Source organism: Priestia sp. YIM B13551 (assembly GCF_042787905.1).
Classification (GTDB): domain Bacteria; phylum Bacillota; class Bacilli; order Bacillales; family Bacillaceae_H; genus Priestia.
Window position 1 is genome coordinate 55,610 of the sequence record NZ_JBHZOX010000005.1, and the last position, 57,671, is coordinate 113,280.

Sequence of the window (57,671 nt, forward strand, 5' to 3'; positions counted from 1 at the left end):
GTTTAAACGCTGGAAATTCATTAATAATTTGCGGGAAAACTACAAAGGCTAGTCCTACCCCTCCCTGAACTACTTTATCGATTGGGATACCTTGCTGAGTAGCCATAAAACCTAGTGCGCTAAACACACCGATTCCTGCTAGTAATTCAAACGCTGAATTACCAAATCCAGTAATAAACGCATTATTAGTTAAATCAGATTTCTTTGGAAGGTAACTGGAATAAGTGATCATAATAGCAAAACCAACAGATAAACTAAAGAAAATTTGACCATATGCTGCGATCCAAACCTTTCCATCTCCAATTGCGCTCCAGTTTGGTTTAAAAAAAGCATGCAGACCTTCCATTGCTCCGTCTAACGTAACTGCTCGAATGACAATGATTAAAAATAGAATAATTAGTGTTGGTAGAAAGATTTTGTTTGCGGCTTCAATTCCTTTTTTGATTCCTTTTAATAAGACACCTAATGTCACAATCCATACAAGTACAAGCGGAATTAAAACGTGTAATACGAGGCTTCCTGTTTGTCCTGGTGCTTCAGCTAACTTTAAGTAATCTCCATATAAAAACGCTTCCGTATCGTTTCCCCAGCTTAACTTAAATGAAAAGATAAAATACGACATTGCCCACGCGATAATGACGGAATAGTAAACCGAAATAAAAAAGGAAATAGCTACTTGCCACCAGCCTAGCCATTCAGCCTTGGGGCTTAGTCTTGCTAATGATAAAGGAGAGGAACCTTTATATTTATGTCCAATAGCAAATTCCATGATTAAGATAGGAATTCCTGCCGTCAACAAAGCAAATAAGTAGGGGAGAAAAAATGCCCCTCCTCCATTTTCATATGCAGTGGCTGGAAATCTCCATATATTCCCTAGTCCAATTGCTGAACCTGCTGCTGCTAAAATAAACCCTGCTCTTGATCCCCACTGCGGCCTATTTTCCACTGTAATTCCCCCTCTTTTCCTCTCCCTACTCTCTTTTTATCATAGATCAACGATAATTTTTATAATTTTTAGATTATTCTTTCTATAACTTCCTATCTCAAATTATAGAAGGGAGAAGATAGTATGTCAAAATATTTTTTATAGAAAATCCAGACAAATGTTCCAATGAATAAAAGCAGATATGAAAGTATTTTTGAACTTCCGCACCTGCTTTTTAAATAATACTTTATCACGTTAATATAATATTGTTAATTTTTCTTCGGAAGTTCAATTGCCGGAGAAGATGAATTTCCACCGTTAAAATAATCAGGAACATTTCCAGGGATAACAGTTCCTCCTACAGGAATTGTAGCCGTAACGGTTGTTTTTCTCGTTGCAAACGGGATAATGATTTGCATGTTTACTTTTACTTTGATGGATACTTCAAGAAACGCATTATTTATTCCATATTCCTCGATTTTTCGCACTACGTCTGTTTGAACATCACCAATAGCATGAAATTTAACCGGAATCAGCGGACCTAGATTTCCAAGCAGCGCATTATTAGTTGCTTGCCCAAGAGGAACTTGGTATACAATTCCTTGATTGCGCAGCTTTTCATTTTTTTCAATACGAATATCTGTTGGAAGTTCAAGTGCATCTAAATTCCCTTTCTCTGCCTCTTTTAAATTAGCTTGAACAAATGACGTAGTCTGAGCTCTAACCCGATTTACAAGCGCTGTGTCAATTTTGGCTACTTGACCGTTAGGTGTAGATTCAACTTTAATAACATCTACGTCCAGTTGATCAAGTACCTGTTTATTCACCGCTTTATTAATAACTAAAGTTGCAATCTCTTTTGTTTGTGCTTCAGCATATTTCATTAACGTCGGTTCAATCCCTCTATTAATTAGCCATAATCCTACCCCTGTGGAAAGCATAAAAAAAAGAAAGGTGAGCAACAGAACGTAGCGAAAAGGAAGCGGGCCTTTTCTTGTTAATTTCCGACGAAGTTTAACCAAAAAAAATCCCTCCTTACAAGCTATATGTATGCATGTATAAGGAGGTTCACGCTTCTTTTAAAAAGTTTTATCTTAAATTCCCCACTATATTAAAGCATTTTCAATAAAGCATCTTTGCCAATTGTTCCTTTAAAAATTCCTCTTTTTTCAGCTTCAAGCGTTACAGATTCAAGAGGCGCTTCAAGAAGCTGCTCAATTGTACGTACACCTACAGCTCTTCCAGCTATTATTTGACGATCAGCTAATTTATCATTTAATAGACCTACGTCTAGTGCTCCGCACATAATGTACCCTTTATCTGATGAGATTGTTAACAGAGTTGTTTTTGGCAGCAATACGGTAACTGCATTAAACGTATGACCTTCAATTACGATAGGCGCTAAGGTAATCATAGTAACTCACTCCTTTCTTAATCAATTTATGATTTTGAAAGAAAAAAGTGAGGTTTTACATATACTTTTCTACCTATTTGACGTTTATATTCCTTCTTCCTTATTTATATAAACTTTTATAGGACTCAGTGCTAAAATTCATTAAAAAAATCTAATTGTTTAGGAGCTAAATTTTCATATTCAATATTTAATAAACTCATGAGCTGTTTGGCATTATGTACAGCATCTCCGCCGGAGTTATTATTAAATAACAGGTAAATGTCCTTCGTTTGTTTTTGCAGCTTTTCAAGCCGTTCTTTCCACTCTAGGAGCTCTTTTTCATTGTAACGATACAAAAACCTTACTGCTCGCCAATTGCCTTCTGCGGGCTTATTCCAACCGTGTACGTTTCGTCCGTGAAAACGGATAAGTGTTTTCTGTTTATCTGTAGCATGAATCACAATTGGAATAGATCCTTCTCCTGCCTGCGGTTCATCACAAATACCGTGAATCCACTTCTCTTGTTCCATAAACGTCAGCGTTTTATCATAGAAAAACGGCTTAAACCAAGATTGATTTCGAAACTCAAGCGCTACTGGCAAATCTCCAAACTTCTCGCGGCTATATCTCAAATAGGCTACATTTTCTTTTGTACAGTCAAACCAGGGTGGCATTTGAAATAAAATCATACCAAGCTTATTCGATGTTACGTAAGGCTTCACTGATTCTAAAAATGCATGAAACATTTCTTCTTTGCTATCAAACGGATTTCCTTCTCTCATATGCCCTGTCATACCTTGATAGGCTTTTACCACAAAACGAAAAGATTCCGGTGTATCGTTCACCCATTTTTCTACATTTGATGTTGGTTGAATTGCATAAAAAGATGAATCGACTTCAACAATTGGAAAATGGCCTGCATATACGGCAAGCTTGTCTCTTGATGAAACCCCCGCTTCATATAATGAATCATGATCTCCCCAGCCTGTGACTCCAATATAAATCATGCCACTCCTCCTCTATGTTCTTAGCTTCGCTTTTCTTTATTTTAATACAAACGATACAAAAAAACTCGTTTGCATAAACAGCAAACGAGTTTTGATCTATTATTAACCGATTGAACCTTCCATTTCAAATTTGATTAGACGGTTCATTTCTACTGCATATTCCATCGGAAGCTCTTTTGTAAATGGCTCAATAAAGCCCATTACAATCATTTCTGTTGCTTCTTCTTCAGAAATACCGCGGCTCATTAGATAGAATAATTGTTCTTCAGATACTTTTGATACCTTCGCTTCATGCTCAAGTGAGATGTTGTCATTTAAAATCTCATTGTACGGAATTGTATCAGAAGTTGATTGATTATCCATAATTAGCGTATCACACTCAATGTTCGCACGTGCACCTTCTGCTTTACGGCCGAAGTGTACGATACCGCGGTATGTTACTTTACCGCCTTGTTTTGAAATTGATTTTGATACGATCGTTGAAGATGTGTTCGGTGCTAAGTGAATCATTTTTGCACCAGCATCTTGGTGCTGTCCTTTACCAGCAAGGGCAATAGATAATGTCATACCACGTGCACCTTCACCTTTTAAGATAACAGCTGGATATTTCATTGTTAACTTAGAACCGATGTTTCCATCAATCCATTCCATTGTTGCGTTTGCTTCACAAACCGCGCGTTTTGTTACAAGGTTGTATACGTTGTTCGCCCAGTTTTGAATTGTTGTATAGCGGCAATACGCATCTTTTTTGATGATGATCTCTACAACAGCACTGTGAAGGGAGTTTGTTGTATAAACAGGTGCTGTACAGCCCTCTACATAGTGAACGTGTGAGCCTTCATCAGCAATAATTAACGTACGCTCAAACTGTCCCATATTTTCAGAGTTAATACGGAAATAAGCTTGTAATGGTGTATCTACTTTTACGCCTTTTGGTACGTAAATGAATGATCCACCAGACCAAACCGCCGAGTTAAGTGCAGAGAATTTGTTATCCGTTGGCGGGATAACTTTTCCAAAATGCTCACGGAAAATATCTTCGTTTTCTTTTAGCGCCGTATCCGTATCTTTAAATACGATACCTTGTGCTTCAAGATCTTCTTTCATATTGTGATAAACAACTTCAGATTCGTACTGAGCTGATACACCCGCAAGATACTTTTGCTCTGCTTCAGGAATACCTAGTTTATCAAACGTTTGTTTAATTTCTTCAGGAACTTCATCCCAAGAGCGTTCAGACTTCTCAGATGGTTTTACGTAGTACGTAATTTCATCAAAGTCTAAGCTTGCCATGTCTCCGCCCCACTGTGGCATTGGCATGTTGTAGAAGTGCTCTAGAGATTTCAAACGGAAGTCAAGCATCCATTGTGGTTCCTCTTTCATACGAGAAATTTCTTCTACGATTTCTTTTGTTAAACCGCGTTTAGAGCGGAAAATTGATACGTCTTTATCGGAAAATCCATATTTATAATCGCCGATTTCTGGCATTTTTTTAGCCATCTTTTATTACCCCCTACTTGATAGGATTGGGAATGAATGAAGGTCTTATTTTTGTTCGTTAAGACCTTTTTCCATCGCTTTCCACGCTAGTGTTGCACATTTAATACGCGCAGGAAATTTTGCTACACCTTGAAGTGCTTCAATATCTCCTAAATCTATACTATCATCATACTCTTTACCTTGCATCATGTCAGAGAAGATATGGGCCATTTTAAACGCTTTGTCTACTTCTTGACCTTTAATTGCTTGTGTCATCATTGAAGCTGATGACATTGAAATTGAACATCCTTCACCTTCGAACTTTGCATCCACCACTTTGCCGTCCTCTACTTTTAAAGAAAGTTCAATGCGGTCTCCACACGTCGGGTTATTCATATGAATGTTCACAGTATCTTCATTCAACGTTCCACGATTACGCGGGTTTTTATAATGGTCCATAATTACTTGACGATAGAGAGTATCTAAATTATTAAAAGCCATTTGTAAAATACTCCTTCGTTTTTATTAATGATGATACCAATTTATCTACTTCTTCTTCCGTGTTATACAAATAGAAGCTTGCACGTGCAGTAGAAGATACGTTTAAATATTTCATCAGCGGCTGCGCACAGTGATGACCTGCACGAATCGCAATTCCATCAGCGTCTACTACTGTTGCAACGTCATGCGGATGCACATCTTCAATATTAAACGTCACAACACCCGCTCGCTCTTTCGGTCCGTAGATCGTAATTCCCTCTACTTGCGATAAGCGATCCAGTGCATACTGCGCTAACTTGTGCTCATGTGCTTGAATATTATCTAAACCAACTTCTTCTAAGAAATCAATCGCTGCACCTAAACCAATTGCACCTGCAATGATTGGCGTACCCCCTTCAAATTTCCAAGGAAGTTCTTTCCACGTTGATTCGTATAGGTTTACGAAGTCAATCATTTCGCCGCCAAACTCGATTGGTTCCATTTTTTCAAGAAGCTCTTTCTTTCCATAAAGAGCGCCGATTCCAGTCGGCCCGCCCATTTTATGTCCAGAGAAAGCAAAGAAATCACAGTCTAAATCTTGTACATCCACCTTCATATGAGGCGTACTTTGTGCACCATCCACAACCATTACTGCACCGTTAGCATGTGCAATTTCTGCAATCTCTTTTACTGGGTTAATTGTACCCAATACGTTAGATACTTGCATGATCGATACAATTTTGGTGTTAGATGTAATCGTGCTTTTTACCTCTTCTAGTGAAAGTGCATGATCTTCTGTTAATGAAATATATTTTAACGTTGCACCTGTTTCCTTGGCAACTTGCTGCCAAGGAATGATGTTGCTGTGATGCTCCATATAAGTAATCACAATTTCATCACCAGGTTTGAGATTAGCACGGCCATAGCTTGCAGCTACTGTATTAAGAGCTGTCGTTGTACCGCGCGTAAAGATAATCTCTTCCGTTGATTTTGCATTAATAAACTTACGAACCTTTTCACGAGCGCCTTCGTATCCGTCTGTTGCTCTTGTACCAAGCGTGTGAACACCTCGGTGTACGTTTGAGTTATATTCTTTATAATACTTCTCAATTGCTTCAATTACAGCAAGCGGCTTTTGTGAAGTTGCTGCACTGTCTAAATAAACGAGTGGGCTGCCATTTACCTCTTGGTCTAAAATAGGAAATTGTTTACGAATATCAGAGATATTCATTATCGAACTTTCCTTTCAATTAAATCTGTTAATTGCTTTTTAACCGTTTCGATTGGCAACTCGTTTACAACTGGTGCTAAGAACCCGTGGATAACTAGACGTTCTGCTTCTGTTTGCGGAATACCGCGGCTCATTAAGTAGTAAAGCTGAATTGGATCTACGCGTCCAACAGATGCAGCGTGCCCTGCTGTTACATCGTCTTCATCAATTAGAAGAATTGGGTTTGCGTCTCCACGTGCTTTTTCACTTAACATTAACACACGAGATTCTTGCTCAGCGTTTGATTTAGACGCACCGTGTTCAATTTTACCGATACCGTTAAAGATTGAAGACGCGCTTTCTTTCATAACGCCGTGTTTTAAAATGTAGCCTTCAGAATGTTTTCCAAAATGTACGATACTTGTTGTTAAGTTTTGAGACTGCTCTCCACGTCCAACTGTTACCGTTTTTGTATCTCCATATGAACCGTCGCCCATTAGATACGTTGTATTTTCTGAAACTGTATTTCCTTCACTCATTAAGCCTAAAGCCCACTCAATGCGACCATCTTTGCCCGCTACGCCGCGGCGGTTCACATAAGTAGTTGTACCTTTAGCTAAGTAGTCAACAGCCCCAAATGTTACTTTCGCATTGCTGTTGGCAAATACTTCCGTCACGATATTGACAACACCGTTTGACTCTTCAGCAGTAGCAATGTAGTTTTCTACATATGTTACTGAGCTGTTGTCTTCAGCTACAACAATCACATGGTTGAATAAAGCAGCTTCTTCATCTTCACGGACAAATACAGCTTGAAGCGGCTCTTGTACTTCTACATTTTTAGGAACGTATACAAATACACCGCCGTTTAATAACGCTGCGTTTAATGCAGTTAAACGGTGCTCATCTACTTTAACTCCGTCTTTCATGAAGTACTTCTCAACAAGGTCGCTATGCTCTTTAGCAGCTGTTTGAATATCTGTGAAGATAACACCTTGAGACTTTAGCTCTTCTGTTAATGTTGAATATGCTGCTGTTTGGTCACGCTGAACATATAGATTTTTAACAGCTTCTGTATCAATCAATGCTTTAACCACTTCTGGAAGCTCGTCTACAGATGAGATTGTGCTTGCCTGTGAAGTGTGCTTGTCAAATGCAGTAAAGTTCCATTTCGAAATGTTTGTTTTATCTGGCTTTGGAAGTGCAAGATCTTCTGCTTTCGCAAGAGCTTGTAAGCGAAGATCTAGCAGCCAACTTGGTTCATTAGCTTCTTTTGAAAAGCTGCTGATGTACTCTTGATCAAATGGTAATTTCGTATCAATAGTCATAGAGATCCTCCTAACTCTTAAGCTTCTTGCTCTACAGTTTCGTCTTCAATACCTAATTCTTGTTTGATCCAGTCATAACCTTCTGCCTCTAGACGCTGTGCTAATTCTGGTCCGCCTGATTTTACAACGCGACCTTGCATCATAACGTGAACTTTATCTGGTGTAATGTAGTTTAGTAAACGTTGGTAGTGAGTAATCATTAAGCAACCAAACTCGCTGCCGCGCAGTTCATTAATACCTTTTGATACAACTTTTAACGCATCGATATCTAAACCAGAGTCGATTTCATCTAAAATTGCAATTCCTGGTTGAAGCATCATTAATTGAAGAATTTCATTACGTTTCTTCTCACCGCCAGAGAAACCTTCGTTTAGGTAACGCTGAGCCATGTCTTGATCCATTTCTAAGAAATCCATGTTTTTGTCTAATTGACGGATGAATTTCATTAGTGAAATTTCTTCGCCTTCTTCACGACGAGCATTAATTGCTGAACGTAAGAAGTCTGCATTTGTTACCCCGCTGATTTCACTTGGATATTGCATAGCTAGGAATAGACCTGCACGAGCGCGCTCATCTACTTCCATCTCAAGTACATCTTCGCCGTCTAGCGTGATGCTTCCTTGTGTAACCTCGTATTTAGGATGTCCCATGATTGCTGAAGATAATGTTGATTTACCAGTACCGTTTGGTCCCATGATTGCATGGATTTCGCCGCCCTTAACTTCTAAATTAACACCTTTTAAAATTTCTTTACCTTCAATTGCAACATGAAGATCTTTAATTGTTAAAGTTGACCCTGCCATATTAAAACCTCCAGTTATAGACGTATATAGTAAAAAACGATATACCTATATCTTTTTAATTATTCTCATTTTATTCTCATTACAATCTTATAACAAATGAAAACTTATAGCAACCTTTTGACCCAAAAGGTTTTAAACCATTATGTACGTTTTTCAAGACTAAATCCACTCATAAAAAAGTTGCCTTAAAAGACTCCATAGAGCCTTCTAAGACAAGCTTTTTTATCCACTTTATTTACTTAGTGCGTGTGGCTAGTCAGTTCTGAAATACACTCTTGGACAAGCGTAACGGACTGACTCATCGCTGCGCCTCCGCCAAATGCTGCTGACACTCCGCATGCTTCTAAAATTTCTTGCTCAGTTGCACCTTGATCAATGCAGCCTTTTGTATGATAAATCATACAGTACTCGTCTTGAGCTACTACGCTGATTCCTAACGCGATTAACTGCTTTTCTTTTTTAGAAAGAGAACCTTCTCCAAAACATGCTTCAGTAAACGCATTAAACGTTTTTGTTACTTCCGGCAATTTTTCGCTAAATTTCCCAACACCCATTTTATAATCATGAAGTGCTTGCTCAGTTGAATGACGTGCTTCTTGCTGCATAACGTCAGCTCCCATCATCAGTAAAGTCTTCACGGTTAGTATGCGTGAGAAAAATAAGAGTTATTCGTTTTCCCGCATACAAAAAAAGCACTTGCCCAGAGTGGGCAAGCGCTTTTCTTCTATTATTTATTTACCGGCAGTACTCCGCCTTTGTATTTTTCTTTAATGTAGTCTTGAATTTCTTTAGAGTGAAGAACTTTCACTAAAGCTTTCACTGTATCTTTATTTTCGTCGCCTTTGTGAACCGTAATGATGTTTGCATAAGGGTTATTTTCTTTACTTTCCACTGCGATTGGATCTTTTACTGGATCTAAGCCAGCATCGATAGCATAGTTAGCATTGATAACAACAGCGTCACCTTCATTATTTTTGTACATTTGAGGTAACAATCCGCCTTCAACATCGGCTTTAAATTTTAAATTCTTCGGGTTTTCTACGATATCTTTAATTTGTGCATCTGTTTTCTTTACGCCTGGTTTTAATTTGATTACGCCGGCTTTTTCAAAAATCGATAAAATACGTCCTTGCTCTGCTACTGCATCACGCATAATAACTGTGCCGTTTTTCGGAAGATCTTTTAAGCTTTTGTATTTTTTAGAGTAGATACCGATTGGTTCAATGTGAATGGCACCGGCACTTACAAAATCATACCCTTTTTCACCCTTGTGATCTTTTAGCACTGAATTCATATAAGGAACGTGCTGGAAGTAGTTTGCATCAATTTCATTGTTTGCAAGAGCTGTGTTCGGTAAGATGTAATCTTGGAATTTTTTAATTTCCAAGTCGATTCCTTGTTTTTCTAAAATCGGTTTTGCTTGTTCTAAAATTTCAGCATGAGGCGTATTAGATGCACCCACAACAATTTTCTTTTCATCTTTTGATCCATTGTTAGATCCACATGCAGCTAATCCTACTACTAGCGCAGATGTTAGTGCTAAAGCCGAAAGCCATTTTTTCATAATAAATAATCCTCCCTTTATCTTTTATCAATTTTTGCAGTAATCGCATCTCCAATAAGTTGGATAATAAATACAATAATCAAAATTAAGATCGTAGCAGCTAGCGTTACATCATTATGACTGCGCTGGAATCCTTCTAAATATGCAAGATTCCCGAGACCTCCAGCTCCAATCACACCCGCCATTGCCGTATAGCCGACTAACGCAATCGTCGTTACCGTCAAACCAGAAATTAAAGCTGGCAGCGATTCAGGTAACAGCACTTTAAAGATAATAGTGCTTGTTGTTGCTCCCATTGATTTAGCAGCTTCAATAACACCTTTATCAATTTCACGCAGACCAATTTCTACAAGACGCGCGTAAAATGGTGCTGCTCCAACAATTAAAGCAGGTAACGCTGCATTAGCGCCTAAAATACTTCCTACCAATGCTTTGGTAAATGGAATCAGTAAAACAATTAAAATAATGAATGGAATGGAACGAAAGATATTTACAACTGCTGACACAATGGCATATAAAGGTTTGTTTTGCCAAAGCTGTCCTTTGGACGTTAAAAATAAAAGCAAGCCTAATAAAATACCTAGAACAAACGTGGCTATAACTGAAATAGCCGTCATATATAGTGTTTCATTTGTCGCTTGAATAAAATCATCTAAAATAACGTTTGGAAATAGTTTCTCAAGCATTTGTCATTACCTCCACTTCTACCTGCTGCTCATGAATGTATGCAATGACTTTTTCAACTTCTGTTAATTCTCCGTCTAAATGAACGAACAACGTTCCGTATGAACCTGTTTGTGTATGAGAAATCTTTCCTTGCAAAATATTAATCGTTACATCAAACTGTTTTAAAATCGTTGTAATGAGCGGTTGCTCTGCTTTTCCGCCAACAAACGTCAGCTGAATAATTTGCCCGCTTGGATATAACTCCTGTACTTGTTCAATTGTTTCAAACGTTTCTTCTGGTTCAGAAATCTGTTGAACGAATCGTTTTGTAATCGGCTGCTTAGGTTTTCTGAATACTTCTAGCACTTGTCCTTCTTCTACTACTGCCCCATTTTCCATAACGGCTACCCGATGACAAATTTTACGAATAACGTGCATTTCATGAGTAATCAATACAATGGTTAACCCTAGCTTCTCATTAATATCTACTAACAGATCTAAAATGGAATCTGTCGTTTGAGGATCAAGCGCTGATGTTGCTTCATCACACAGCAATACTTTTGGGTTATTGGCTAACGCTCGAGCAATACCAACACGCTGCTTTTGTCCACCGCTAAGCTGTGATGGATAAGCATTTTCACGCCCTTCAAGCCCGACTAGCTTGATAAGCTCGTCTACTCGTTTCATTCTTTTTTCTTTTGAGATCCCTGCTATTTCTAACGGAAAGGCAATATTTTCTCGCACCGTACGCGACCACAAGATATTAAAGTGCTGAAACACCATACTAATTTCTTGTCTAGCTTTTCTGAGTTTTCCGCCTTTAATTTTTCCAATATCATTACCTGCTACTTCGACCGTTCCTGTCGTTGGTGTTTCTAACCCGTTTAGCAAGCGAATTAAAGAACTTTTCCCCGCTCCGCTATAACCAATAATTCCGTAAATTTCACCTTGGTTAACGGTTAGATTCACATTATCAACAGCTGTTACTTGACCGCTTTTAGCCTGATAAATTTTTGTAACGTCTGTTAATGTAATCATATTTCTTCACCTTCTTTAGTAAAAACTTAATTATGTTAGGTTGCCCTATAGGATGAAAAAGCCGTAAAACAATTTTCCTCATTAAAAAAGCCTCTCTGCGCATGACAGAAAGGCTCGATATTTAATCCTTTCTCTCATCTTTCAAAGCGCATAGCTTTGCAGGAATTGGCACCATTTCAGTTAGTCTGACGGTTGCCGGGTTTCACAGGGCTCAGTCCCTCCACCTCTCTTGATAAGAGTTCGCAACAATTATTTTGTTTTTGGGAAATATTCATTCATTTATGAACATTCATGAGTGTGATTTTAGCATGTGTCAGATAGGCTGTCAACAGATTTTGTTCTTGGGATAATATCCCAAGATTTCAACAGCCCCAACGGTTTGCTCTCTTTCAATTTCTTCATTTTAAACAAACGTTTGATTATCGAAGCTCTTCAAGTACGTGCTCGATAGAATGAAACGCATAGAGTTTTTTTACCATTTCGCCATTTTTCACTTCAATCAAACAAGGTACACTTTCAATTGAAAATACTTCTGCTTTTGAAGGCATATAATTTAAATTGCTCATTCCGATGGTCACACCAGGCAGCATCGCTTCTGCTACGGTTAACATTTTTTTTGCCAGCTGACATGTCCCGCAAAAAGGTGTATGGAAAAAGATAAACGCTCTTTGTCCTTCTTTTAACTGATCGTCAAGCTGTTTTTCGCTCCATTCTTGCATGTTGCTCATTCCTTTTATGTTAAAAATTCTGCATTAACATCGATATTGGCACTCAGTAATACTGTTGCTATGTGATGTCTAGGGGCGGCAGCAACCTCTCGGTACATTTTATCAATATATAGATGCTCTGCTTCCGGAAGCTCTCGTTTAAATTGTTTTCTTAGCTTATTCCCTGAATCATCAGAGTCAACGAGTATGTATACCTCTTTGTTAAACGTAAAGTCAATAATTTCATCCAGCTTTGATAAACTAATCGTACCGTTTGTACAGATAATTTCAATTGGTTCTCGAATGATATCTTGGATACGTTTTTTATCTGATTTTCCTTCGACAATAATTACTTTTTCAATTTCAATTAGCCCCATTTTCATCACCCATAATCGTCAGTTGTATAGTAACATCATTTCTTTATGCTATACAATATTCGTTAATGTATCACAGTTCACCTGTTTTTTAAAAGAAATTTGCAAGAAAGAACTGTTTTAAAAGGCAGCTTAGGCCATATTGTTTCCATAAAACAAGAAAAACAGCGGCAGTTGCCACTGTTTAGCACCATCCTGCTTCTTCGTCGCAGTCTGTATATTTTTGCGTTTCAACTTGCTTTTGTACATCCGTATATTGGTAGAACTTATTATTTTCTTGCGAATACCCTTCTTCAAAGCGGTATTCATTGCCGCTTGTTCCGTAACTAACTTCACCAATTGGCTGCTTATCAACATATAATTTCATACCGCCGTCATGAAATTTAGCTGTAACGCGATCTGTAACGTCCATTTTTTGTTTTTCAAACATAAAAAGACACTCCTTTAGCTTGTTTACTAATAGAGTGTCCAGTCAAAAACTTTTCATAAAGACAATTTATGGAGGAATATTATCCTTCGTTTGTCATTTCTTCGTATTGCTCTGCTGTCATTAGCTTGTCTACTTGAGAAGCATCAGATGGTTTGATTGTAATCATCCATGCTTCTTCGTATGGAGATTCATTAACAAGCTCAGGGCTATCGCTTAAGTTGTCGTTGACTGCTACAACTTCACCGCTAATTGGTGCATAAAGCTCAGAAACTGTTTTTACTGATTCAACGCTGCCAAACGGCTCGTCAGCTTCTACTGTTGCTCCTACTTCTGGCAGTTCAACGAATACGATGTCGCCAAGCTCAGCTTGAGCGAAATGCGTAATACCTACGCGGACAACGTCTCCTTCTGTTTTTACCCATTCATGCTCTTCAGAATAACGCAAATCTTTTGGTGTACTCATCTTAATCCCTCCAAAATATGTATCGTAATTTGTTTATATAAAAAGCGCCTTCAACGTGGAGAACACTTTCTACAACCTAAAATAACTTCCTATTAACAGTGTAACGTAAAAGGTAAAAATTTTCTATTTGAAAACTTACTTCCACACGTCCTCAAACTGCTCTTCTTTGAAGCCAAGCGTTACTTTTTGTCCATCTGTTAGCAGCGGACGTTTAATTAACATGCCATCTGACGCAAGAATAGACAGAAGTTCGTCTTCACTCGCACTGCTTACTTTATCTTTAAGCCCTAATTCGCGATACTTTTTACCGCTTGTATTAAAGAATTTTTTTAATTCTAAGCCGCTGTTCTGATAATAAGATTGCAGCTGCTCTTTTGTTGGCGGGTTTTCTACAATATGAATTTCTTCATACGCTACTCCGTTATCATCCAGCCACTTCTTTGCTTTTCGGCACGTACCACACTTTGGATATGAATAAAAAAATAATGACATTTCGTCAACCACCCTTTATTTTAAGCTTTTTTCGTATTTTAACACATCCTTTATCATTTACCTAGATAGAGGCTTCTTAAACAAAAAGAAGCTCGCGAAGCGAGCTCCTTTTACCTTAAACTGTAAACTTCTCTACTTCTAAAAGCGTTTTTGCAATCTCGCGCTTTACGCTAATCACATTGATTGGTGTATAGCGCGTTAACTTGCGAAGAGATGAAAGCATGACTCTAAGCGTATCACCTTGTTCAACGCCAATTAACGTTTCTTTTGCATCTGCTTCAATTCGATTAAATGCTTCTTGGCAAAATACTTGCGTATATTTTACTTTCAAGCTGTTTTGATCTGCACCTGTTTTGGAAATGGCTTTTTCAGTACGTAAAACAGTGGATTCCATTGCATATACGTTACTAATCATATCGGAAATATTAACGAGAATTTCTTGTTCTTTCTCTAATTCTTTACCATACTTCTGTGCAGCTAGACCTAAAAGCAAGAGCGCAATTTTCTTCCCATTTTGCACAAGCATTTTTTCTTGATCTAACGGCTCATTTCCTACTTCCTGCGGCATAAGCATCATCAATTCTTCTTGAAGCGTTTGTGCTTTTTGAAGCAGCGGAAGCTCTCCTTTTAGCGCTTTGCGTAAATATGTGCCTGGTACTAAGAGTCGATTAATTTCATTTGTTCCTTCAAAAATACGGTTAATGCGAGAATCACGATACAGGCGCTCAATTTCATACTCGCTCATAAAACCATAGCCTCCGTGAAGCTGCACCCCTTCATCTACGATGTAGTCAAGAGATTCCGTGGCAAACACTTTGTTTAATGAGCATTCAATGGCATATTCAGCAATGGAAGCGGCAATTTGTTTTCCGTCTTTTTGCTGTTCTTCTGAAAGCTGGCCCATATGGTCTTCAAAAAGTCCTACCGTACGATAGACGGAGCTTTCAGTTGCGTACAATTTAGAAGCCATTGTTGCTAACTTTTCTTGGGTTAATGAAAATTTAGCAATGGGCGTTTTAAACTGCTGACGCTGGTTAACATATTGAGACGTAATTTCTAACGCACGTTTACCTGCTCCAACTGCTCCAACTCCAAGCTTATAGCGCCCAATATTTAAAATGTTAAACGCAATCACATGGCCTTTTCCAATTTCACCTAACACGTTTTCTTTTGGAACAAGCGCATCTTCAAGAATCAACGTTCTTGTTGATGAACTCTTGATTCCCATCTTCTTTTCTTCCGGTCCAACCGAAACGCCTGGGAATTGGCGTTCAACGATAAAAGCAGAAAATTTATCGCCGTCGATTTTCGCATACACCACGAACACATCAGCAAATCCGGCATTCGTAATCCACTGCTTTTCTCCATTTAACACATAGTGTGTGCCTTCGGCGTTAAGGCGAGCTGTTGTGCGAGCACCGAGGGCATCGGAACCAGAACCAGGTTCTGTTAACGCATATGCGGCTATTTTTTCCCCAACTGCTAAAGCAGGTAAATATGCTTGTTTTTGCTCTTCTGTTCCAAATAAGACGATTGGCAATGACCCAATTCCTACGTGAGCACCATGAGTGATGGAAAACCCGCCTGCTCGAGACATTTTTTCAGCAATTAAAGCGGAGGTAATTTTATCCAAACCGAGTCCACCGTATTCTTCCGGTACATCTGCACCAAGTAACCCTAATTCACCAGCTTGTTTTAATAACTTGACAGAACGGTCAAACTCATGCTTTTCTAAATATTCCACTTGTGGAAGGACTTCATTTTCTACAAATTCATCTGTCGTTTTGGCAATCATCTTTTGTTCAGATGTATAATCCTCCGGCGTGTAGACGCGGCTTGCATCGCCTTCTTCAATTAAAAAGCTTCCACCTTTAATCATTTGTTTTGTTTTATTTGACATGTTCATATCCCCCTTTGAAATGATTATGCTAACAATTCAAATACACCAGCAGCTCCCATTCCTCCGCCAATACACATCGTGACAATTCCAAACTGCTCATTTCGACGCTTCATTTCGTGCATTAAGCTAAGAGTCAGCTTAGCTCCGGTACAGCCTAATGGATGACCTAAGGCAATAGCGCCTCCGTTTACATTTACTTTATCTTCATTAATATTTAATTCACGAATAACGCCAAGTGCTTGAGAAGCAAATGCTTCATTTAATTCAAACAATCCGATATCAGAAAGCTCCAGCCCTGCTAGTTTAAGAGCTTTAGGGATGGCAGCTACCGGGCCAATCCCCATTACTTCAGGCGGAACTCCTCCAACTGCAAATGAGCGAAACTTAAGCAAAGGCTTTAACCCTTCTGCTTCAGCTTGTTCTTTATCCATTAGAAAAACGGATGCAGCTCCGTCACTTGTCTGCGAAGAGTTTCCAGCTGTTACGGATCCTTTAACCGAAAAAGCTGGACGAAGTTTCCCTAATACATCCGCAGTTGTGCCAGGACGAACTCCTTCATCTTGAGAGAACATCAGCTTTTGTTCACGGAGCTTATTGTTTTCATCCACTTTTCGAAGCGTCACTTCCACCGGAACAATTTCGTCGTTAAACTTCCCTTCTTGAAGTGCTTTTGCTGCTTTTTGATGGCTGCGTACAGCAAACGCGTCCTGGTCTTCACGTGAAATGCCGTATTTCATGGCCACTTGTTCTGCTGTATGTCCCATGCCCATATAATACTCCGGCGCATTTTCAACCAGCTGAACATTCGGACGCGCTACGTTTCCAAACATCGGAACAAAACTCATTGATTCTGCTCCTCCAGCTAACACTGCTTTGGCTTGCCCTAGCATAATTCGTTCTGCACCATAGGCAATACTTTGCAAACCTGATGAACAATAACGATTAATCGTTATTGCTGGCACCGTATAAGGCAAACCCGCAAGAGCGCCAATATTTCGAGCCATATTCAAACCTTGTTCTGCTTCAGGCATCGCACAACCAATAATTAAATCATCAATTGGTCCTTCGTATCCTCCTGCTCGGCGAAGAGTTTCTTTAACCGCAATGGCCCCCAAATCATCAGGTCTAACACTTGCCAGTGAACCTTTTTTTGCTTTTCCAACCGGTGTCCTAGCACCTGCTACAATAACTGCTTCTCTCATTTTTTCTCCCCCTTAATTACGCAGTGGTTTTCCTTTAACTAACATGTGCTGCATACGTTCTTGAGACTTCGCTTCTCCAACAAGGCTTAAAAATGCTTCTCTCTCTAAGTCCAGTAAATACTCTTCATCAACTTCCGAACCAAACGCTACACGTCCTCCGGCTAACACAAATGCTAACTTACTAGCAATTTTATAATCATGTTCTGATATATATCCTGAATACTTCATGGATTGGGCTCCTAGCAGCAACGTTGCATATCCTGTTTCTCCAACCACAGGAATCTTAGTTCTTACAGGTGGTTTATAGCCCGTGTCATGTAAAGCAAGGACTGAGTTCTTCGCATCATTCAGCAAGTGATCTCCGTTTACGCTGATGCCATCATGGCGGTTTAAAAAGTTTAGCTGTCTAGCTTCTGCAGCAGAAGTAGATACTTTTGCAGTAGCAATTGTTTCAAATGTTTTGTTGGCAATTTGCTGGAGATCGAGCGTTACACCGTTAGGTAAACCATTTAGCTGTTTGATATAAAGCTCCTTATTACCTCCTCCACCAGGAATGAGTCCGACTCCTACTTCTACAAGGCCCATGTAAGTTTCAGCAGAAGCTTGGATTTTAGCTGACGGTAAGCAAATTTCTGCTCCGCCTCCGAGAGTCATCGCAAATGGAGCTGCAACAACCGGTTTTTCATTATATTTCACCTTCATCATTGCCTGTTGAAATTGTTTAATAACAAATTCAATTTCAAAATAATTGTCATCTTGTGCTTCCATTAAAATCATAGCTAAGTTAGCGCCAACGCAGAAATTTTTCCCTTGATTTCCTATGACCAGCCCTTTATAGTTCTTATTCACTTCTTCAAGAGACTGATTTAATAAGCTAATAATGTCTAGCCCGATTGCATTGTTAGGAGAGGTGAACTGCAGGCACGCCACATCATCTCCTAAATCAATTAAACTCGCTCCGCTGTTTTCTAAAATGACATTATTTTGAGAACGTAAAGATGACAGGTGAATCACCTTTTTATTTTCTTTTACTGCTTTATACTCATCATCTTCGTAGTAAAGCGTTTGACCTTCCATTTCTTTATAGAAGCTTGTAAATCCATTTTCCTGCATTTGTTTTACCCATTGCGGAACTGCTAAGCCAGACTGCTCCATCTTCTCAATTGACTTTTCTAAACCAATTGCATCCCACGTCTCAAAAGGACCCATTTTCCAACCAAATCCCCACTTCATAGCTTGATCAATGGCCACGATATCGTCGGCGATTTCATTTTTTAACTGTGCTGCATATACAAGAACGGGACTGATCACATTCCAAAGAAGCTGGCCGGCACGATCACCCGAATATATAAGCGCTTTCATTTTATTTTGCAGCCCTTTTGCCTGCTTGCTTAATTCGGTAGAAGCTGTTTTTAACTTCTTTCTCTCGACGTATTGAAGTGTACTAGGATCAAGTTCCAAAATTTCCTTTCCTTTCTTCAAAAAGAAGCCTTGCCCCGACTTGCTTCCCAGCCAGCCATTTTCCTGCATTTGTTTCATAAATAAAGGGACATCGAACACTTCTTTTTCTTTGCCTTCTACTTTGTCAAATACATTGTTGGCCACATGAATAAATGTGTCTAGTCCCACTACGTCTAACGTTCGAAACGTTGCGCTTTTTGGTCTTCCAATTAAGGGGCCCGTCACAGAGTCAACTTCTCCCACGCTGTAATTACCTTTTAACATTTCTTGAACGGTCACAAGTAAACCGTACGTACCGATACGGTTGGCGATAAAGTTAGGCGTATCTTTTGCAATAACTACTCCTTTACCTAATACATCTTCACCAAACGTTTTCACATATTCAACAATTTCTGATTTTGTGTCATGAGTTGGAATGATTTCTAATAACTTTAAATAACGCGGTGGATTAAAAAAGTGCGTTCCTAAAAAATGCGCTTTAAAATCTTCTGAGCGTCCTTTAGCCATTTCGTGGATCGATATTCCTGAAGTATTTGAACTTACAATACTTCCTTTTTTTCGTACACTGTCAATTCTTTCAAACAACTGCTGTTTAATATCAAGACGTTCCACTACTACTTCAATAATCCAATCACAGTCGCTTAACTGCTGTAAATGATCTTCAAGATTTCCTGGAGTAATTAACGATAGTGATGACTTCGACGTTAAAGGCGCCGGTTTTTGCTTCGTTAATTTAGCTAGAGCAGTTGTACTCAACCGATTTCTCACTTGCCTATCTTCAAGCGTTAGCTGCTTTTTTTCCTCGTCTGCTGTTAATGAAGTTGGAACCACGTCTAGCAAAAGCGTTGGAATTCCTACATTTGCTAAATGAGCTGCAATTCCAGAGCCCATAACTCCTGAACCTAAAACGGCGGCTTTTTTTATGTTCATAATTATCCCCACATCCCCTTTAATATATTGAATGAATGGTCATTCATTTTATGCGTAAAAAAAGAGAGTCACTGTTAATCTCTGTTTTTACTATAAAACATTTTTTAAATTTTCGCAATATATTCACAATATTATCTCTAACTATTTTTAATGTGTTTGGTTATCTTAATACACAGGAGGTGATTTTGTGAGCAAATTAAAGAAGGATCCATCGTCAGCAGGCGTAAGCGCAGCAAGCGTTAAAGGAAATGCTGGACCGGTCAATGAACCGCACGGACGCGGCAAAAAGACATCTCAAAACCAACAGTACACAAAGCATAACACTCAAGGACATTAACCTCAAAATCGAACATGAGTAATCGAATCATGTTCGATTTTTGATTATTTCTTACTTTGTCATCACGACCATTTCATTATTATTTTTTTACAATTCCTTTTAAGACAAATGCGACATTTGCAGGTCTTTCTGCAAGGCGCCTCATAAAGTACCCATACCAGTCCGTTCCATAAGGAACGTACACTCTCATTTTATATTGTTCTGCTACGAGCTGAACTTGCCTTTCTGATCGAATGCCGTATAGCATCTGAAATTCAAACTGATTCATTGAAATTCCATGCTTTTTAACAAACTCTTTTGCATACTGAATGATTCGTTCATCGTGAGTAGCAACTGCTGTGTAGTGACCGTTTAATAAGTGGAGTCCAATTATGTTTTTGAAGTTTTCATCTACGTCTTCTTTATCAGGAAACGCCACGTCTGCTGCTTCTTTGTACGCCCCTTTCACTAACCTTAATTTAGGAGCATAAGCATCTAATTCACGGACGTCACTTTCTGTTCGATATAAGTATGCTTGAAGCACCGTCCCTACGTGTTCATACTCATTTTTTAATTGTTTAAATAGCTTAATCGTCTTGCTGCATCGCTTATAGTCCTCCATATCAATCGTCACAAATACGCTATATTTTTCCGCTTCTTCAAGAATACGCCGCATATGATGAAGTGCCAAATCCTCTGAAATATCCAGTCCCATAGACGTTAATTTTAAAGAAATTTCTGAATCTAATCTTTCTTTGTGTATAAGGTGAATGGCCTTTATGCATTGAGCTGCAGCATGATCAACTTCAGCTTCACTTTCCACAAACTCGCCAAGATAATCAATCGTTACTTTTAATCCCTGTTCATTTAGCTTTTTTATCACACTAACAGCTTCATCGATGGTTTCCCCTGCAACAAAACGTGCTGCTCCAAAACGTAAGCCATAGCGCTTAGCCAGCTTTGTTAACTTTTTGCTTTTTGATAACAATAAAAAAAAGTTTCTTATCGTTTGTTCCAAAGCAACCCCCCGCCTTCACTTGTCATACGCCTCACAAAATTTATTTAATTATCATTAATTTTACCATTTTTTAAACTAGATAGATAGGCACCCTTTATTAACATATGCATACAAAATCAAAAAGCGACCGAGAGCTTTTTGATAAAAAAACATCCATCAGCTTTGTGATGAATGTTTTTATTCTGGTTTTCGCTGTGACGCTCGATGCGCTTCATTCAGCTCTTTTATTTCCTTCACAATCTCGACCATTTCCGCTTTTGCTTCTGGATATAATTGATTCCAATGCTTTGTTAAAGGCGGCATGGATTTTGAGATATGGTTGTAAAGTGCCCACATTTTCACTTTTTCCTGCAGCTGTTCGTCACTTTGACCAACCATTAGTTCCGTATACTTTTCAATCAAACCGTCGAATTGCTCTTGAAAGGTTTTACTCATGCACAATCACTCCTTTCTTTGGTTTACAAATAACCGGACACGTTCGACAATAAGTCTTTTTATCTCCTGTTTGGTAAGACAAACAGCACGTTTGCCGACCTCTTATCTCCTGCTTTTGCTTCTCTACATATGGAGGAAGTGAACTGTACCTAGCAAACGGATTATGAGGGTATGAACCAAAGTGATGACCCTCAGCTTCTTCCAACACGTATCGTAAATTCTTTTGTACTTGCACATTTTCTATTTCTTCATTTGCCAAAAGCAAATCATAAAGCCAGTGGATATAAACAGCTACGTTTTCCCACAGAGTCAGCTTCGAGATTTTTGTCACTTTACGCAGCGATGACCATATCGGCTCAATGTGATGAGCAAACAATTCATCAAGAAGTTCATCAAGAAGAATTTTCCGATTGTCCTCTGTTACTTCTTTCGTCTCAATTTCTGAGATAAACACTTTTGGGAGCCACATCGTTTCAGCGTCTTCTGTATGCAACGAAACATTTTTAGTCGATGCGTTTATCTTTTTTTGAAACACAATAAATGAATACAAAGCCGCCACCACAACAAAGCTATACCGCTTCGCTAACATGGAAGCAGCTGCTCTCAAGTTATCAGCCTCCATCGTCTGTTGAATCCACAGCAGCTGCATCCTCAGCGTGATTTCGTCCATGCAGCTGGAGGGAGACAACCTATACAGCGAGTTATCTTTAAACGTACAGCGGAATTTTTCTGCTAACTCGCTTTGCTCTTTCTTATTGAGCATGCTGCGTTTCAACGCGCAGCTTATTCACAATACATCGTCCGCGCCCATGAGGAATACAAAGAGGCGTTCCAAATAACGGATCCACCGTCACTTCACAGTTCATATTAAAGACTCGCTGTACTAAATCGCAGTTAATAACTTCTTCTGGTCTTCCCTGTGCATAGATTTTTTTATCTTGAAGCGCCACAATATGATGAGCATAGCGGCAGGCTAAGTTTAAATCATGCAGCACCATTACGATGGTACGATTTTCTTTTTCATTCAGTTCAAACAACAAGTCCAAGATCTCAATTTGATGCGTCATATCTAAATACGTTGTCGGTTCATCAAGTAAAATAATATCCGTATCTTGTGCTAATGTCATAGCAATCCATGCGCGCTGACGCTGTCCTCCAGAAAGCGAATCAACTTGACGATCAGCCAAGTCTGCTAACCCTGTTGCTTCGAGTGCATTTTGTACTTTTTCTTCATCTTCTTGAGACCACTGACGGAACCAATTTTGATACGGATAGCGCCCTTGTTTAACAAGCTGAAGCACTGTCAACCCTTCAGGTGCAACAGGACCTTGCGGAAGGATTGCTAGCTGCTTTGCAATTTCCTTTGTCGGAAGAGAGGAAATTTTAGAGCCTTCTAGTAAAATAGAGCCGGCATGTGGCTTTAATAATCTTGCTAGTGAACGCAGCAGCGTAGATTTTCCGCATCCATTACTGCCGATAAAAACCGTAATCTCACCCTTTGGGATGGTAACGTCAAGCTCATCTATAATCATCGCTTCTCCATATGATAATGTTAGCGATTTTGTTTCTAACGAATGCATGCGAATCGCTCCTTCTACAAAGAATGCTATACGTTTCTTTGTTTGTATAGTAAATAAATGAAGTACGGTGCGCCAATTGCAGCTGTAAATACACCTGCTGGCACTTCGATTGGCAAGAAAAATGTTCGGCCAATTAAATCTGCTGCTGTGATTAAAATCGCTCCGATTAGTGCCGATAGCGGTATTAAAGCTCCGAATGAAGAACCTACCAGCTTTCGGGCAATATGTGGAGCAAGCAATCCTACAAAGCTAATTCCGCCGGCAAATGCAACGGCGCTTCCTGTTAAAGCTGTACTCATCAGCAATAGTGCCAAACGATTTTTTTGAACGCGACTTCCAACGTTAGTCGCAATTTCTTCACCTAATTCTTGAACATTTAAATTTCGAATCATTAAAATCGTGATTATAACCAGCCCTATTGTAACAGGAACTAGTATGGAAACACTGGCCCAATTTGAGCCATACACCGTTCCTGTGATCCAAATATTTGCCTGACTGGCGCGATAGATAGGACCCATAATCATAAACAGCGTGGTCATAGCTTTCGTTAACGCTGTTAATCCAATTCCTATTAATACTAGTGTAATAGGAGAGACGCCATTTTTCCAGGCAAACACATAAAGTAAAAGCGCCACTGCCACTGCACCTAAAAATGCGCTAACAGGCATCCAATTAATACTTACGGTTAACGAGTTGCTTTTATCACTAAATAGTGTCAAAAATAACACTACACCGACTGACGCTCCTCCTGTTAATCCAATTAAGTCTGGTGAAGCAAGCGGATTTCTCACAAGCCCCTGCAAGATAGCGCCTGCAATAGCTAGGCAAATACCGGCACAAATGGCAACAATAATGCGTGGAAGTCTGAAAGATGTAACAACTAATCGTTCAAACTCCAATCCATGACCCGCTAAAATTTTAATCACACGAAGTGGATTAATAAATAAGTCACCCGTACCTGCACTCAATAAAAAGAGAGCAACAAGTGCAGCTGAAAATCCAATAATGATCAGAGCTGCTTTTATGTTAACCAAAAATGAAATTCTCTTTAAGCGAAGAGATAAGTATGTTTTCATGACGCCTTTGCCCCTTTCCTTGCCATATAGATAAAGAAAGGTGTACCAATAATAGCAGTCATGACTCCAACAGGGATTTCTTGAGGCATAATGACATACCTGGCCGCAACATCGGCTAATAAAATTAAGATCCCGCCGGCAACCGCACTATAGGGAAATACCCAACGATAATCTTGTCCTACAATTGCTCTTACAACATGAGGAACAATAATTCCGACAAAGCTGATCGGACCGGCTACTGCAACGGCTCCACCAGCTAAAATGGCAATAATGATGCCGCTTATAATTTTGACAAGAACCGTTCTTTGACCTAATCCTTTAGCTACATCTTCACCAATCGTTAAAATATTAATTTTTGAAGCGATAAAAAACGTGACAATGATTGCTGGTACTATATAAGGCAGTATGCCATACAGCATTTCCACCTTGCGTCCTTGCACAGATCCAGCCAGCCAAAAGAGAACTTGATCAAGCGAAGATTCATCCACAGCCAGCAGTCCTTGTGTTAAAGAAGAGAAAAAGGCTGCAATAGCCGCTCCTGCGAGCGTCAATTTAATAGGCGTTAATCCTTCTTTTCCGATGGACCCAAGAAAATAGACAACCACTACGGTTAATGCCGCTCCTACGAATGCAATCCATGTAAAAGCTTGAAGTGAATTGACCGAAAAAATCATCACTGCAACAACAATAAAAAAGCTGGCCCCAGCGTTCACACCAATAATATCCGGTGAAGCAAGTGGGTTTTTCGTTAACGCCTGCATCATTGCTCCTGCAATTCCTAAACAAATACCTACCACAGCACCGATTATAGCGCGCGGCAATCGAATATTTTGAATAACTATGTGCTCATTCGAACCGTTAAACGCTTGAAAAGCTTCAAATGCTGTCTTGATACTTGTATCTGTGTATCCGAGTACGATACTTAATCCAATACAGATTAAAAGCAGCATGATTCCAATGATGAGCCCTATTACTTTCATTTGAACACTGCGTAGCATCATTTTCATTGCTCTCCTCTAAGATGATTCCTATATATATCTAACCTTTAGTTTAGGAAACATTGAAAAAAGTGTCAATGATTTTGAGAATCATTTTCAATTTTTAATTGACACCGCTTAAAAGTTAGAATATTATCTTAATTGTTAATGAAAATCATTATCACTTAAGAGGGGGAAGAGATGTGAATACATATTCTAAAGGCAAGTTGTCATATTTGTTATCCATTCTTACCATTATGACACTGCTTGTGCTGGCAGCCTGCGGTAATTCAAACAGCGCTGACGGCGATAAAAAAGAAAAAACGGAAGGTTCTGGCGAAACTTATACAGTAAAACACGCAATGGATAAAACAGAGATTAAAGGAACACCTAAACGAGTGGTCGTTTTAACAAACGAAGGTACTGAAGCTCTTCTTGCAATGGGTGTAAAGCCTGTGGGTGCTGTTCAATCATGGTTAGGAAATCCGTGGTATGACCATATTAAAGGTCAGATGAAAGGCGTTAAAAGTGTAGGTACAGAAAGCGAGCCAAGCTTAGAAGCAATCGCAGCTTTAAAACCTGACTTGATTATCGGAAATAAAATGCGCCAAGAAAAAGTATACGATCAGCTGAGTCAAATTGCTCCGACTGTCTTCTCTGAAGAACTGCGCGGAGACTGGAAATCAAACTTTAAGCTATATGCAAAAGCTGTAAATAAAGAAGAAAAAGGTAAAGAAGTATTAGCGGACTATGACAATCGCGTAGCTGATTTAAAGAAACGTCTTGGTAATCAGTTAAAACAAAAAATCTCAGTTGTACGCTTTACAGCTGGAGACGTTCGTATCTATCATAAAGATTCGTTCTCAGGCGTTATTTTAGATCAGCTTGGCTTTGCTCGCCCTGAATCTCAAGACAAAAATGATTTTGCTGAAATGAATGCAACAAAAGAACGCATTCCGGCAATGGACGGCGATCAGCTATTCTACTTCTCTTATGAAACGGGAGACGGCGAAGCAACAAAGCTTGAAAAAGAATGGATAAACGATCCGCTTTTCAAAAAGTTAAAAGTAGCTCAAGAAGACCATGTTCATAAAGTAGATGATGCTACTTGGAATACAGCAGGCGGTGTGTTAGCAGCTAATATCGTACTTGATGATATTGAAAAAATCTTCTTAGATAAAAAACAATAATAATATGAAAGAAAGAGCTTCGACCAATCGAAGCTCTTTTTGCATGTATAATGTATTTCCTTTCATCGCACACTAACCGTGGTCTCACTTTATTAAATAGGAGTGGTGAAAATGAATTCAAAAAAACAGCCTAAAAAGCAGCCTGATACAAATGAAATGGCTGACCGTCAGTTCGAAACAGAAGATTATAACCGACAAGATGCACTCTCACAAGGTCTAGCAGAAACACATGAGCAAGTAAGCGACGCCTATCAAGAAGGATCATTTGAAGATACAGATCGTTAATAAAAAAAGAGCTGACTCTAAGTCAGCTCTTTTTTTATTTTGAATGCTGCCATGCCGTTTTAGGCAATGACATGGACATCCACTGCTGGCGCTTTGATTTATCAATCGTTACTTTCTTTGCTTTAATTCCTTGTTGAATCAGCTGTTTCATTAGTTTATCAATTGACTTCATCGCTATTCACCTCAAAAGCGGAAATTTGTTTTGCTTCTATTTTTTTACTTTTTTGCGCTTAAACTTCATAAAAAACTCATAGACAATTGGAACGATAATGAGCGTAAGCAGCGTAGAACTTGTTAGTCCTCCGATTACCGTAACCCCTAGCCCTTTTGAAATAAGGCCTCCACCTTCAAATCCAAAAGCTAATGGAAGCAGTGCACCAATCGTTGCAATAGCTGTCATTAAGATCGGGCGAAGACGTGTCATTCCAGCTTCTAGTAACGCTTCACGCGTCGACAGACCCTCTTGCTCTTTATGAATCACGCGGTCAATCAGCACAATTGCATTTGTTACCACAATTCCAATCAGCATAAGAGCTCCAATCATCGAAGAAATGCTGATCGTTTCTCCAGAGATTAAAAGCGCCACTAGTGCACCGATGAGTGTAAATGGAAGTGAGAATAAGATAGCAAATGGTGCTAGCCCTCCACCAAATGTCAGTACTAGTACGAAGTACACGATACCGATGGCTGCGAGCATAGCAATTCCTAATTGACTAAATGAGTCATTAATTTGCTCTGATGCTCCGCCAAAGTTAATATCCATATCACTTGGCAAATCAATTTTCTTCACTTCTTTTTGGACGTTAGAAGAAACGCCGCCTACATCGTCACTCTTAATATCGGCACTTACCTCTGCATAAATTTTATTATCACGGCGAGTTACCGTATTCGATGTTTTACCCTTTTTAATATCGACAACTTCATTTAATGTAACTTCCTGTCCAGTTTGAGAGGTCACTTTTGTGCTTGAAAGTTCGGCAAAAGTAGAGAAATCCTCTTTTTCTTTTGGAAGGTATACGTTAATTTCGTTTCCGTCTTTTTGGATAGTCGTTAATACTTCACGCTGTCCAAGGTTCGAAATTTGCATGCCGATTTGACTAGCAGACAAGCCCAGTTCAGCGGCTTTCTTTTGATTCGGTACTAGCGTATATTCATCAAACGTATCTGAAAGCGTAGAATCGACATTTTTCAGTTCTTTATGCTTTTCTAAAACATGCTGAACTTTATCAGCATAAGGTTTGATTTCATCTAAGCTATCTCCGTAAATAAGGACGTTTAATGAATTATTGCTGCCGCTAGACGCCGTATTCATTGAGCCCCATTCACCTTGATTCGCTTGTTTATTAAGAGCTTTTAATACTTTATCCTGTTCTTTATCAAAGTTTTGTGTATCCTCGTCATATTGCACAAATGTTAAAACGTTATTTTTGCTTCCCGGATTAAAAGAGTTACCTTCACCGAACGAATACTGAACCGTTTTGACACCATCTCGCTTCATCAAGTACGCTTCTGCGCGATTTGCTGCTTTTTCTACGTCGCTTTGAGACTGTCCGGCTTTCGGTGTATACGTAAGCGTCAGCGTTTTTTCTTGATCGGATGATAAGAAGCTCACGCCAATAGAAGGAACTAAGAATAAACTTCCTACTAACAGTAGTACGGCTAACCCAAAGGAAATAAGCTTATGGTTTAGCGTCCAGTTCAAAATTCGCTTATATCCGTGCGCTAGTTTGCTTGGTTTTTCTTCTTTTACTTTTACATTTGTTTTAAATAACGAATGAGCAAGCATTGGCACGAGTGTTACCGCTACTAGCAGTGATGCTAACAGTGCAAAAACAACGGTTAACGCAAACGGTAAGAATAGCTCTCCTACCGGTCCTTCTACTAGACCTAACGGTAAGAATACGGCCACGGTTACGATTGTAGAAGAGAAAATTGGAACAAACATCTCTTTCGTCGCCGCGACAATTAAATCTTTTCCTTTAAGCTTTTCTTCCTGATAAGCCATGCGGCGGTAAATATTTTCAATAACGACAATGGAATCATCTACAACCCTTCCGATGGCTACAGTCATCGCTCCAAGCGTCATAATATTTAAAGAGATATCCATTGATTTGAGCGCTAAAATGGCGATTAATAACGAAAGCGGAATCGAAATAACGGCAATAATCGTTGAACGAATATCACGTAAAAATAAAAGAATAATAATAACCGCAAAGACCGCACCGATAATAGCTTTATTTAGCATCGTATGAACAGAATCTTCAATCGGTTTACCTTGATCAAAAATATTGTCAACGTGAAGGTCTTTATTTTTCTTTTCTAGGCTATTCATTTTTTCTTTAATATCATTTACAACATTTACTGTGTTCGCATCCTTCGCTTTGACAACTTGTACAGCAATTGAAGGTTTTCCGTTCGTGCGAGAAATAGATTCTGCTTTCCCCGTCACTTTAATATCCGCAATTTCTTTTAATTTCACAGTTGGAATAGAAGCTGCGGACGGCGCCTGCTGCACGGCTCCTTGTGTCTGCTGCTGGCTCATTCCTTGTTGCTGATCTTGAGCAGCTCCTTGACTAGGAACAGCTGGAATCTCTAAGTTTTCCAAATCTTTTTCTGCTGTCATCTTTCCGTCTACCACAACAGATTTTTGAGATCCATCCATCGTATACGTACCAGCCGGCACTTTTGCATCAGATGCTTGGATAAGCTTTTTCACCGTATCTTCATCGAGTCCCAGCTGCTTGAGCTTGTCTTGTTTGAATACAAGTTCTGCTTCTTCAACTTGTTCTCCTGACACACTGACCGAAGAAATCCCTTGCACTTTTTCAACTTGTGGAACAACGGTATTTTTTACATACTTCGTTAATTCTTCTAATGATTTTTTATCATCTGAAACGCTTAATGAAATAATCGGAAAATCACTAATGCTTTGTCTTGAAACATTTGGTTCCTCTACATCATCTGGCAGATCTACGTTTGAAAGAGCTCGTCTAACTTCGTCTTCTGCCTTCTCCATATCTTTACTAAAGCTATATTCAACTTGAATAGTAGCCATATTTTCATAAGAAGATGAGCTAACTGTCTCAACGCCGCTCAGTCCCTGAAGCTTTTGTTCAATCGGCTTACTCACCTTATCTGCCACTTGTTCCGGAGTGGCTCCCGGATAAGTTGCAGTGACTGTTACAACAGGCGTTGAAATATCAGGAATGGTCTCTAGTTTCATATTAAACCCTGAATACAGCCCTGCAATAATGACAAAGAGTGTTAACAGCCATACTGCAAATTTATTTTTCAATGAAAATTTAATAAACTTCCCCAATGCATATCCTCCTTCAAATATATGTATACTAATAAAATTGACTGATCGGTCACAACAACTTAAAATATAAATGACTAACCGGTCAGTGTCAACCCTAAGCAGGCTCTCTCCTAACATGTTCATAATAAAGACATATTTACGATAAATCGTTTTTTAAAGGAACTGACTCCCGGTTTTAACTTTGATATATACCTTTATCTTTTTTAGTGTATGATACTATTATCTAACGAAATGAATGGCTAAATTGTTCAATAAAGGAGGTAGAATACATGAAAGAAAAAGAAAAGAGAATAATTGAAGCTTCGATTAAGCTTTTTGCCAAAAAAGGATTTAATGCTACCTCTGTGCAAGAAATTGTAGATGAATGCAACATTTCAAAAGGTGCATTTTACCTGCACTTCAAATCTAAGGATGCACTTCTATTATCAATTCTAAACTTTTACTATGAAAAGCTCTTTAGCTCTGTTTATGCTCTCGACGAGGAAGTAAACGATGCCCGCAGCCGCTATATGAATCAGCTCATCTATTTCTATGAATTTATTACGGAGCACAGAGATTTTATTATCATGCAAATTCGTGAAAAATCTATTCCATTTAACAAAGAAGTGGAGACCTTTGTTCATAAAATGCAACGAGAAACGTTTTACTTTCATCGCAAAAGCCTCGTTAGCGTATATGGAGAAGACGTAACTCCTTATATCTCGGATTTAACGAAAATGATTGAAGGTATTCATCATTCCTTTTTAGAAATTATTATCTTCAATCAATTCGAGCTTACCTTTAAAGAAGTAGCACAGTACATAATGGACCGAGTTGATGTGTTAGTAGAAGATTTATTAGCTAGAAAACCTCGTCCCCTTATTCCCGCTTCTTTTGGTGAAGATATATACGGAAAGGAACGAACGACTTTTCTAAGTAAAAATGAGCAGGTAAAACAAGCTCTTGAGGAAATTAAACATCTGCTAGACACCAGCGATCATATTTCTGATGAGTACGCAGACAGCTTTCACATTTTACAAACGGAGCTAAAAAAAGATAAGCCTACCGCTGCTATTGTAAAAGGCATGGTTGGAAATTTAACGGAACTTAAATCGTTGGAAGAACCGCTTAATCTTTTAACAGCCTTACTCCAACAAAAATAACAGAAGGCTTCAACAAGCCTTCTGTTATTTTTCTGCTTTTGAACTAGATACTCCCCCAGATAACACGAACTTCATTGCTTCTTCCGGCTTAATATCTAACCATTCAATTTCTTCTTTTGGAATCAAAAAAGTAAAACCAGCTACTTGAAAAGTTTGTGGAACATAGACGGCGAAATGGTCTTTTAACGAGTGAATCACCTCTTCTACTTCTTCAGAGGTCACAAACCCTATGACTTTCATTGACGTGCCGGGCATCGTCACTAAAACTACTTTTGAAAAGGACTTTTTCTCTCCAAGAAAAGATTGAAACGTATCTTTAATGACGGTATATAGCGTTTTAACAAGCGGTATTCTTTCTAACAACCGGTCAATTAAGTTAATAATTTTCCCCGTAAAAAAACGAGTAGATAACCACCCTAATAACGTAATTAAAACAAGAGTCGCTAAGATTCCAATACCAGGTATGTAATCCTGCTTCATATAGGGCTTCAATACGTTCCCTAAAATGCTATCTAAAAAATTAAACACTCTTACCAAAATATAAATAACAAGGATAATAGGGACAATCGTTAAGAGTCCATTAATAAAACTTTTTATGATTGCTTTCATGCAAACACCTCATTTTTTCTGACATACTGCTGTTCATTATACAATGGATTTGCCTTATCTGCGTCTCTTTATTTTTATTCACATATGTATAAGCTAGCAACTTTTTATCAAAATAATGGATGGGTACATGAACATGCATACTTATATACTTATTTTTTCGGAGGGATACAATTGGGACGTCTAGAATCAAAAATTGCTGTTATTAAAGGGTCAAGATCTGACATAGGAAAAGCAACCGCTGAACGCTTTGCAAAAGAAGGCGCGGTTGTTATTTGTGCCGATATTAATGTAGACGGTGTGAAAAAAGTAGCACAAGAAATTAAAGATGCTGAAGGTGAAGCATACGCCTACTATATCGATGTAACTGAAGAAGAAAAAGTAAAAGAGTTCGCAGCGGAAATTGAAAAGAAATTTGGAAAAGCTTATGAATGGGTTGATCCGATGGGCCGTCTAGGCAAGCCGGAAGAAGTAGCAGGTGCGGTATTATTTTTAGCATCCGATGATATCTCATATGTAACAGGTGATTGCATTACGTTAGACGGCGGTCATATGGCTTATACATGGCCTGGAAAAATGCTTTACGATAAAATGTGAGAATAAAGCTAGCTCTATACCATTAGGTATGGAGCTTTTCCGTTTGAATTTTTTCTTTAAAATAGACGTGACATTATGTCAAGACAGGTGTAAACTTAAAGCAAAATTCTTTGCTTCTAGGAGGAAGACATGAAAACAAAACAATTATCAGAACGTCAGCTTCTTGGCATCGCAGGACTAGGATGGCTCTTCGATGCGATGGATGTTGGCATTTTGTCTTTTATCATTGCAGCTCTTCACGCTGAATGGGGGCTTTCCCCTACTGAAATGAGTTGGATAGGCAGCGTCAATTCTATCGGAATGGCCGTTGGAGCTTTGGTGTTTGGATTGCTGGCTGATCGAATTGGGCGAAAAGCCGTTTTTATTGTTACCCTTGTTCTTTTTTCAGTAGCAAGCGGCCTTTCAGCTCTTACTACTACACTTGCTGCTTTTTTAGTATTTCGATTTTTAATTGGAATGGGTTTAGGAGGAGAGCTTCCTGTTGCTTCTACACTTGTTTCTGAGACCGTGGCGCCGGAAAAACGCGGTAAAGTGGTCGTCTTGTTAGAAAGTTTTTGGGCGTTTGGCTGGCTATTGGCAGCGCTTATTTCTTACTTTGTAATCCCAGCTTACGGGTGGCAGCTAGCGCTTATCCTAACCGCTATTCCAGCGTTTTATGCCATTTATTTGCGCATTAAACTGCCGGATTCTCCTCAGTTTGTAAAAGCAACAAAGGAAAAGAAAACGTCGATTGCGGACAATGTAAAAAGCGTGTGGTCTAAGCCTTATCGCCAATCTACGATTATGCTGTGGGTTCTGTGGTTTTGCGTTGTATTTTCATATTATGGCATGTTTTTATGGTTACCTAGCGTCATGGTCATTAAAGGGTTTAGCTTAATTAAAAGCTTTGAATATGTATTGATTATGACATTAGCTCAACTGCCTGGCTACTATACGGCTGCTTGGTTTATTGAACGCATGGGCCGAAAATTCGTATTGGTTACTTATTTGTTAGGTACTGCTGCCAGCGCATATATCTTTGGAAATGCGGAGTCACTTTGGCTGCTGCTAACAGCAGGTATGCTGCTGTCTTTCTTCAATTTGGGCGCTTGGGGAGCTTTATACGCGTATACACCTGAGCAATATCCGACATCTATCCGAGGCACAGGAGCTGGAATGGCCGCTTCTTTTGGACGAATTGGAGGAATTTTAGGGCCGCTGTTAGTTGGATATATGTCAACGCAAGGTACGTCTTTAACCGTTACGTTCTCAATCTTTTGTGCAGCTATTTTGATTGGTGTCATTTCGGTTGTTTTTCTAGGAAAAGAAACTAAACAAAAGCAGCTCGCATAAAAAAGACGCTCTTTTAGAGCGTCTTTTTTTGCTTATTATTTATTTCCTACTAAACCTTCTTTATTTACCTCCACTTTGATATCATCATGAGCAGCTATTTCTAATCTCGTTTTACCGGTTATATTTTTAAAAGTATACAATAGAAATATAAAGAAGCCAGACTTTGTAAGCCTGGCTTTTACTACTGTTATTTAAAATGTTTTGGCTGCTTGTACTGCTTGTTCTAGGCCGCTTTTAATAATTTGTTGAGCACGATCTGGAAATTGATTATGCCCTTCAATAATAACAGAGTTCACCTTTGTGATGCCAAAGAATTGAAGTATGCTGCTGACATATTTAACGGCCATTTCGACAGCGGCTGACGGACCTTCTGAATATACTCCACCTCGTGCATTTAATAACATCACCTTTTTATCGCCTAGTAATCCCACAGGACCTTCTGGCGTATACTTAAACGTTTTGCCTGCTTGATTTAAATAATCAAAGTACGTATGAAGCACGGCCGGCACAGTAAAATTCCAAAGCGGAAAAGCAATGACAATTTTATCAGCTTTCACAAATTGTTCTAAGTAATGATTCGCAATTTCTGCTGCTTTATTTTCCGCTGCTGTCACTTCTAATCCTCTTGCTAATTTAAACTGACCGTTTATCATGTCTGCATCTAAATAAGGAAGTTCTTCTTTGAACAGATTCAATTCTATTATTTCTTCACCTGGATGCGATTGTTTGTAGCTTTCTAAAAACGCATCATATAGTTTCACGCTTACGGCTTCACTTGTCGATCTGTCATTTGCTTTTATAAAAAGAGTATAACTCATACTAAAACCTCCACTGATTGTTGATACTCTTATCTTATTCGCTTTTTTCTTGCATTTCGAACGACTTTGTAATGAAATACCTTCATACTTTAGTCGGAGAAAAATCATATAATCACACAAAAGCCGCCTAACGGCGGCTTTCTCAGTTTGTAGATGAAATGGGAAGATGAATAACAACTTCCGTGCCTTGTTCTTCTTCACTTTTAATAAAAATCTCGCCCTTGTGCTGACGGACAATAGTTTGTGCAATCGATAGTCCAAGCCCCGTTCCTCCCGTAGCTCTGCTTCTAGCTTTATCAACTCGATAGAAGCGTTCAAAAATATGTGCAAGATCTTCTTTTGGAATGCCAATTCCATAGTCTTTTACTTTGATAATGACATCTTCCTGCTCTTTTTCAACGGTCACTTCAATTTTATCCGTACTGTATTTAATTGCATTATCAAGCAAAATAATCAACACTTGCTTCATTTTCAGTTCATCCACTTCAATCATAATGGGCGTTTGATCATAATGAAGAACTAATTCTCTTTTGTATACCTGCTGCAGCTGCTTAACGATTTGTTCAAAAATAAGAACAAGATCTGTTTGCTTCATATCAAGCGTTTGTTCTTTTTCCACACTTGCCAGATCAAGCAGCGTTTCAATCATTTTTTGCATTTTGGTTGCTTCCGCATAGATGGTGTCGATCGCATCCAGCGTAATTTCTTCATTTTTAATCCCTCTTCTTCTTAATAAATTAGAATAACTGCGAATAACGGTTAGAGGGGTTTTTAATTCATGAGAAGCATCGGAAACAAACTGGTTTTGCTTTTCAATATTTTCTCGCAAGCGGTCAATCATATGATTAAAGGTAACGGTCATACCCTGCAGTTCATCTCTCGTTTCCGTTTGAATTAGGACTTTTTTAGGAACACCGCTCTCTTCAATCTCTTTCATCGTTGTGACCATATTTTTAATAGGATGCATAATGACGCGTGATAACCATCTTCCTCCTAAAAGAGACAGTAAAATGGACACAAGCGAACAAAAAATCAAAATTGATAGCAAAATATCTTTACGGGTTTCAAAACCAGTCAGGAGCTCACCAATTTCCAGCGTTTCAACGACTTGATTATTGACTTTGACAGGCATGCGAATAACCAATACTTGCTTTTCTCTGATTTTGCGAAGCTTCACCTTTTTTTTCTTTGAAAATTCGGGCTTAATTTTCACCAGATGAGGATCATTTGATACTTGGTTAATGACCGTAGAATTTTCTGAGACTGTTCGGATAAATGAATGGTTGGTCAAATAAAATTTTAGTAACTCTGGCGAGAGCTCCACGGAATGATCTTGTTGACCTTTTTGAATAATCTCGCGTGCTTTTTCGAATAAAATGTCCTGTTCCATATTCACCGTAGATTTAGTAAAGGAGAAAAAAACAACGATGTTCATGATTAATAAAATAACCACTAGCCATGCTGTTGTCAGCAAATTAATCTTCGTCGTGATCTTCATGTTTCTCCTCTTTCATCATATATCCTACGCCCCGCACCGTATGAATGAGAGAAGTAGAAAAACCTTCATCTACTTTTTTTCTTAAGTGGCGAATATACACATCAATTACGTTTGTTTCTCCTTCATATTCATAGCCCCAAACGTTTGTGAGAATTCCTTCTCTCGTGACAATTTTATTTTTGTTCGTAAGCAAATACACGACTAAATCATACTCTTTCGGTGTCAACGTAATGGATTCATTGTTTCTTAGGACTTCCCTTGTTTCAAGATTAATGGTCAAATCACTGATCGTTANCTCCTTCATATTCATAGCCCCAAACGTTTGTGAGAATTCCTTCTCTCGTGACAATTTTATTTTTGTTCGTAAGCAAATACACGACTAAATCATACTCTTTCGGTGTCAACGTAATGGATTCATTGTTTCTTAGGACTTCCCTTGTTTCAAGATTAATGGTCAAATCACTGATCGTTAAGAGCTCCGCTTCAGCTTCTTTCGTTCCTGATGCTTCTACGAGCGAACGATAGCGAATACAAGAGCGAACCCGTGCTAACAGTTCTTCAATTTCAAACGGTTTTGTAACATAATCATTAGCTCCTTGGTCTAAGCCCATTACCTTATCCAGCGTCGTATTTCTGGCAGTTAATAAAATAACTGGCGTAAATACTTCCGCTTTCCGAAGTCTTCTTAACACCTCAATACCGCTCAGACTTGGAAGCATCACGTCTAGCAAAATGAGGTCATATTGAGCCGATGTTGCCGTCTCTAACCCCGCTTTCCCGTCGTACTCAACATCTACTTCATAATCTTCAAATTCCAATTCAATCTTTAACACTTTCGCAATTTGCGCTTCATCTTCCACAATTAAAATTTTCTCTTTCATGTTATACACCTCTCACCACATGTCTTAAGTGAAAGAATAGCTTCTTTAGATAAAAAAACAACACCTTTTTCAAAAGATGTTTGTTTTTTTATCTAAACCCTACTTTTTCAACATACTTGTCTTTTAGCTTATCCTTATTGTTTGTAAACATGAATGTTTTACGCATGAAGACCAATCGTTTGCTTTTCACCTAAAATCCAATTGACTACTGCTAAAAGTTCTTCAGGCGTTTGTGCTTCGATTTCTTTATGGTAAGCAGCAATCGCGTTATATAATGTGCTCATTTTATCAGCATCCTGCAGCACTGCCTGCAGCTGACTTTCTAACGATTGATCCGCCTTTAGTTCTTGAACTAAGTTTCGTTCTGTTAAATAGCGTAAATTCACTTCTTCTTGACCTGGTAAAGCAGAATGAACAAAAATCGGTAAATTCTTGCGAAGAGCTTCACTGACCGTTATACCACCTGGCTTTGTTACAATAGCATCCACTCTTTCATACAGTTCATTCATTTCTGTGCGTGATGAAATGTACGGAATTGGTGTAACGTGCTGTAATTCCCATCCCTTGATTTCTTCATATAACTTTTGATTTTTGCCGCATAAGACAAAGTAATGAAAATGGCGCGCATCTTTTAAATCATTGTAGAAATCCATAATATTGCCTAAGCCGCTGCTGCCTCCAGCAATTAAAATATTTCGGTTACCAGGATGCTTAAATGTTCTTGTTTTTGTTATTTCTTCATGTACCGGTATTCCTGTGACCATCATATTTTGAAGTGGAATTTCACTTTGAGCACGAAGTCCTTTTTTTACTTCTTCACTAGGGAGAAAGTGAAAATCAATCTCTTCTTTTCCCCATAAATTATTAATAAAGAAATCCGTGTAGACATTTATAATAGGTACATCGCACTTGCCTTTTGCTTTTAATTGACTGAGCAAATAAGAAGGAAACCCATGTGTGCATATAATTAAATCCGGATTTTCTTCTTTAACTAAGTGCTCCATTTTTTTTGCGAATACGTGATGATACCATTTGAATGAATGAACAGGCGGTTCATAAAAGAGATGTTTGTATGCCATATTGTACGTTTCTGGAGCATAACGAATCCATTTCAAATATGTGCCTGTGACCACTTTTTCTAATAGTTCGTTTGTATAGCTTAATAAATCTATTTTTTTATAACAAATATTTGTTGTTCTTCTTTCCAATATATCCATTAACGCCTCTGCCACTTGATGATGGCCAGAAGGCATTTTTAGAAGAGGTAAAAATAAAACCTTTTTCAACTGTTTCATCTCCTATTCTAAAAGCAGTTTCTTCCTCTCCTTTTTATATCATTAAATGCCCTTAAATTTTGGATTTTAATTGATTTTTAATGTGAAATTCATTGTTTTTTTAGAGTGTCAATCTAAACTAAGAGTGAAAAGTACTGCATAAGGAGAAAACAAATGAACCTTAATTACGAAGTATTTCAATGGGTTAACTCGTTTGCTGGTAAATCCAGCGCAATGGATTCTGTAATGATTATCATCACGAATAGCGTTCCTTATTTTATAATGGCTTGTTTGCTTTTGCTTTGGTTTAGCGGAAAAACAGAAAGAACAATTTATCACCGTTATACGGCTTTATACATGTTGTTTACAATTGTACTTTCTCTATGTATCAATGAAGTCATTCACCTGGTGTATTACCACCCGCGTCCGTTTGTGACTCATCACGTTCATAAGCTGATTCCGCACCCGGCTAATTCATCTTTTGTGAGTGATCATTCGATTTTAGTCTTTTCTGCTGCTTGGATCATGTGGTTACGAAAAAACAAATGGAGAAGCATCATTTTTATATGGGCTGTCATTTCGGGCCTTTCACGTATTTACGTAGGCGTTCACTATCCAGCAGATGTACTTGGAGGCATGGTGATTGCGGGAGCTATCGGATGCTTTATTATATACGTTTCAGCTAAAACAGCTCCTCTTATTCAGCGATTATTCTGGATTCACGATTTGATTATCAAGCGTATTCCGTTTCTATCTCCCTATACGCATGAACAAATTAGCAAAAAAAATCATTCAGCTTAAAGAGGCTGAGACAAAAATAGTTTAGCTGAAGTGAAAAACGAACCACTAATCAAACAGTTTGATTAGTGGTTCGTTTTTTTTGTTATGGTGAACGTAGATTTTATCTGTTTCGTTCCTTCCAGCAGTTGATTGGAGGGCAAGGCTCACGGGACGCCCGCGGAAAGCGAAGCCTTGCACGGAAATCAACTGCGGTCGAGCAAGCAGTCCAGATTATATATCCAGATTATTCGCCTTTGGATGGGATTCATTTCGTTACGTCTCAGCCTCTTTTTTTATTATTTTTAAAAACCAACGTTCACTTTCTTGACTTTCACTTTTATTTATTTTATATTAGTTGATGTATCAAACATTGATGTATCAAATATTAATCCATCTATAAATATCATAGAAAAAGGGAGCGACTTTCTTGTCACATTCATGTTCTGAAAAAGCAAATGTTCTGTATGCTCTGCAAGAAGTTAATAAACAAATTAATCAAAAGTTTGAGCATTGTACCGGTGTTAGCCAATCACGTCTTGATATTTTACATCAGCTTTATGAAACAGGTGAAATGAGTCAAAAGGCGCTTCAACAGCAAGTAAACATTGACAATGCTGCAATTACAAGGCATTTAAAGCAGCTCGAAGAAAGAGATGTTGTATCACGCCGTAAAAACCCTGATGACAACCGCGTAACATTTGTAAAGCTTACGAAAAGCGGACATGAAAAAATCGGTGCATTTCGAAACGAAAAAGCTCGCTTTATTGATGAAGCATTTAAAGATTTCAGCGAAGAAGAACAGCTGCTGCTTTCCAAAATGCTCGAGCGTTTAAAAGTAAACATTTCGGCCATTGAACGGTCATAACATTTTTAACATAAAGGAGAGTTCATCATGACACAAACAAAAACACTAAACAATGATTTCCAAGATATTATTACAGGGCGCAGATCTATTCGTTATTACGACCCATCTGTCAAAATCAGCCGTGAAGAAATGAAAGAAATTTTAACAGAAGCGACGCTAGCTCCATCTTCTGTTAATGCACAGCCTTGGCGCTTTCTAGTAATTGATAGCCCTGAAGGAAAAGCAACATTAGCTCCGCTTGCTAAATTTAATCAATCACAAGTAGAAACATCAGCAGCTGTTATTGCGATATTCGGCGATTTAAAAAGTGAAGAAAATTTAGATGAAATTTACGATAAAGCTGTTGAACTAGGCTATATGCCACAAGAAATTAGAGACATGCAAATTCCTAAAATCAAAGCGCACTACGCAGCTGCTTCTGAAGAATTAAATAAAGAAACAGTATTAATTGACGGCGGTTTAGTATCCATGCAGTTAATGCTTGCTGCACGTGCTCACGGTTATGATACAAACGCTATTGGCGGTTATGAAAAAGATCAAATTGCCGAAGCATTCGGTTTAGACAAAGAGCGCTATGCACCGGTTATGTTACTTTCAATCGGCAAAGCAGCAAATAGCGGTTACCCGTCTGTACGTTTACCAATCGAAAAAGTAGCTCAATTTAGATAATAAAAAAAGGTGCTGTATATTCAGCACCTTTTTTTATCCTCCACTAACGGGCGGAATAAATGCGACGGTATCTCCCGTTCCAATGGTTTCTTCATCTGTTACAAACTCTTCGTTGACTGCGGTCATCGTTTGCTTCAGAGAGGACAGCTTATACGTTTTTTGCACATATTCCTTTAATTCCTTCACTGTTATATCTTGTTTATCAACTGTTACTTGTTCCACTCCAGCCTCTTCACGTATAGCAGCGAAAAATAAGACGTTAATCATTTTTACATCTCCTTCATTGGCTTTCCTTCAGGATATTCTTTCGTTTCTAACTGATCTCCAATCCATTTTGTTCCGTCTTCCCAAAATTCCTTTTTCCAAATTGGCACAATTTGCTTAATACGTTCAATAGCATACTCGTTTGCTTCATAAGCTGTTTTGCGATGCGGAGAAGAAACGGCAATAACTACTGCGACTTCTGTTATATCAAGCTTCCCGATTCGATGAGTAATAGCTGTCAAAGCATCGGGCCACTTTTCCTGAATTTCGTCACCAATTTGGCTAAGCATTTTCACTGCCATTGGCACATAGGCTTGATATTCAAGAGAGAGCGTCTTCTTGCCTTTTGTAAATTCTCTTACCGTTCCAATAAATGTCGTAATAGCTCCCGCGTCTCTTCTAGAAACTTTTTTAATTATTTCATCTACGGCAATTGGCTGATTTACTACTTCAAATAAGTGCTGGTTCATCTTCTTTCCCCCACTTCTTTCAATAAAAAATTAAGATAATGCTCGTCTTCTTGTAAGTGAAATATTGGATATGCTCGCTGCACTTCTTTTTTAAGCGGAACGTGGCTAATCACGCATATAATATTGGTTAGAGAGGAAAGCAGAACAAGATCTTCTTCACTTCGAATCAAGACTGCTTTTGGATAGGGTTCTTTTTTATATCCTTCAACAAAAATGACATCTGGCGAGAAAAATTGATAAAAATCAATCAGCTTTTTTAGGCTCCAGTCTTTACTATCTGCCGTAAGCTGAAGGATTCCACCTCCCTCTACACCTGCCACATTGGCACCTGCTTGCTGGTGGCGATGACTGTCTTTTAGCTCACTGCTGCTGTCTGGAGGTCCGCCGTGTCCATGGTGCTTAATAGAACCTACACATAGATTGAATTGTTTCGCTCTTTTAATTAGCTTTTCCACTAAAGTAGTTTTTCCGCTGTTTTGAAATCCAACTACTTGTAAAACGGTACAACAAGCTACCAAGGCCATTCACTTCCCCGCACGTCATCTAGCAATAAGACGTCAACCAGCATTCCTTCTTTGTATCCTCTCGTCCCTCCAGGAAATATAACTAACGTATCCGCATGAGCTAAAGAAGAAACAGCACTAGATTTTGTAAAGCTTAATGGAGAAGCAATCAGCTGTCCTTCCCTGTATGAAAGCCTCCCAGATACAAATCGCATAAAAGGATTTGGCTTTAAGAAGTCCTTTCCTAACAAAGCTTTTTCTTTCCGAAGATGAGGGGTTCTTTTACCCGCATATGTACTGATTACCGGACGAGCCAGAAGTTCAAAACCGACATAGCACGCTGTGGGATTTCCCGAGAGGCCAAATAAAAGCTTTTCTTCCATACGAGCAACCGTTGTTACACTGCCTGGTCTCATCGCTATTTTATTAAAAAGAACTTCGGCTTGTAATTGTTTATACACATCTGGTAGATAATCATAGTCTCCTACTGAAACGCCGCCCGTTGTAATCAGCATGTCCACTTCTGATAGTGCAGCTTTTACCGCATTGTAGCACTGACTTAAATCATCAGGCATAATACCAAAATAGTTCACTTCGCCTCCAGCTTTTTCAATTTGCGCACGCAGCATATGAGCATTGCTATTACGAATTTTGCCCCGTTCAACAGGATCACTCACTTCCACTAGTTCACTTCCAGTTGCAAGTAATCCAACTACAGGTTTTTTGAAGACAGCTACGTTACTATAGCCAAATGTGGCTAAAAGAGCAGCTACTCCCGGAGTGATATACGTTCCTTTCGAAGCTAACACAGTTCCTTTTGTTGTTTCTTCTCCTTGAAAAGAAATGTTATCTCCGCTGTTAAACGAACGCTTGATTTGAACGATCGGCTGATTGTCTTTTGTATATTCTTTTGTTACTTCAAGCATGGCAACCGCATCGCAGCCTTTGGGAATAGGAGCTCCTGTCATAATACGCACAGCCTGCATCGCGCTGACTGTATGTTCAAAAACAGAACCTGCTCCTATTTCTCCTCGAACAGCCAGTTCTACTGGATGAAGTGATGATGCTTCTTTCGTATCTTGCGACCGAACGGCAAAACCATCATATGGAGAACGATCAAAAGCAGGAATATCATGATCTGCTATTAAATCTTCAGCTAAAAATCTGCCGTGAGCTTCTTCAAGCGCAATGATTTCTTGCTTTCTGTTTTTTGCATACTGCATCACTCGTCCAACGCATTCTCCGACAGGAATAGGAGTTCGCTTTTCTCTCATTCTTTTCACTCCTTTACTCATCCTAGTAAACGATAATATAAGCTTCTCGCAAATTGAATATCATTCGTTCCATGAATAAATACACGGCCATCTTGAAAAATTACAAAGCGCTGCTCTGGAAGCTGACATGACAGAAGATATGGATTGCGGTCCACTTTCCCCTGTTTTTTTAACCGTTTTTCCAATTCATCGAAGTTGTACAAATGGCGCTGCGAGGGTCTGATTTGAACCGTCTCTCTGCCGCACAGAACTTCTGTTTTAAGCTGATTTTCATACGCTAAGTACGGATATGTTTGGGTCGATCCGCAAGAAGAACATTTATCACTTTTCATTTTGCCCGTCTTAAATTCAGCATGCTGATTATTCCAGACGTCAAAGGTTAGAAATGTGTGGCGCAAAGCTTCAACATCTTCGACTAAAATTTTTAATGCTTCGGTTATTTGATAGGCTGCCACAATTTGAACAGCGGGACTAATGATTCCTGCTGTCTCACAGGTTGCTCCTCCGACAGGCACTTTTTTCAATATGCAGTGCAGACAAGGGGTTACATTTGGGATAACGGTATAAGTGGCGCCATAACTCCCTACACATGAGCCGTATATCCATGGAACTTCATACTTATGTGACAAATCATTTAAAATAAAACGGATGTCGAAGTTGTCTGTCGCATCGATGATTACATCAGCTGTTTGGACGATACTTTCTAAATTAGCAGGCTGAGCATCCATCACCAGCGCTTCAATCTTCACTTCCGTATTTATTTGACGCAGACGATTTTTTGCTGCTACAGCTTTAGGTAGTTTGTTTTGCGCATCTTGTTCTGTATAAAGCTGCTGACGCTGTAGATTACTCCATTCTACATAATCACGATCTACAAGAGTCAATTTTCCAATTCCAGCACGCACGAGGGCTTCTGCGCTAGCGCTGCCTAGAGCCCCTGCACCTACAACTAAAACATGCTTACTTCTAATTTGCTGCTGCCCTTTGTTTCCAACGGGCTGGAAAAGCTGCTGACGTGAATAACGTTCTGTCACTCTTTTCTCTTCCTTTCTCATTCAATCTCTGACTTCACTATCTATTCCTTCGTCAAAGATATTTCTTTAAAAACATGCTATTATACACATAAAGCTACGCTGCTTTACGGAGGCTTTTTTGCATAAATATACAAATATGTTTTGATGGAGGTATTTAATAAATGTCCATTGCCGGCATTGTATTAGCAGGAGGAAAATCTTCTCGCTACGGTCAACCAAAAATGTTTGAAACCTATAACAAGAAATCATTTTACGAATATAGTATAGATGCACTAAAAGAAAATCACGTCACACCTATACTTGTGTCTACCAACCAAGATTTACTCCCTTATTTTCAAAGAAAGGATGTTGCATTTGCAGTTGAAAAATGCCCGTATCAAGGTCCTTTGTATGCAATTCATCACGCTTTAACTGCGATCGATTGTTGCGCTGAATGGTTCTTTATTCTTTCTTGCGATATTCCTTTTATTAATGCTGAGTTTGTTCATCACATGATCACACTGACTCAAACGGACTCACCTGACATTGTTCTTCCTGTTCAGCCTGATCACATTCACCCGCTTCTAGCACTCTATCACCGTAGAACGCTTCCTCTTATTGAACAACTCGTTACACAAGGTGAAAGAAGGCTTACGCAATTGTTGAATCAGACAAACGTCCTTCGCGTGCCTTTTTCAGCAGAAGATCCCACTTTTATAAATGTGAATCATCGCAGTGATTGGCATGTATAAAGCTTTTTTGAATTATCCACCAATATGAGACATTTCCACTTTTTCAGCGTCTTGGACCTGTCTTCCATTAGCTCGTTCGTCTGAGTAACGATCTTTCCGATGATTCCAGATATCAGAAATGGTGTCACAAACAGTATGATCAGAGGCTTCTGACCGTATCAGTGTGCGGAGGTCATATCCTTTTGACGCGAACAAACAGGTATAGAGCTTTCCTTCAGCCGATACTCTTGCGCGTGAACAAGTGGAACAGAATGAATCTGTGACAGATGAAATGATACCAATTTCCTCTTCTGTCCCGACGTATCGATACCTGGTGGCTACTTCTCCCGTATAATGAGGTGGAATTTCTTCAAGAGGCATTTCTTTTCCAACTATATCAAGAATTTGTTTCTTTGTTATAACCTCATCCATTTTCCATCCGTTTGAATTTCCCACATCCATATATTCAATAAAACGCAGCGTATGTTTTTTGTCTTTAAAATATTGAGCCATCCGAAGAATATCCTGCTCATTCTTGCCTTTTTGGACAACCATGTTTATTTTGACTGAAATCCCCGCAAGAGCTGCTGCTTCTATTCCTTCTAATACTCGTTTTACGCTTCCTCGGTTTCCATTCAACTCTTGAAATCTCACTTCATCAAGCGAGTCTAAGCTAACGGTTACTCTTGATAATCCCGCTTTTGATAAGGCTTCTGCATGCTTCTTTAACAGTGAGCCGTTTGTTGTTATGGCAATATCATCTATACCCTCAATTTGCTTCAGACGATTGATTAGATCTGGCAAGCCTTTTCTTAGCAGCGGCTCTCCTCCCGTTATACGCACTTTTTTTACTCCTAGCAATGCGAATAATCTAGTGAGTCTCTCTAATTCATCAAACGAAAGAATGTTTTCGGCAGGTAAAAATGGATAGTCTGCCCCAAAAATTTCTTCAGGCATACAATATCGACAGCGAAAGTTACAGCGATCTGTTACTGACAAACGCAAGTCTCGTAAAGGACGCTTTAAAGTATCAACTATAGCGTATGACATCTGCTTCATCTCTCCTCTCTCTAGCTGTCAGCTTCTCCACAGCAGATTAACTCTCTCTTAAAATTCTTTCCGGGCATGTATAAATATTCAACGAATCATTTCGAATAAACCCTACCGTTGTAATTCCCAATTCTTCTGCTAGATTTAAAGCAAGTTCAGTCGGGGCAGATTTTGAAAGAACCACTTCACACCCGATCTTCGCTACTTTCAACAAAATTTCTGAAGAAATACGGCCGCTGAAAACGACTACTTTATCTCTAATTGAAATATGGTGTTTTAAGCAATACCCGTATAGTTTATCTAGAGCATTATGCCTACCAATGTCCATTCTGCTAAGCATAAAGCCATTTTTATCACAAATAGCAGCGTTATGAACGCCACCCGTTTCTTGAAACGTAGCAGCAGATTGCTGCAGCTTATTCATCAATTGAAAACAATCCTTAATTGAAAGTTCTATCGATATACCGTTCATTTTTTTAGCAGTCAGCGCATCATTTATAAAGACAAACCCTTGTCTGCTCGCCCCGCAGCAAGACGTGATATATCGTTTATTTTGAAGGTTTTGAAAATACGGGTTTAATTTATCTATTGTAACATGAACATACCCTTCTTTTTCTTGAACCCATATGTTTTTAATGTCTGTGTATGCTCGAATAACCCCTTCAGATGCTAAATAGCCAATTACCATATCTTCAATGTATTGTGGGCTACATACCATCGTGACAAACTCTTCTTCATTAATTTTCACAGTCACAGGAAACTCCGTTACAATTTTATCTTCCACGCTTTCCATTTGACCATTTTTAAATCTAAGAACTGTACGCTTCTTAACGGTCGAGTTCATGTGATGTCTCCTTTTTTAAATAATGTTTTTATCAAAAACGAATACGGAAACCGCTATATTTTCTTTTATTTTCATATCTGAAAATAAATTAACCAACTTTGCTCCTACCAATTCTTCTAGCCCTTCCGGCGGATTCGATGCATATACATCTTGGATCATTTTTGTTCGAGCTAGATGAACCATGTCACATCCTTCAGAAGTGCTTGCAATAAATGTTTCTGTCGGAGTTAAATTTCCATACAGTGTTGAGACAGCCATATTTTCAACAAAAACCGTATGTATTCTTTCCGGTCCTTTTCCAAATAAATCTTTTCGAAGCTTCCGAATAATATCATTAAATTCATGAATAGTTTTTGACATAATCAACGCTCTCCCACCGATTAAAATTAAATTGTGCATTTTATTCCTACAGTTTTTTTATCATAAATCAACACTTCAAAAAATAAAAGCCTAAAATCTTTGCAGCAAAACTTTTGAAGAGAGTTGGGTATTTAAAAAAGTTGTGCATTTAAAAACGTAGCGATATAATTATAAATAACCGAGATGGAATAATAATAATAATGAATTGTTATTACTCTATCACTTTTTCTTAACGATATAAATGGGCCGGATTGGCATATTAGTAAGACCTGCTAGTAAACTATTCCACCATGATTGCACTTCCCTTATTTAATTAGGCGTGTGTATTCATGGTGGTTTTTTGTTTTTATATAAAGGAGGAAAACAAATGAGTCGTGAAACCATCACTGTTCATATAAATGGCAACGAATACAAGGCAGCTTCAGGCTCTACCATACTCGAAATTATTAACCAGCAAAGCATTGAGCACCCTCAGATTTGTTATGTTCCTGAAGTAGACCCTATTCAAACTTGTGACACATGTATCGTTGAAATGAATGGCGAGTTAGTTCGTTCTTGTTCTACAAAAGCTGAAAACGGCATGAAGATTGAATTACAATCAGCACCCGCAAAAGCGGCACAGACGGAAGCAATGGATCGTTTATTAGAGAATCATTTGCTATACTGCACCGTTTGCGATAATAACAACGGAAACTGTAAATTACATAACACGGCTGAAATGATGGAGATTGAACATCAAAAATACCCCTATACGCCAAAGGCCTCAGAGAATGAAGTCGATATGTCTCATCCGTTCTACCGTTATGACCCTAATCAATGCATTGCTTGTGGACAATGCGTAGAGGTTTGTCAAAATCTTCAAGTTAATGAAACACTCTCTATCGACTGGGAAGCGAAACGTCCCCGCGTTCTCTGGGATGACGGTGTAGCAATCAATGAATCTTCTTGTGTGAGCTGCGGTCAATGTGTAACCGTATGCCCTTGTAATGCCTTAATGGAAAAATCCATGCTTGGAGAAGCTGGATTTATGACTGGACTTCCAAAAGACGTTTTAAACCCAATGATTGATTTAGTTAAAGAAGTAGAACCTGGATACAGCGGAATTTTTGCTGTTTCAGAAGTGGAAGCCGCTATGCGCGAAACACGCACGAAAAAAACAAAAACTGTCTGTACATTTTGCGGAGTTGGATGTTCATTTGAAGTATGGACAAAAGGCCGTGAAATCCTTAAAGTTCAGCCTAGCTCTGATGCTCCCGCAAATGCTATTTCAACCTGTGTGAAAGGAAAATTCGGCTGGGATTTTGTAAACTCTGAAAAACGTATTACTAAGCCTTTAATCCGAAAAAATGGCGCATTTGTAGAGTCGTCATGGGAAGAAGCCCTCGACTTAGTAGCAAGCAGGTTAAGCTCTATTAATCAGCAGTATGGACATGGATCAGTTGGTTTTATTTCTTCTTCTAAGATTACAAACGAAGAAAACTATGTTATTCAAAAGCTGGCTCGCCAAATGTTTGAAACAAATGACGTAGACAACTGCTCTCGCTACTGTCAGTCTCCTGCAACTGATGGATTATTTCGAACAGTGGGAATGGGAGGCGATGCCGGCACGATAAAAGACATCGCAAAAGCTGGACTGGTTATCATCGTTGGAGCTAACCCTGCTGAAGGTCACCCTGTATTAGCAACTCGTATCAAACGCGCGCATAAGCTTCATGACCAAAAACTAATTGTCGCAGATTTGCGCAAAAACGAAATGGCTGAACGCTCTGACATTTTTATCAGTCCAAAACAAGGTACGGACCAAGTATGGCTAATGGCTGTAACAAAATACATGATTGACCAAGGATGGCACAATGAAAAATTCATCCAAGAAAACGTCAACTATTTTGAAGACTTTCACTCTTTGCTTGAAAAGTACACGCTTGAATATGCTGAACAAATTACGGGTATTCCAGCAGCAACGCTCATTCAAATAGCTGAAATGATTCGAGACGCCGATGGAACCTGTGTGCTGTGGGGCATGGGCGTAACGCAAAATACGGGAGGCTCTGATACATCAGCGGCTATCTCAAACCTGTTGCTTGCTACTGGAAACTATCGACGCCCTGGAGCAGGCGCTTATCCGCTCCGAGGCCACAATAACGTCCAAGGAGCATGTGATATGGGAACTCTTCCGGCTTGGCTTCCAGGCTATCAGCACGTCACAGACTCAGTCGCCCGGGCGAAATTTGAAAAAGCATACGGTGTAAAAATTAAAGATAAGCCAGGGCTTGATAATATTCAAATGCTGCATTCAATTGATGAAGGAAAAATGAAGGCCATGTACCTTGTCGGAGAAGATATGGCTCTTGTTGATTCAAATGCTAACCACGTGCACGAAATATTATCAAATTTAGATTTTTTTGTCGTCCAAGACATTTTCCTTTCGAGAACGGCTCAATATGCTGATGTTGTACTTCCTGCTGTTCCTTCTCTTGAAAAAGAAGGAACCTTTACCAACACAGAACGACGTGTTCAAAGATTGTATCAAGCATTACCAACGCTCGGTGATTCAAAGCCGGATTGGTGGATTGTTCAAGAGATTGCCAACCGCTTAGGTGCGAACTGGACGTATACACATCCTGGTGATATCTTTGCAGAAATGGCTAGTCTATCACCCCTATTCAGCCAAGCCAGCTACGAAAACCTTGAAGGCTGGAATAGCTTCTTATGGGGGAGCTTAGAGGGGAAAAGCACGCCGTTACTTTACGTCGATGGGTTTAATTTCCCAGATAAAAAAGCGCGCTTTGCTTTATCACATTGGGTACTTCCTGCCGAATTCCCAGAAGAATATGATCTACACATTAATAATGGAAGAATGTTAGAACATTTTCATGAAGGGAATATGACCAATAAATCGAGCGGCATCCAATCAAAAGTACCGGAAGTATTTGTAGAAATTTCACCTCAGCTTGCCAAGGAGCGTGAAATTGAAGAAGGTTCGCTTGTCAGATTAATCTCACCGTTTGGAGCAGTAAAAGTACAGGCATTAATTACAGAGCGAGTAAAAGCAAATGAGCTGTACCTTCCAATGCACTCTGTTCATAAAGATTCGGCTATTAACTTCTTGACGGGACCTGCAGTCGACCAACGAACAAATACGCCGGCTTACAAACAAACAAAAGTACGGATGGAAGTATTAAGTAAAGGTGGCGAAACACCTTTACCGTCTACAAATCCGCGTAACAAAAAACGTCATCCTCAAAATGGGGTCGAGGTTCAGCGTAAATGGAACCGTCCTGGCTACGCCCATTTAACAAGTAAATAGGAGGAGAAAAGATGGCACAACCTATTACAGAAATTAAGAAACCTCTTCTAAGCGAGGAAGAAGAAAAACAACAAAAATTAGAAGATTTAACTTCTCTGCTGGCAGATAATGAAGAAGCGTTGAACCGTATTCTCGGTATTGTTGGCGAACTTAACGACATGGGTGTTCTTGAAGCTGCTGATTCAATGATTCAAGCGAAAGAAAAAATCTCAAAAATTGCGCTTCATCAAATTTCCAGAGAACCGGTAACTAATTTAATTAATACTCTTATGGGTGCAAGCAGCGGTTTGATGAAGGCAGATCCAGAGGTAACTGCTAAACTTGTAAATAGCGCAACAGCTGGTATGAACGAAGCGAATGAGTATGTAAAAACAGGAAAAAAAGTAAGTGCATTAGCTCTTATAAAAGCGCTAAACGATCCAGATGTCAATCGTGCAATTGGATTTGGGCTTCACTTTTTAAAAGGAATGGGCAAAGCGTTGGAAGAATAAATGAAGCAGCGACTTGAAAGTTTTCCCCCTTTCAAGTCGCTGTTTTCTTTTTAGGAAGTCAAATTTTAAATGAACGTGATATAGTTATACTAAATTGCTTTACTACAACTAACTGAGGTGACACGATGCAACAATACTTTAAACCCTTATTCGCACTATTATTTTTAATTATGTTTACTGCTGCTTGTTCGAACGAAACAAATACCGATCAATCCGCAGCTCAGCACAAAAACATCAGCTTAACGATATCCGCTGCGGCCAGCTTAAAAGATGCGCTCACTGATATTCAAAAGCAATATGAAAAAAAGCATCCAAATATAGACTTGAAATTTAATTTTGGAGCTTCAGGCTCGCTGCAACAGCAAATTACAAACGGCGCACCTGTTGATTTATTTTTTTCAGCAGCAGAAGACAAGTTTGATGCACTAGTAAAAGCAGGAGCTATCTCCAAGGAGAATGGTACTGACTTGGTTGGCAATGACCTTGTGCTTATCGTGCCAAAGAATAATACGTCTGCTATCACAAATTTTGAAGATCTATCAAAGCCGACTGTTCAAAAAATTGCACTTGGAATACCAGAATCCGTTCCTGCCGGACAGTATGCGAAGGAGACTTTTGAACACATGAACCTTTGGAAAAACATTGAGCCAAAAACCGTCTATGCGAAAGACGTACGCCAGGTGCTTTCCTACGTTGAGACAGGAAACGTTGAAGCTGGGGTGGTTTATAAAACCGATGCCTTGATTTCAAAAAAGGTGAAGATTGTCGCTACTGCAGATAATAGCACTCACAAACCAATTGTATATCCTGTAGGCGTTATTAAGGATTCGAAACATCCACAAGAAGCAAAAGCTTTTTATCAATTTTTACAAAGTAAGACAGCTCTTGACACTTTAAAGAAATACGGTTTCACTGCACATTGAGGCCGCTATGATTCAAGAATTTTTATCTCCTCTTCAGCTATCGCTTAAAATTGCATTAGTAGCAGGATTTGTCGTTATTATTTTAGGCACTGTTATAGGAAAACTGTTATCCAGGAAACACTTTAAGGGAAAAGTGATGATTGAAACGGCGTTAATGCTCCCGTTGGTGCTCCCTCCGTCCGTTGTTGGATTTTTATTGATTGTCATATTCGGGAAACACAGCCTGCTCGGCCGGGCAATTGAATGGGCCTTTCAACAACCTGTTATTTTCACATGGTGGGCAGCTGTTATTGCCTCCGTTGTCGTTGCGTTTCCGCTTATGTATCAATCTGCCAAAACAGGCTTTCAAAGCGTAGATTACGAAATTGAAGACGCAGCTCGAGTAGATGGTGCAAGCGAATGGAAAGTCTTTTTCTTTATTTCCATTCCTTTAGCTTCTAAAGCCATCGTAACAGGAGGAGTGCTAAGTCTGGCAAGAGCACTCGGAGAGTTTGGAGCCACTTTGATGTTTGCTGGCAATATTCCAGGTGAAACACAAACTGTTCCTACCGCTATCTACGTAGCGATTGACTCTGGAAACATGAATCTTGCTTGGCTATGGGTTATTTCAATCGTCTTTCTTTCCTTTCTTATGCTGCTTTTTGTTCAGCTTAAACAAAAGTAAAAGGATGTCTCTTTGTGTAAGAGGCATCCTTTTTACATACATCATAAATTAAAAAGGAGCTAATCAAATGAAGAACATACATTTGATTAACTCCTGTTATAAGTAAGGTAAGCCACCATACAATATGTATTGGTGGAGACGGTGGGAGTCGAACCCACGTCCAGAAATATCGCCACTTAAGCGTCTACGAGTGTAGTTGGCATATTGATAATTCGCGAGCTGTTCTGCCTACCAACAGGCGTCCCAGTCGCTAGTCTGATTATTCTCTTCCTTCGTCCTCAGACGGCGAACTCCGGCGTAGCCCACTTAAAGTGAGTCCCTTACCCTACCACATGGGCGATGGAGGGAGGAACCGCTAAGCTACTATTATGCAGCTAAAGCGAAGTTATTGTTAGATTTGCCAGTTATTATTGGCGTTGATGTTTTAACGAGGCCATCTCCTCGACTCGCAACCTAAGCTCGAACTACCCCTGTCGAATCCGTAACGTCCCCATATAAAAGGGAGTCGGAATGTGTAAGAAAAAATCTTACATCAGATAGCGACTTCAGTGTGCAAAATGAAATCTAACTGATAACAATACTTATTATATCACAAAATGAGCATTTTGCAATTGTAAGATTTTGTAATGTCACATCTTTTGACGATCACGAAATGCTCGTTCGATATCGCGCTTCGCTTCTTTTCGCTTTAAGTCTTCACGCTTGTCATATTTCTTTTTACCCTTACCAAGCCCTAGTAAAACCTTTGCGTATCCATTTTTTAAATACACTTTTAAAGGAACTAATGAATAACCCGTTTCTTTTGAATAGCCAATTAGCTTGCTGATTTCACGCTTATGGAGCAATAGCTTTCGTGTACGCAACGGCTCATGATTGTATCGATTTCCTTGTTCGTAAGGACTAACGTGCATATTGTGTAGAAATACTTCTCCGTTTTGCACACGAGCAAAAGAGTCCTTTAAATTTACACGCCCATTACGAATTGATTTGATTTCCGTTCCTTGTAGAACAATACCCGTCTCATATGTTTCTTCAATAAAAAAGTCGTGGCGGGCTTTTTTGTTTTGTGCAATTAATTTCCCTTCACCTTTTGGCATAAAACGTTCCTTCCCTTCAGCCGTACTTACGTATATGTATGATATTATGTATCATTTTACTGTATGGAAATCTAAACAACAACTAAAACGTTTAATGGAGCTGTTTTGAAGCAGAAGGAATACCCTTCTGCTTCACTGCTGTCGATTTCGATTATTTACGCTTTTTCTTTTTGCGCTTAACATTTGGGGCACCCTCGAAGAATCTCTTTTTCTTTTTCTTCTTTGGCTTTTGAGTAGACCACTCTTCATTTTTGCTTCGGCTGCCCTCGCGACCTTTTCCTTTATCATCTTTGCGTGACTTTTGTTTTGCTTTAATCACTTTAGGACGGTCTTTAGATAAGCGTTTGCGGCTTTCTTTCATTCCTACAATAATAAAGTCAACTGAACGCTCGTCTTTATTCACATCGGCGACTTTCACTTCAATTTCGTCTCCAATTCGGAAGACATTGCCCGTTTTTTCTCCAATCATCGCATAGTGACGTTCGTCGTAACGATAATAGTCATCTGTTAAGTCACTGACGTGAACTAAACCTTCAATCGTATTTTCTAGCTCCACGAACATTCCAAAGTTAGTAACAGAGCTAATAATACCATTAAATACTTCCCCAACTTTATCAGCCATAAACTCAGCTTTTTTCATATCGTCCGTTTCCCGCTCAGCGTCAACTGAACGACGTTCCATATTAGAAGAATGCTCAGCAACATCAGGCAGAAGCTCGCGCCATTTTTCTTGCGTTTGCTGATCTGTTTTTCCTTCAATTAAATACGTGCGAATGAGACGATGAACGATTAAATCCGGATAACGACGGATTGGAGACGTAAAATGCGTATAGAACTCAGCTGATAAACCAAAGTGGCCTAAACTTTCTGCTTCATATTTCGCTTGTTTCATCGAACGAAGCATAACAGTTGAAATAACCATCTCTTCAGGCGTACCTTTTACTTCTTCTAAAATATCCTGCAGCGCACGCGGATGAATATCGTTTCCTGTTCCTTTCACCGTGTAACCAAAGTTTGTAATGAACTCTAAGAAACGAGTAAGCTTCTCTGCATCTGGATCTTCATGAATACGATAAATGAACGGTACGTTCATCCAGTGAAAATGTTCTGCTACTGTTTCATTCGCCGCTAGCATAAATTCTTCGATTAGCTTTTCAGCAACCGAACGTTCACGCAAAATAACATCGTGAGGATGGCCATCATCGTCTACTAATACTTTTGCTTCTTTGAAATCAAAATCAATGGCACCGCGATCCATTCTCTTTTTACGAAGAATAGCTGCCAGCTTTTCCATACGCTCAAACATCGGAACAATTGGCTCGTAGCGTTCTAACACTTCTTCGTCTTTATCCACTAAGATTTTGTTAACGTCTGAATACGTCATTCGTTCTGTCGTTTTGATGACACTTTCAAAAATCTCATGTTTCACTACTTCACCCTGTGGATCGATTTCCATCTCACAAGAAAGCGTAAAACGGTTAACTTTTGGATTTAATGAGCAAATTCCATTAGATAAACGGTGAGGAATCATTGGAATAACTCGGTCTACTAAATAGACGCTTGTTCCGCGCTCTGCTGCTTCTACATCAATCGGAGAACCTTCTTTAACGTAGTGACTTACATCTGCAATATGGACGCCTAATTTGTAGTTTCCATTTTCAAGCTCTGTAACCGTTACGGCGTCATCCAAATCTTTTGCATCTGCTCCGTCAATGGTTACAATAACTTGATCACGAAGATCGCGGCGGTTGCCGATATCTTTTTCGTCAATCGTTTCAGGTGTATCAATTGCTTGTGTTAAAGCATCAGCAGGAAATTCTTGAGGAAGACCGTGCTTATGGATAACAGAAATGATATCGATCCCCGGATCGTTTTTATGTCCAAGAATTTGAACAACTTTTCCTTCTGCGTTCATGCGGCCTTCCGGATAGGTTGTCAGTTCTACTACTACTTTATGGCCTTCAACTGCACCGTTTCTTGCTGCTTTGGGAATAAAGATATCACCTGCAATTTTTTTGTCATCCGCAATCACAAAGCCAAAATTTTTGCTTTGCGTATACGTACCTACAATTTGCTGGGTACCTCGTTCTAAGATTTTTACAATGGTTCCTTCACGACGAGCACCTGATGATTCTGATGACACTCTTGCAAGCACAATATCTCCGTGCATAGCATTGTTTGTTTCAGTAGGGGGAATAAATACATCACCCGCATCTTTTTCTTCAGGAACTACGAACGCAAACCCTTTTGCATGTCCGCTTACTTTCCCTTTGACAAAATTCATTTGTTCCGGCAGCCCGTAGCGATCGTTTCTTGCTCGGATAATTAAACCCTTCTCTTCCATAATAACAAGTGCCTTCACAAACTCTTTGAATGACTCTGCATCCTCAGTATTAAATTCTTTTGCAAGCTCTTGGACAGTCAAAGGTTTGTAATTATCCCTTTTCATAAAATCCAATATTTCATTTATATAGGGCTGATTTTCTTCTTTCACATCATGTCCCTCCTTTTTCTTTATTCGTATTATCTCTATCACCAATCAAGTGATTCCAAAAATGCATATACATCCTCGTGAAGCTGATCACGCTCTTTATCAAAGGTAATGGTATGACCAGATTCTTCGTACCATTTTATATCTTTTGTAGGAGACTCGACGCTATTATAAATAATATTGGCGCTGTCTGTATTAATCATATGATCATGACGACCTTGTACAACAAATGTCGGTGCATAAATCATATCAACTGAATTTCGCACTTCAGCGATTAATTCCTGTAAAGACTTTAATGTGTTCATTGGTGTTTGCTTGAACTCTTCCATTTCTTGTTCAATCTGTTCAGACGATTTACCTTCACGCTTTTTATATTCGCGTGCATACGCTAAAACACCTTCATACATGACTTCTTCACTCTTTATATACATAGGGGCGCACATAGGCACAATACCCTTTATAGGTACAGTGTAACCTAATTTCAGTGAAAATACGCCACCTAGTGAAAGACCTACAGCGGCAATACTTTCATGACCTTTGCTTTTCAAAAACTCATAGCCGTCCATGACATCTTTCCACCAATCTTTTGGACCAGTATGAACAAGTTCTTCAGGCGCTACGCCATGTCCTTTGTAATGAGGTGCGTGGCATGTGTATCCTTTTTTCTCTAAAAAACGACCTAACATACGAACGTCAGCAGAATTTCCGGTAAAACCATGAAGTAATAAAACAGCTTTTTCGCCGCCTTCAAATGTAAATGGCTTTGGTTGTGCAATTTTCATATATCATTTAACTCCTTTTAGTTATAATATCTGCAGTCCTAATAGAAAAAAACATGTATTTATGTGACGGTCATCACATAACAAGAAATGTGGCCATCAACTTTTACGCTTTTATACTATATTTAGTACTTTTTTCTAAAGCTATATTATATCATTACTTAAAAATGAAATTAAAGTATTCAACACACCCATTAAAAAACCACCTAATACATAAGTTGGTATACACCAAGTACATATGCATTAGGTGGCAGTCTATCCAGTAACATATTAAAGTTTGAAATAAGATACAGCAAGTGTTAATACAAAGAATAAGATAGATAACACTACTGTCAAACGGTGTAAAACTAAGTCAATTCCACGTGCTTTTTGTTTCCCAAATAACGTTTCAGCTCCACCGGAAATAGCTCCAGATAATCCAGTAGTTTTACTTGATTGTAAAACGACCACAACAATCAAAGCAATTGAAACAATCACTAGCAAAGTAATCAGCAATGTATGCACTAAGACACACCTCCTACACCAAGTAATAGTCAATCAGCGGGGTTTCTTCATCCCTTCTGATTGGCATTACCGGGGATAAAGTACGCGCACTACGCTAAGGTTAATTTATCATAAAAAACCCTCTCGTACAAGTAATGGCAGTTAAATACAACGGATTTTAACGTAAAAAAACGGATGACAATCGTCATCCGTTTTTTATACTTTCAACTTATTTTTTCAAGTTGTAGAAAGATTTAGCGCCATCGTATACAGCTAGAACACCTAGTTCGTCTTCGATGCGTAGTAATTGGTTGTATTTCGCAATACGATCTGTACGGCTCATAGAACCAGTTTTGATTTGACCAGCGTTTGTTGCAACAGCGATATCAGCGATTGTTGCATCTTCAGTTTCACCAG

At 39.0% G+C, this 57,671-nt stretch carries 62 protein-coding genes, 1 other RNA gene, 1 pseudogene and 1 riboswitch (2 of these 65 running past the window's edge); of the genes and pseudogenes, 15 read left to right on the forward strand and 49 right to left on the reverse strand.

Going from position 1 to position 57,671, the window contains the following annotated elements; all coding sequences use genetic code 11:
* The 21 genes from ACFX4N_RS21965 to ACFX4N_RS22065 form a co-directional block, all read right to left on the reverse strand.
* Positions 1-946, reverse strand: partial view of a sodium-dependent transporter gene (locus tag ACFX4N_RS21965; RefSeq protein WP_057275322.1) — the 5' portion only. Its footprint begins 569 nt before the window's first position; 946 of the gene's 1,515 nt are visible here — the first part of the coding sequence; the start codon lies at positions 944-946; its stop codon lies off the left edge, out of view.
* A gap of 248 nt (positions 947-1,194) precedes the next feature.
* A complete protein-coding gene (gene yunB, locus ACFX4N_RS21970; RefSeq protein WP_013059640.1) occupies positions 1,195-1,947 on the reverse strand; it encodes a sporulation protein YunB in 753 nt (250 codons plus the stop codon).
* A gap of 89 nt (positions 1,948-2,036) precedes the next feature.
* Positions 2,037-2,339: a YunC family protein gene (locus ACFX4N_RS21975; protein WP_013059641.1), complete on the reverse strand. Its 303-nt coding sequence runs from the start codon at positions 2,337-2,339 to the stop codon at positions 2,037-2,039.
* Positions 2,340-2,470: 131 nt separating this feature from the next.
* Positions 2,471-3,325 carry a DUF72 domain-containing protein gene (locus ACFX4N_RS21980; RefSeq protein WP_013059642.1) on the reverse strand — a complete coding sequence of 285 codons (855 nt, stop codon included), beginning with the start codon at positions 3,323-3,325 and terminating at the stop codon, positions 2,471-2,473.
* 102 nt (positions 3,326-3,427) lie between these two features.
* Positions 3,428-4,825 (reverse strand): Fe-S cluster assembly protein SufB, encoded by a 1,398-nt coding sequence (gene sufB, locus ACFX4N_RS21985; RefSeq protein WP_013059643.1) that lies wholly within the window; start codon positions 4,823-4,825, stop codon positions 3,428-3,430.
* 45 nt (positions 4,826-4,870) lie between these two features.
* On the reverse strand, positions 4,871-5,305 hold the full coding sequence (gene sufU / locus ACFX4N_RS21990; protein ID WP_013085338.1) for a Fe-S cluster assembly sulfur transfer protein SufU: 435 nt from the start codon (positions 5,303-5,305) through the stop codon (positions 4,871-4,873).
* Positions 5,295-6,515 carry a cysteine desulfurase gene (locus tag ACFX4N_RS21995; protein ID WP_098757611.1) on the reverse strand — a complete coding sequence of 407 codons (1,221 nt, stop codon included), beginning with the start codon at positions 6,513-6,515 and terminating at the stop codon, positions 5,295-5,297. The genes sufU and ACFX4N_RS21995 overlap by 11 nt, the downstream gene beginning before the upstream one ends.
* Positions 6,515-7,822 carry a Fe-S cluster assembly protein SufD gene (gene sufD, locus ACFX4N_RS22000; protein ID WP_014457887.1) on the reverse strand — a complete coding sequence of 436 codons (1,308 nt, stop codon included), beginning with the start codon at positions 7,820-7,822 and terminating at the stop codon, positions 6,515-6,517. The genes ACFX4N_RS21995 and sufD overlap by 1 nt, the downstream gene beginning before the upstream one ends.
* Before the next feature lie 17 nt (positions 7,823-7,839).
* Positions 7,840-8,625 carry a Fe-S cluster assembly ATPase SufC gene (gene sufC, locus ACFX4N_RS22005; protein WP_013059647.1) on the reverse strand — a complete coding sequence of 262 codons (786 nt, stop codon included), beginning with the start codon at positions 8,623-8,625 and terminating at the stop codon, positions 7,840-7,842.
* Positions 8,626-8,864: 239 nt separating this feature from the next.
* Positions 8,865-9,230, reverse strand: coding sequence for a carboxymuconolactone decarboxylase family protein (locus ACFX4N_RS22010; protein ID WP_013059648.1), 366 nt, complete (start codon positions 9,228-9,230; stop codon positions 8,865-8,867).
* Positions 9,231-9,352: 122 nt separating this feature from the next.
* Positions 9,353-10,189, reverse strand: a complete 837-nt coding sequence (locus ACFX4N_RS22015) for a MetQ/NlpA family ABC transporter substrate-binding protein (RefSeq protein ID WP_014457885.1) — start codon at positions 10,187-10,189, stop codon at positions 9,353-9,355.
* 17 nt (positions 10,190-10,206) lie between these two features.
* The gene (locus ACFX4N_RS22020) at positions 10,207-10,875 is read right to left on the reverse strand and encodes a methionine ABC transporter permease (RefSeq protein WP_013085342.1); all 669 of its coding nucleotides are present in this window, start codon (positions 10,873-10,875) and stop codon (positions 10,207-10,209) included.
* Positions 10,868-11,893 carry a methionine ABC transporter ATP-binding protein gene (locus ACFX4N_RS22025; RefSeq protein ID WP_013059651.1) on the reverse strand — a complete coding sequence of 342 codons (1,026 nt, stop codon included), beginning with the start codon at positions 11,891-11,893 and terminating at the stop codon, positions 10,868-10,870. Before ACFX4N_RS22025 ends, ACFX4N_RS22020 begins: the two co-directional genes overlap by 8 nt.
* Positions 11,894-12,024: 131 nt before the next feature.
* Positions 12,025-12,132: riboswitch (SAM riboswitch) on the reverse strand.
* Between the two features lie 180 nt (positions 12,133-12,312).
* Entirely contained in the window at positions 12,313-12,612 is a 300-nt protein-coding gene (locus ACFX4N_RS22030) for a thioredoxin family protein (protein ID WP_013059652.1), read from the reverse strand.
* 14 nt (positions 12,613-12,626) lie between these two features.
* The gene (locus tag ACFX4N_RS22035) at positions 12,627-12,977 is read right to left on the reverse strand and encodes a toprim domain-containing protein (protein ID WP_013059653.1); all 351 of its coding nucleotides are present in this window, start codon (positions 12,975-12,977) and stop codon (positions 12,627-12,629) included.
* A 181-nt stretch (positions 12,978-13,158) separates the two neighbouring features.
* Positions 13,159-13,404 carry a YusG family protein gene (locus tag ACFX4N_RS22040; RefSeq protein WP_057275321.1) on the reverse strand — a complete coding sequence of 82 codons (246 nt, stop codon included), beginning with the start codon at positions 13,402-13,404 and terminating at the stop codon, positions 13,159-13,161.
* A 79-nt stretch (positions 13,405-13,483) separates the two neighbouring features.
* Positions 13,484-13,867, reverse strand: a complete 384-nt coding sequence (gcvH, locus tag ACFX4N_RS22045; protein WP_013059655.1) for a glycine cleavage system protein GcvH — start codon at positions 13,865-13,867, stop codon at positions 13,484-13,486.
* 135 nt (positions 13,868-14,002) lie between these two features.
* Entirely contained in the window at positions 14,003-14,359 is a 357-nt protein-coding gene (locus tag ACFX4N_RS22050) for an arsenate reductase family protein (protein ID WP_013059656.1), read from the reverse strand.
* A gap of 115 nt (positions 14,360-14,474) precedes the next feature.
* Positions 14,475-16,259, reverse strand: coding sequence for an acyl-CoA dehydrogenase family protein (locus ACFX4N_RS22055; RefSeq protein ID WP_029319253.1), 1,785 nt, complete (start codon positions 16,257-16,259; stop codon positions 14,475-14,477).
* A gap of 23 nt (positions 16,260-16,282) precedes the next feature.
* Positions 16,283-17,461: an acetyl-CoA C-acetyltransferase gene (locus tag ACFX4N_RS22060; protein WP_013059658.1), complete on the reverse strand. Its 1,179-nt coding sequence runs from the start codon at positions 17,459-17,461 to the stop codon at positions 16,283-16,285.
* Between the two features lie 12 nt (positions 17,462-17,473).
* Positions 17,474-19,855, reverse strand: a complete 2,382-nt coding sequence (locus ACFX4N_RS22065) for a 3-hydroxyacyl-CoA dehydrogenase/enoyl-CoA hydratase family protein (protein WP_170960121.1) — start codon at positions 19,853-19,855, stop codon at positions 17,474-17,476.
* 184 nt (positions 19,856-20,039) lie between these two features.
* On the opposite strand from ACFX4N_RS22065, the gene ACFX4N_RS22070 reads away from it, so the two are divergent.
* A complete protein-coding gene (locus tag ACFX4N_RS22070; RefSeq protein ID WP_013059660.1) occupies positions 20,040-20,189 on the forward strand; it encodes a YuzL family protein in 150 nt (49 codons plus the stop codon).
* Between the two features lie 79 nt (positions 20,190-20,268).
* Here the strand turns inward: ACFX4N_RS22070 and ACFX4N_RS22075 are convergent, their stop codons facing one another.
* The 6 genes from ACFX4N_RS22075 to ACFX4N_RS22100 form a co-directional block, all read right to left on the reverse strand.
* Positions 20,269-21,186 (reverse strand): proline dehydrogenase family protein, encoded by a 918-nt coding sequence (locus ACFX4N_RS22075; protein ID WP_013059661.1) that lies wholly within the window; start codon positions 21,184-21,186, stop codon positions 20,269-20,271.
* 177 nt (positions 21,187-21,363) lie between these two features.
* Positions 21,364-21,621 carry a YusU family protein gene (locus ACFX4N_RS22080; protein WP_013059662.1) on the reverse strand — a complete coding sequence of 86 codons (258 nt, stop codon included), beginning with the start codon at positions 21,619-21,621 and terminating at the stop codon, positions 21,364-21,366.
* Positions 21,614-22,291 carry an IucA/IucC family C-terminal-domain containing protein gene (locus ACFX4N_RS22085; protein WP_377262453.1) on the reverse strand — a complete coding sequence of 226 codons (678 nt, stop codon included), beginning with the start codon at positions 22,289-22,291 and terminating at the stop codon, positions 21,614-21,616. The genes ACFX4N_RS22080 and ACFX4N_RS22085 overlap by 8 nt, the downstream gene beginning before the upstream one ends.
* Before the next feature lie 82 nt (positions 22,292-22,373).
* A complete protein-coding gene (locus tag ACFX4N_RS22090; protein WP_013059664.1) occupies positions 22,374-23,201 on the reverse strand; it encodes an ABC transporter ATP-binding protein in 828 nt (275 codons plus the stop codon).
* 26 nt (positions 23,202-23,227) lie between these two features.
* Positions 23,228-24,277 (reverse strand): FecCD family ABC transporter permease, encoded by a 1,050-nt coding sequence (locus tag ACFX4N_RS22095; protein WP_013059665.1) that lies wholly within the window; start codon positions 24,275-24,277, stop codon positions 23,228-23,230.
* A complete protein-coding gene (locus tag ACFX4N_RS22100; RefSeq protein WP_107918139.1) occupies positions 24,274-25,278 on the reverse strand; it encodes a FecCD family ABC transporter permease in 1,005 nt (334 codons plus the stop codon). Before ACFX4N_RS22100 ends, ACFX4N_RS22095 begins: the two co-directional genes overlap by 4 nt.
* A gap of 179 nt (positions 25,279-25,457) precedes the next feature.
* On the opposite strand from ACFX4N_RS22100, the gene ACFX4N_RS22105 reads away from it, so the two are divergent.
* Positions 25,458-26,444 carry an ABC transporter substrate-binding protein gene (locus ACFX4N_RS22105; protein ID WP_081252119.1) on the forward strand — a complete coding sequence of 329 codons (987 nt, stop codon included), beginning with the start codon at positions 25,458-25,460 and terminating at the stop codon, positions 26,442-26,444.
* Positions 26,445-26,555: 111 nt separating this feature from the next.
* Positions 26,556-26,729, forward strand: a complete 174-nt coding sequence (locus tag ACFX4N_RS22110; protein WP_013085357.1) for a YozQ family protein — start codon at positions 26,556-26,558, stop codon at positions 26,727-26,729.
* A gap of 34 nt (positions 26,730-26,763) precedes the next feature.
* Here the strand turns inward: ACFX4N_RS22110 and ACFX4N_RS22115 are convergent, their stop codons facing one another.
* Entirely contained in the window at positions 26,764-26,901 is a 138-nt protein-coding gene (locus ACFX4N_RS22115) for a hypothetical protein (protein ID WP_014457868.1), read from the reverse strand.
* A gap of 36 nt (positions 26,902-26,937) precedes the next feature.
* A complete protein-coding gene (locus tag ACFX4N_RS22120) occupies positions 26,938-30,048 on the reverse strand; it encodes an efflux RND transporter permease subunit (RefSeq protein ID WP_013059669.1) in 3,111 nt (1,036 codons plus the stop codon).
* Positions 30,049-30,317: 269 nt separating this feature from the next.
* Between ACFX4N_RS22120 and ACFX4N_RS22125 the strand changes: the two genes are divergently transcribed.
* Positions 30,318-31,190 carry a TetR/AcrR family transcriptional regulator gene (locus ACFX4N_RS22125; RefSeq protein ID WP_029319268.1) on the forward strand — a complete coding sequence of 291 codons (873 nt, stop codon included), beginning with the start codon at positions 30,318-30,320 and terminating at the stop codon, positions 31,188-31,190.
* 24 nt (positions 31,191-31,214) lie between these two features.
* On the opposite strand, the gene ACFX4N_RS22130 is transcribed toward ACFX4N_RS22125, so the two are convergent.
* Positions 31,215-31,799: a DUF502 domain-containing protein gene (locus ACFX4N_RS22130; RefSeq protein ID WP_013059671.1), complete on the reverse strand. Its 585-nt coding sequence runs from the start codon at positions 31,797-31,799 to the stop codon at positions 31,215-31,217.
* Between the two features lie 171 nt (positions 31,800-31,970).
* On the opposite strand from ACFX4N_RS22130, the gene ACFX4N_RS22135 reads away from it, so the two are divergent.
* The gene (locus ACFX4N_RS22135; protein ID WP_063670671.1) at positions 31,971-32,393 is read left to right on the forward strand and encodes an SDR family oxidoreductase; all 423 of its coding nucleotides are present in this window, start codon (positions 31,971-31,973) and stop codon (positions 32,391-32,393) included.
* A 129-nt stretch (positions 32,394-32,522) separates the two neighbouring features.
* Positions 32,523-33,725, forward strand: coding sequence for an MFS transporter (locus tag ACFX4N_RS22140; protein ID WP_192100767.1), 1,203 nt, complete (start codon positions 32,523-32,525; stop codon positions 33,723-33,725).
* Between the two features lie 191 nt (positions 33,726-33,916).
* Here the strand turns inward: ACFX4N_RS22140 and ACFX4N_RS22145 are convergent, their stop codons facing one another.
* The 5 genes and pseudogenes from ACFX4N_RS22145 to ACFX4N_RS22165 all read right to left on the reverse strand — a co-directional run bounded on the left by ACFX4N_RS22145 (position 33,917) and on the right by ACFX4N_RS22165 (position 38,217).
* On the reverse strand, positions 33,917-34,543 hold the full coding sequence (locus ACFX4N_RS22145) for an FMN-dependent NADH-azoreductase (protein WP_013059674.1): 627 nt from the start codon (positions 34,541-34,543) through the stop codon (positions 33,917-33,919).
* A 142-nt stretch (positions 34,544-34,685) separates the two neighbouring features.
* Positions 34,686-36,041 (reverse strand): sensor histidine kinase, encoded by a 1,356-nt coding sequence (locus tag ACFX4N_RS22150; RefSeq protein WP_013059675.1) that lies wholly within the window; start codon positions 36,039-36,041, stop codon positions 34,686-34,688.
* Complete coding sequence (locus tag ACFX4N_RS22155) at positions 36,019-36,351, reverse strand: winged helix-turn-helix domain-containing protein (protein ID WP_483879975.1); 333 nt, start codon at positions 36,349-36,351, stop codon at positions 36,019-36,021. Before ACFX4N_RS22155 ends, ACFX4N_RS22150 begins: the two co-directional genes overlap by 23 nt.
* Positions 36,338-36,922, reverse strand: a pseudogene (locus ACFX4N_RS22160) (response regulator transcription factor); the annotation flags it as partial. The pseudogene ACFX4N_RS22160 and the gene ACFX4N_RS22155, both read right to left, overlap by 14 nt.
* Positions 36,923-37,080: 158 nt before the next feature.
* Positions 37,081-38,217 carry an MGDG synthase family glycosyltransferase gene (locus ACFX4N_RS22165; protein ID WP_223269017.1) on the reverse strand — a complete coding sequence of 379 codons (1,137 nt, stop codon included), beginning with the start codon at positions 38,215-38,217 and terminating at the stop codon, positions 37,081-37,083.
* A 153-nt stretch (positions 38,218-38,370) separates the two neighbouring features.
* On the opposite strand from ACFX4N_RS22165, the gene ACFX4N_RS22170 reads away from it, so the two are divergent.
* The 4 genes from ACFX4N_RS22170 (at position 38,371) to ACFX4N_RS22185 (ending at position 40,510) form a co-directional block, all read left to right on the forward strand.
* On the forward strand, positions 38,371-38,997 hold the full coding sequence (locus tag ACFX4N_RS22170; RefSeq protein ID WP_192100765.1) for an undecaprenyl-diphosphatase: 627 nt from the start codon (positions 38,371-38,373) through the stop codon (positions 38,995-38,997).
* A gap of 125 nt (positions 38,998-39,122) precedes the next feature.
* The gene (locus tag ACFX4N_RS22175) at positions 39,123-39,335 is read left to right on the forward strand and encodes a hypothetical protein (RefSeq protein WP_097812354.1); all 213 of its coding nucleotides are present in this window, start codon (positions 39,123-39,125) and stop codon (positions 39,333-39,335) included.
* Between the two features lie 68 nt (positions 39,336-39,403).
* Positions 39,404-39,841 carry a MarR family winged helix-turn-helix transcriptional regulator gene (locus ACFX4N_RS22180; protein ID WP_013085370.1) on the forward strand — a complete coding sequence of 146 codons (438 nt, stop codon included), beginning with the start codon at positions 39,404-39,406 and terminating at the stop codon, positions 39,839-39,841.
* Positions 39,842-39,868: 27 nt separating this feature from the next.
* Positions 39,869-40,510 (forward strand): nitroreductase family protein, encoded by a 642-nt coding sequence (locus ACFX4N_RS22185; protein ID WP_013059680.1) that lies wholly within the window; start codon positions 39,869-39,871, stop codon positions 40,508-40,510.
* 33 nt (positions 40,511-40,543) lie between these two features.
* On the opposite strand, the gene moaD is transcribed toward ACFX4N_RS22185, so the two are convergent.
* The 5 genes from moaD to ACFX4N_RS22210 are packed head-to-tail and all read right to left on the reverse strand — an operon-like array spanning position 40,544 to position 44,055.
* Positions 40,544-40,777 (reverse strand): molybdopterin converting factor subunit 1, encoded by a 234-nt coding sequence (gene moaD, locus ACFX4N_RS22190; RefSeq protein ID WP_013085372.1) that lies wholly within the window; start codon positions 40,775-40,777, stop codon positions 40,544-40,546.
* A 2-nt stretch (positions 40,778-40,779) separates the two neighbouring features.
* Positions 40,780-41,244 (reverse strand): molybdenum cofactor biosynthesis protein MoaE, encoded by a 465-nt coding sequence (locus tag ACFX4N_RS22195; protein ID WP_013059682.1) that lies wholly within the window; start codon positions 41,242-41,244, stop codon positions 40,780-40,782.
* Positions 41,241-41,768, reverse strand: a complete 528-nt coding sequence (mobB, locus tag ACFX4N_RS22200; RefSeq protein WP_013059683.1) for a molybdopterin-guanine dinucleotide biosynthesis protein B — start codon at positions 41,766-41,768, stop codon at positions 41,241-41,243. Before mobB ends, ACFX4N_RS22195 begins: the two co-directional genes overlap by 4 nt.
* On the reverse strand, positions 41,756-43,021 hold the full coding sequence (locus tag ACFX4N_RS22205) for a molybdopterin molybdotransferase MoeA (RefSeq protein ID WP_192100763.1): 1,266 nt from the start codon (positions 43,019-43,021) through the stop codon (positions 41,756-41,758). Before ACFX4N_RS22205 ends, mobB begins: the two co-directional genes overlap by 13 nt.
* A 17-nt stretch (positions 43,022-43,038) precedes the next feature.
* Entirely contained in the window at positions 43,039-44,055 is a 1,017-nt protein-coding gene (locus tag ACFX4N_RS22210; RefSeq protein WP_013059685.1) for a molybdopterin-synthase adenylyltransferase MoeB, read from the reverse strand.
* A 161-nt stretch (positions 44,056-44,216) separates the two neighbouring features.
* On the opposite strand from ACFX4N_RS22210, the gene mobA reads away from it, so the two are divergent.
* A complete protein-coding gene (mobA, locus tag ACFX4N_RS22215; RefSeq protein ID WP_029319293.1) occupies positions 44,217-44,786 on the forward strand; it encodes a molybdenum cofactor guanylyltransferase in 570 nt (189 codons plus the stop codon).
* 12 nt (positions 44,787-44,798) lie between these two features.
* Here the strand turns inward: mobA and moaA are convergent, their stop codons facing one another.
* The 3 genes from moaA to ACFX4N_RS22230 form a co-directional block, all read right to left on the reverse strand.
* On the reverse strand, positions 44,799-45,815 hold the full coding sequence (moaA, locus tag ACFX4N_RS22220; protein WP_013059687.1) for a GTP 3',8-cyclase MoaA: 1,017 nt from the start codon (positions 45,813-45,815) through the stop codon (positions 44,799-44,801).
* Positions 45,816-45,861: 46 nt separating this feature from the next.
* Positions 45,862-46,608 carry a formate dehydrogenase accessory sulfurtransferase FdhD gene (gene fdhD, locus ACFX4N_RS22225; protein ID WP_377262582.1) on the reverse strand — a complete coding sequence of 249 codons (747 nt, stop codon included), beginning with the start codon at positions 46,606-46,608 and terminating at the stop codon, positions 45,862-45,864.
* A 66-nt stretch (positions 46,609-46,674) separates the two neighbouring features.
* Positions 46,675-47,019, reverse strand: coding sequence for a Na-translocating system protein MpsC family protein (locus ACFX4N_RS22230; RefSeq protein WP_013059689.1), 345 nt, complete (start codon positions 47,017-47,019; stop codon positions 46,675-46,677).
* Positions 47,020-47,386: 367 nt separating this feature from the next.
* Here ACFX4N_RS22230 and fdhF point away from each other — a divergent pair, with 367 nt between their 5' ends.
* The 4 genes from fdhF (at position 47,387) to modB (ending at position 52,404) form a co-directional block, all read left to right on the forward strand.
* Positions 47,387-50,326 (forward strand): formate dehydrogenase subunit alpha, encoded by a 2,940-nt coding sequence (fdhF, locus tag ACFX4N_RS22235; RefSeq protein WP_057275311.1) that lies wholly within the window; start codon positions 47,387-47,389, stop codon positions 50,324-50,326.
* A gap of 11 nt (positions 50,327-50,337) precedes the next feature.
* Positions 50,338-50,817 carry a helical membrane plugin domain-containing protein gene (locus tag ACFX4N_RS22240; RefSeq protein WP_013085382.1) on the forward strand — a complete coding sequence of 160 codons (480 nt, stop codon included), beginning with the start codon at positions 50,338-50,340 and terminating at the stop codon, positions 50,815-50,817.
* Positions 50,818-50,942: 125 nt separating this feature from the next.
* Positions 50,943-51,740, forward strand: coding sequence for a molybdate ABC transporter substrate-binding protein (gene modA, locus ACFX4N_RS22245; protein ID WP_057275310.1), 798 nt, complete (start codon positions 50,943-50,945; stop codon positions 51,738-51,740).
* Positions 51,741-51,747: 7 nt separating this feature from the next.
* Entirely contained in the window at positions 51,748-52,404 is a 657-nt protein-coding gene (gene modB / locus ACFX4N_RS22250) for a molybdate ABC transporter permease subunit (RefSeq protein ID WP_057275309.1), read from the forward strand.
* A gap of 130 nt (positions 52,405-52,534) precedes the next feature.
* Here the strand turns inward: modB and ssrA are convergent.
* The 6 genes from ssrA to eno form a co-directional block, all read right to left on the reverse strand.
* Positions 52,535-52,896: a transfer-messenger RNA gene (gene ssrA, locus ACFX4N_RS22255) on the reverse strand.
* 137 nt (positions 52,897-53,033) lie between these two features.
* Positions 53,034-53,501: an SsrA-binding protein SmpB gene (smpB, locus tag ACFX4N_RS22260; protein ID WP_013059694.1), complete on the reverse strand. Its 468-nt coding sequence runs from the start codon at positions 53,499-53,501 to the stop codon at positions 53,034-53,036.
* 151 nt (positions 53,502-53,652) lie between these two features.
* The gene (gene rnr, locus ACFX4N_RS22265; RefSeq protein ID WP_013059695.1) at positions 53,653-55,995 is read right to left on the reverse strand and encodes a ribonuclease R; all 2,343 of its coding nucleotides are present in this window, start codon (positions 55,993-55,995) and stop codon (positions 53,653-53,655) included.
* A 38-nt stretch (positions 55,996-56,033) separates the two neighbouring features.
* Entirely contained in the window at positions 56,034-56,774 is a 741-nt protein-coding gene (locus ACFX4N_RS22270) for an alpha/beta hydrolase (RefSeq protein ID WP_013059696.1), read from the reverse strand.
* Positions 56,775-57,041: 267 nt separating this feature from the next.
* A complete protein-coding gene (gene secG / locus ACFX4N_RS22275) occupies positions 57,042-57,275 on the reverse strand; it encodes a preprotein translocase subunit SecG (RefSeq protein WP_013059697.1) in 234 nt (77 codons plus the stop codon).
* Between the two features lie 208 nt (positions 57,276-57,483).
* On the reverse strand, positions 57,484-57,671 hold the final stretch of the coding sequence (gene eno / locus ACFX4N_RS22280) for a phosphopyruvate hydratase (RefSeq protein ID WP_013059698.1). The gene runs 1,108 nt beyond the window's last position; 188 of the gene's 1,296 nt are visible here — the last part of the coding sequence; the start codon falls outside the window, past its right edge — the gene reads right to left on this strand; its stop codon occupies positions 57,484-57,486.

Coding starts and splice junctions, on each gene's coding strand:
- ACFX4N_RS21975 (WP_013059641.1), bottom strand. CDS start 2,339: ATGATTACCTTAGCGCCTATCGTAATTGAAGGTCATACGTTTAATGCA.
- ACFX4N_RS21980 (WP_013059642.1), bottom strand. CDS start 3,325: ATGATTTATATTGGAGTCACAGGCTGGGGAGATCATGATTCATTATAT.
- sufB (WP_013059643.1), bottom strand. CDS start 4,825: ATGGCTAAAAAAATGCCAGAAATCGGCGATTATAAATATGGATTTTCC.
- sufU (WP_013085338.1), bottom strand. CDS start 5,305: ATGGCTTTTAATAATTTAGATACTCTCTATCGTCAAGTAATTATGGAC.
- ACFX4N_RS21995 (WP_098757611.1), bottom strand. CDS start 6,515: ATGAATATCTCTGATATTCGTAAACAATTTCCTATTTTAGACCAAGAG.
- sufD (WP_014457887.1), bottom strand. CDS start 7,822: ATGACTATTGATACGAAATTACCATTTGATCAAGAGTACATCAGCAGC.
- sufC (WP_013059647.1), bottom strand. CDS start 8,625: ATGGCAGGGTCAACTTTAACAATTAAAGATCTTCATGTTGCAATTGAA.
- ACFX4N_RS22010 (WP_013059648.1), bottom strand. CDS start 9,230: ATGCAGCAAGAAGCACGTCATTCAACTGAGCAAGCACTTCATGATTAT.
- ACFX4N_RS22015 (WP_014457885.1), bottom strand. CDS start 10,189: ATGAAAAAATGGCTTTCGGCTTTAGCACTAACATCTGCGCTAGTAGTA.
- ACFX4N_RS22020 (WP_013085342.1), bottom strand. CDS start 10,875: ATGCTTGAGAAACTATTTCCAAACGTTATTTTAGATGATTTTATTCAA.
- ACFX4N_RS22025 (WP_013059651.1), bottom strand. CDS start 11,893: ATGATTACATTAACAGACGTTACAAAAATTTATCAGGCTAAAAGCGGT.
- ACFX4N_RS22030 (WP_013059652.1), bottom strand. CDS start 12,612: ATGCAAGAATGGAGCGAAAAACAGCTTGACGATCAGTTAAAAGAAGGA.
- ACFX4N_RS22035 (WP_013059653.1), bottom strand. CDS start 12,977: ATGGGGCTAATTGAAATTGAAAAAGTAATTATTGTCGAAGGAAAATCA.
- ACFX4N_RS22040 (WP_057275321.1), bottom strand. CDS start 13,404: ATGTTTGAAAAACAAAAAATGGACGTTACAGATCGCGTTACAGCTAAA.
- gcvH (WP_013059655.1), bottom strand. CDS start 13,867: ATGAGTACACCAAAAGATTTGCGTTATTCTGAAGAGCATGAATGGGTA.
- ACFX4N_RS22050 (WP_013059656.1), bottom strand. CDS start 14,359: ATGTCATTATTTTTTTATTCATATCCAAAGTGTGGTACGTGCCGAAAA.
- ACFX4N_RS22055 (WP_029319253.1), bottom strand. CDS start 16,259: ATGTCAAATAAAACAAAACAAATGATTAAAGGTGGAAGCTTTTTAATT.
- ACFX4N_RS22060 (WP_013059658.1), bottom strand. CDS start 17,461: ATGAGAGAAGCAGTTATTGTAGCAGGTGCTAGGACACCGGTTGGAAAA.
- ACFX4N_RS22080 (WP_013059662.1), bottom strand. CDS start 21,621: ATGAGTAAAACCTTTCAAGAGCAATTCGACGGTTTGATTGAAAAGTAT.
- ACFX4N_RS22085 (WP_377262453.1), bottom strand. CDS start 22,291: ATGGACGAAATCACGCTGAGGATGCAGCTGCTGTGGATTCAACAGACG.
- ACFX4N_RS22090 (WP_013059664.1), bottom strand. CDS start 23,201: ATGCATTCGTTAGAAACAAAATCGCTAACATTATCATATGGAGAAGCG.
- ACFX4N_RS22095 (WP_013059665.1), bottom strand. CDS start 24,277: ATGAAAACATACTTATCTCTTCGCTTAAAGAGAATTTCATTTTTGGTT.
- ACFX4N_RS22100 (WP_107918139.1), bottom strand. CDS start 25,278: ATGATGCTACGCAGTGTTCAAATGAAAGTAATAGGGCTCATCATTGGA.
- ACFX4N_RS22110 (WP_013085357.1), top strand. CDS start 26,556: ATGAATTCAAAAAAACAGCCTAAAAAGCAGCCTGATACAAATGAAATG.
- ACFX4N_RS22115 (WP_014457868.1), bottom strand. CDS start 26,901: ATGAAGTCAATTGATAAACTAATGAAACAGCTGATTCAACAAGGAATT.
- ACFX4N_RS22125 (WP_029319268.1), top strand. CDS start 30,318: ATGAAAGAAAAAGAAAAGAGAATAATTGAAGCTTCGATTAAGCTTTTT.
- ACFX4N_RS22130 (WP_013059671.1), bottom strand. CDS start 31,799: ATGAAAGCAATCATAAAAAGTTTTATTAATGGACTCTTAACGATTGTC.
- ACFX4N_RS22140 (WP_192100767.1), top strand. CDS start 32,523: ATGAAAACAAAACAATTATCAGAACGTCAGCTTCTTGGCATCGCAGGA.
- ACFX4N_RS22145 (WP_013059674.1), bottom strand. CDS start 34,543: ATGAGTTATACTCTTTTTATAAAAGCAAATGACAGATCGACAAGTGAA.
- ACFX4N_RS22150 (WP_013059675.1), bottom strand. CDS start 36,041: ATGAAGATCACGACGAAGATTAATTTGCTGACAACAGCATGGCTAGTG.
- ACFX4N_RS22165 (WP_223269017.1), bottom strand. CDS start 38,217: ATGAAACAGTTGAAAAAGGTTTTATTTTTACCTCTTCTAAAAATGCCT.
- ACFX4N_RS22170 (WP_192100765.1), top strand. CDS start 38,371: ATGAACCTTAATTACGAAGTATTTCAATGGGTTAACTCGTTTGCTGGT.
- ACFX4N_RS22185 (WP_013059680.1), top strand. CDS start 39,869: ATGACACAAACAAAAACACTAAACAATGATTTCCAAGATATTATTACA.
- moaD (WP_013085372.1), bottom strand. CDS start 40,777: ATGATTAACGTCTTATTTTTCGCTGCTATACGTGAAGAGGCTGGAGTG.
- ACFX4N_RS22195 (WP_013059682.1), bottom strand. CDS start 41,244: ATGAACCAGCACTTATTTGAAGTAGTAAATCAGCCAATTGCCGTAGAT.
- mobB (WP_013059683.1), bottom strand. CDS start 41,768: ATGGCCTTGGTAGCTTGTTGTACCGTTTTACAAGTAGTTGGATTTCAA.
- ACFX4N_RS22205 (WP_192100763.1), bottom strand. CDS start 43,021: ATGAGAGAAAAGCGAACTCCTATTCCTGTCGGAGAATGCGTTGGACGA.
- mobA (WP_029319293.1), top strand. CDS start 44,217: ATGTCCATTGCCGGCATTGTATTAGCAGGAGGAAAATCTTCTCGCTAC.
- moaA (WP_013059687.1), bottom strand. CDS start 45,815: ATGTCATACGCTATAGTTGATACTTTAAAGCGTCCTTTACGAGACTTG.
- fdhD (WP_377262582.1), bottom strand. CDS start 46,608: ATGGAAAGCGTGGAAGATAAAATTGTAACGGAGTTTCCTGTGACTGTG.
- ACFX4N_RS22230 (WP_013059689.1), bottom strand. CDS start 47,019: ATGTCAAAAACTATTCATGAATTTAATGATATTATTCGGAAGCTTCGA.
- fdhF (WP_057275311.1), top strand. CDS start 47,387: ATGAGTCGTGAAACCATCACTGTTCATATAAATGGCAACGAATACAAG.
- ACFX4N_RS22240 (WP_013085382.1), top strand. CDS start 50,338: ATGGCACAACCTATTACAGAAATTAAGAAACCTCTTCTAAGCGAGGAA.
- modA (WP_057275310.1), top strand. CDS start 50,943: ATGCAACAATACTTTAAACCCTTATTCGCACTATTATTTTTAATTATG.
- modB (WP_057275309.1), top strand. CDS start 51,748: ATGATTCAAGAATTTTTATCTCCTCTTCAGCTATCGCTTAAAATTGCA.
- smpB (WP_013059694.1), bottom strand. CDS start 53,501: ATGCCAAAAGGTGAAGGGAAATTAATTGCACAAAACAAAAAAGCCCGC.
- ACFX4N_RS22270 (WP_013059696.1), bottom strand. CDS start 56,774: ATGAAAATTGCACAACCAAAGCCATTTACATTTGAAGGCGGCGAAAAA.